General features: G+C 52.0%; 59 protein-coding genes (2 of these 59 cut by a window edge). 20 read left to right on the top strand and 39 right to left on the bottom strand.

All coding sequences use genetic code 11. From position 1 onward, the window contains the following. Together FRIGORI9N_RS01080 and FRIGORI9N_RS01075 are read left to right on the top strand one after the other, a co-directional pair. Positions 1–815 carry the 3' portion of a glycosyltransferase family 2 protein gene (locus FRIGORI9N_RS01080; protein ID WP_236550772.1) on the top strand. 205 nt of this gene lie to the left of the window's left edge, so the window shows 815 of its 1020 coding nt (coding positions 206–1020); its start codon lies off the left edge, out of view; it ends in the stop codon at positions 813–815. Beyond that, positions 812–1924 (top strand): glycosyltransferase, encoded by a 1113-nt coding sequence (locus tag FRIGORI9N_RS01075; protein ID WP_159568068.1) that lies wholly within the window; start codon positions 812–814, stop codon positions 1922–1924. The genes FRIGORI9N_RS01080 and FRIGORI9N_RS01075 overlap by 4 nt, the downstream gene beginning before the upstream one ends. 7 nt (positions 1925–1931) lie before the next feature. Here FRIGORI9N_RS01075 and FRIGORI9N_RS01070 read toward each other — a convergent pair whose 3' ends face one another. The 12 genes from FRIGORI9N_RS01070 to FRIGORI9N_RS01015 all read right to left on the bottom strand — a co-directional run bounded on the left by FRIGORI9N_RS01070 (position 1932) and on the right by FRIGORI9N_RS01015 (position 17352). Then, on the bottom strand, positions 1932–3860 hold the full coding sequence (locus tag FRIGORI9N_RS01070) for a nucleoside-diphosphate sugar epimerase/dehydratase (RefSeq protein ID WP_159568067.1): 1929 nt from the start codon (positions 3858–3860) through the stop codon (positions 1932–1934). 13 nt (positions 3861–3873) lie between these two features. Continuing rightward, positions 3874–4434, bottom strand: coding sequence for a sugar transferase (locus FRIGORI9N_RS01065; RefSeq protein WP_159569535.1), 561 nt, complete (start codon positions 4432–4434; stop codon positions 3874–3876). After that, positions 4434–5396 carry an SDR family oxidoreductase gene (locus tag FRIGORI9N_RS01060; protein ID WP_236550771.1) on the bottom strand — a complete coding sequence of 321 codons (963 nt, stop codon included), beginning with the start codon at positions 5394–5396 and terminating at the stop codon, positions 4434–4436. The genes FRIGORI9N_RS01065 and FRIGORI9N_RS01060 overlap by 1 nt, the downstream gene beginning before the upstream one ends. After that, the gene (wecB, locus tag FRIGORI9N_RS01055) at positions 5384–6508 is read right to left on the bottom strand and encodes a non-hydrolyzing UDP-N-acetylglucosamine 2-epimerase (RefSeq protein ID WP_159568066.1); all 1125 of its coding nucleotides are present in this window, start codon (positions 6506–6508) and stop codon (positions 5384–5386) included. Before wecB ends, FRIGORI9N_RS01060 begins: the two co-directional genes overlap by 13 nt. Then, positions 6501–7511 carry a polysaccharide biosynthesis protein gene (locus FRIGORI9N_RS01050; RefSeq protein ID WP_159568065.1) on the bottom strand — a complete coding sequence of 337 codons (1011 nt, stop codon included), beginning with the start codon at positions 7509–7511 and terminating at the stop codon, positions 6501–6503. The genes wecB and FRIGORI9N_RS01050 overlap by 8 nt, the downstream gene beginning before the upstream one ends. A 16-nt stretch (positions 7512–7527) precedes the next feature. Further along, positions 7528–8391 (bottom strand): SDR family oxidoreductase, encoded by an 864-nt coding sequence (locus FRIGORI9N_RS01045; protein WP_159568064.1) that lies wholly within the window; start codon positions 8389–8391, stop codon positions 7528–7530. Continuing rightward, positions 8388–9632, bottom strand: coding sequence for a glycosyltransferase family 4 protein (locus FRIGORI9N_RS01040; RefSeq protein ID WP_159568063.1), 1245 nt, complete (start codon positions 9630–9632; stop codon positions 8388–8390). The genes FRIGORI9N_RS01045 and FRIGORI9N_RS01040 overlap by 4 nt, the downstream gene beginning before the upstream one ends. Beyond that, a complete protein-coding gene (locus tag FRIGORI9N_RS01035) occupies positions 9629–10657 on the bottom strand; it encodes a glycosyltransferase (RefSeq protein ID WP_159568062.1) in 1029 nt (342 codons plus the stop codon). The genes FRIGORI9N_RS01040 and FRIGORI9N_RS01035 overlap by 4 nt, the downstream gene beginning before the upstream one ends. Beyond that, positions 10654–11733 (bottom strand): O-antigen ligase, encoded by a 1080-nt coding sequence (locus FRIGORI9N_RS01030; protein ID WP_159568061.1) that lies wholly within the window; start codon positions 11731–11733, stop codon positions 10654–10656. Before FRIGORI9N_RS01030 ends, FRIGORI9N_RS01035 begins: the two co-directional genes overlap by 4 nt. 113 nt (positions 11734–11846) lie before the next feature. Further along, positions 11847–12929 (bottom strand): AI-2E family transporter, encoded by a 1083-nt coding sequence (locus FRIGORI9N_RS01025; RefSeq protein WP_159568060.1) that lies wholly within the window; start codon positions 12927–12929, stop codon positions 11847–11849. A 65-nt stretch (positions 12930–12994) separates the two neighbouring features. Further along, positions 12995–14971: a S8 family peptidase gene (locus FRIGORI9N_RS01020; protein WP_159568059.1), complete on the bottom strand. Its 1977-nt coding sequence runs from the start codon at positions 14969–14971 to the stop codon at positions 12995–12997. Between the two features lie 137 nt (positions 14972–15108). Then, on the bottom strand, positions 15109–17352 hold the full coding sequence (locus FRIGORI9N_RS01015; protein WP_159568058.1) for a PhoX family phosphatase: 2244 nt from the start codon (positions 17350–17352) through the stop codon (positions 15109–15111). A gap of 208 nt (positions 17353–17560) precedes the next feature. On the opposite strand from FRIGORI9N_RS01015, the gene FRIGORI9N_RS01010 reads away from it, so the two are divergent. The 4 genes from FRIGORI9N_RS01010 to FRIGORI9N_RS00995 all read left to right on the top strand — a co-directional run bounded on the left by FRIGORI9N_RS01010 (position 17561) and on the right by FRIGORI9N_RS00995 (position 19542). Further along, positions 17561–18061 carry a DUF4864 domain-containing protein gene (locus FRIGORI9N_RS01010; RefSeq protein ID WP_159568057.1) on the top strand — a complete coding sequence of 167 codons (501 nt, stop codon included), beginning with the start codon at positions 17561–17563 and terminating at the stop codon, positions 18059–18061. A 1-nt stretch (position 18062) separates the two neighbouring features. Beyond that, positions 18063–18419: an iron-sulfur cluster assembly accessory protein gene (locus tag FRIGORI9N_RS01005; protein ID WP_159568056.1), complete on the top strand. Its 357-nt coding sequence runs from the start codon at positions 18063–18065 to the stop codon at positions 18417–18419. Positions 18420–18478: 59 nt separating this feature from the next. Continuing rightward, positions 18479–18949, top strand: a complete 471-nt coding sequence (locus FRIGORI9N_RS01000) for a helix-turn-helix domain-containing protein (RefSeq protein WP_236550770.1) — start codon at positions 18479–18481, stop codon at positions 18947–18949. 80 nt (positions 18950–19029) lie between these two features. Further along, positions 19030–19542, top strand: a complete 513-nt coding sequence (locus FRIGORI9N_RS00995) for a nucleotidyl transferase AbiEii/AbiGii toxin family protein (protein WP_159568054.1) — start codon at positions 19030–19032, stop codon at positions 19540–19542. On the opposite strand, the gene FRIGORI9N_RS00990 is transcribed toward FRIGORI9N_RS00995, so the two are convergent. Then, a complete protein-coding gene (locus FRIGORI9N_RS00990) occupies positions 19529–19828 on the bottom strand; it encodes a hypothetical protein (protein ID WP_159568053.1) in 300 nt (99 codons plus the stop codon). The genes FRIGORI9N_RS00995 and FRIGORI9N_RS00990 overlap by 14 nt on opposite strands. 120 nt (positions 19829–19948) lie before the next feature. On the opposite strand from FRIGORI9N_RS00990, the gene vapB reads away from it, so the two are divergent. Together vapB and vapC are read left to right on the top strand one after the other, a co-directional pair. Then, entirely contained in the window at positions 19949–20179 is a 231-nt protein-coding gene (gene vapB, locus FRIGORI9N_RS00985; protein WP_159568052.1) for a type II toxin-antitoxin system VapB family antitoxin, read from the top strand. After that, positions 20179–20595 carry a tRNA(fMet)-specific endonuclease VapC gene (gene vapC, locus FRIGORI9N_RS00980; RefSeq protein ID WP_159568051.1) on the top strand — a complete coding sequence of 139 codons (417 nt, stop codon included), beginning with the start codon at positions 20179–20181 and terminating at the stop codon, positions 20593–20595. The genes vapB and vapC overlap by 1 nt, the downstream gene beginning before the upstream one ends. Before the next feature lie 32 nt (positions 20596–20627). Here the strand turns inward: vapC and FRIGORI9N_RS00975 are convergent, their stop codons facing one another. The 5 genes from FRIGORI9N_RS00975 to FRIGORI9N_RS00955 all read right to left on the bottom strand — a co-directional run bounded on the left by FRIGORI9N_RS00975 (position 20628) and on the right by FRIGORI9N_RS00955 (position 29335). Continuing rightward, positions 20628–21089, bottom strand: a complete 462-nt coding sequence (locus tag FRIGORI9N_RS00975) for a hypothetical protein (RefSeq protein WP_159568050.1) — start codon at positions 21087–21089, stop codon at positions 20628–20630. A 10-nt stretch (positions 21090–21099) separates the two neighbouring features. Continuing rightward, complete coding sequence (locus FRIGORI9N_RS00970) at positions 21100–25854, bottom strand: RHS repeat-associated core domain-containing protein (RefSeq protein ID WP_159568049.1); 4755 nt, start codon at positions 25852–25854, stop codon at positions 21100–21102. A 123-nt stretch (positions 25855–25977) separates the two neighbouring features. Then, positions 25978–26259: a helix-turn-helix domain-containing protein gene (locus tag FRIGORI9N_RS00965; RefSeq protein WP_159568048.1), complete on the bottom strand. Its 282-nt coding sequence runs from the start codon at positions 26257–26259 to the stop codon at positions 25978–25980. Between the two features lie 23 nt (positions 26260–26282). Continuing rightward, a complete protein-coding gene (locus FRIGORI9N_RS00960) occupies positions 26283–27683 on the bottom strand; it encodes an aldehyde dehydrogenase family protein (RefSeq protein ID WP_159568047.1) in 1401 nt (466 codons plus the stop codon). Continuing rightward, a complete protein-coding gene (locus FRIGORI9N_RS00955; RefSeq protein ID WP_159568046.1) occupies positions 27680–29335 on the bottom strand; it encodes an acetolactate synthase large subunit in 1656 nt (551 codons plus the stop codon). The genes FRIGORI9N_RS00960 and FRIGORI9N_RS00955 overlap by 4 nt, the downstream gene beginning before the upstream one ends. A gap of 152 nt (positions 29336–29487) precedes the next feature. Here FRIGORI9N_RS00955 and FRIGORI9N_RS00950 point away from each other — a divergent pair, with 152 nt between their 5' ends. Both FRIGORI9N_RS00950 and FRIGORI9N_RS00945 read left to right on the top strand, forming a co-directional pair. Beyond that, the gene (locus FRIGORI9N_RS00950) at positions 29488–29736 is read left to right on the top strand and encodes an AbrB/MazE/SpoVT family DNA-binding domain-containing protein (protein ID WP_159568045.1); all 249 of its coding nucleotides are present in this window, start codon (positions 29488–29490) and stop codon (positions 29734–29736) included. Then, positions 29733–30080 (top strand): type II toxin-antitoxin system PemK/MazF family toxin, encoded by a 348-nt coding sequence (locus tag FRIGORI9N_RS00945; protein ID WP_159568044.1) that lies wholly within the window; start codon positions 29733–29735, stop codon positions 30078–30080. Before FRIGORI9N_RS00950 ends, FRIGORI9N_RS00945 begins: the two co-directional genes overlap by 4 nt. An 11-nt stretch (positions 30081–30091) precedes the next feature. Here FRIGORI9N_RS00945 and FRIGORI9N_RS00940 read toward each other — a convergent pair whose 3' ends face one another. Then, positions 30092–31645: an NAD(P)/FAD-dependent oxidoreductase gene (locus tag FRIGORI9N_RS00940; RefSeq protein WP_159568043.1), complete on the bottom strand. Its 1554-nt coding sequence runs from the start codon at positions 31643–31645 to the stop codon at positions 30092–30094. Between the two features lie 309 nt (positions 31646–31954). Here FRIGORI9N_RS00940 and FRIGORI9N_RS00935 point away from each other — a divergent pair, with 309 nt between their 5' ends. From FRIGORI9N_RS00935 to FRIGORI9N_RS00925, 3 genes are read left to right on the top strand one after another with little or no spacing between them, the layout of a single operon-like run. Further along, positions 31955–32260 (top strand): addiction module antidote protein, encoded by a 306-nt coding sequence (locus tag FRIGORI9N_RS00935; protein ID WP_159568042.1) that lies wholly within the window; start codon positions 31955–31957, stop codon positions 32258–32260. Between the two features lie 33 nt (positions 32261–32293). Beyond that, positions 32294–32722 (top strand): DUF4149 domain-containing protein, encoded by a 429-nt coding sequence (locus FRIGORI9N_RS00930; protein ID WP_159568041.1) that lies wholly within the window; start codon positions 32294–32296, stop codon positions 32720–32722. Further along, positions 32713–33777: an AraC family transcriptional regulator gene (locus tag FRIGORI9N_RS00925; protein ID WP_159568040.1), complete on the top strand. Its 1065-nt coding sequence runs from the start codon at positions 32713–32715 to the stop codon at positions 33775–33777. Before FRIGORI9N_RS00930 ends, FRIGORI9N_RS00925 begins: the two co-directional genes overlap by 10 nt. On the opposite strand, the gene FRIGORI9N_RS00920 is transcribed toward FRIGORI9N_RS00925, so the two are convergent. Beyond that, complete coding sequence (locus FRIGORI9N_RS00920; RefSeq protein WP_159568039.1) at positions 33759–34613, bottom strand: alpha/beta hydrolase; 855 nt, start codon at positions 34611–34613, stop codon at positions 33759–33761. The genes FRIGORI9N_RS00925 and FRIGORI9N_RS00920 overlap by 19 nt on opposite strands. A 225-nt stretch (positions 34614–34838) precedes the next feature. Between FRIGORI9N_RS00920 and FRIGORI9N_RS00915 the strand changes: the two genes are divergently transcribed. Further along, complete coding sequence (locus FRIGORI9N_RS00915; protein ID WP_159568038.1) at positions 34839–35948, top strand: cytochrome D1 domain-containing protein; 1110 nt, start codon at positions 34839–34841, stop codon at positions 35946–35948. A 110-nt stretch (positions 35949–36058) separates the two neighbouring features. Beyond that, positions 36059–36538: a hypothetical protein gene (locus tag FRIGORI9N_RS00910; protein ID WP_159568037.1), complete on the top strand. Its 480-nt coding sequence runs from the start codon at positions 36059–36061 to the stop codon at positions 36536–36538. A 59-nt stretch (positions 36539–36597) separates the two neighbouring features. Here FRIGORI9N_RS00910 and pqqA read toward each other — a convergent pair whose 3' ends face one another. The 6 genes from pqqA to FRIGORI9N_RS00880 form a co-directional block, all read right to left on the bottom strand. Next, positions 36598–36672, bottom strand: a complete 75-nt coding sequence (gene pqqA / locus FRIGORI9N_RS15530) for a pyrroloquinoline quinone precursor peptide PqqA (RefSeq protein WP_008247588.1) — start codon at positions 36670–36672, stop codon at positions 36598–36600. Between the two features lie 90 nt (positions 36673–36762). Then, positions 36763–37419 carry a response regulator transcription factor gene (locus FRIGORI9N_RS00900; RefSeq protein WP_159568036.1) on the bottom strand — a complete coding sequence of 219 codons (657 nt, stop codon included), beginning with the start codon at positions 37417–37419 and terminating at the stop codon, positions 36763–36765. Then, positions 37416–38762: a sensor histidine kinase gene (locus FRIGORI9N_RS00895; protein ID WP_159568035.1), complete on the bottom strand. Its 1347-nt coding sequence runs from the start codon at positions 38760–38762 to the stop codon at positions 37416–37418. Before FRIGORI9N_RS00895 ends, FRIGORI9N_RS00900 begins: the two co-directional genes overlap by 4 nt. Positions 38763–38771: 9 nt before the next feature. Beyond that, complete coding sequence (locus FRIGORI9N_RS00890) at positions 38772–39446, bottom strand: LuxR C-terminal-related transcriptional regulator (RefSeq protein WP_159568034.1); 675 nt, start codon at positions 39444–39446, stop codon at positions 38772–38774. A 147-nt stretch (positions 39447–39593) separates the two neighbouring features. Then, complete coding sequence (locus tag FRIGORI9N_RS00885) at positions 39594–41711, bottom strand: S8 family serine peptidase (protein ID WP_159568033.1); 2118 nt, start codon at positions 41709–41711, stop codon at positions 39594–39596. Between the two features lie 60 nt (positions 41712–41771). Beyond that, positions 41772–42140, bottom strand: a complete 369-nt coding sequence (locus FRIGORI9N_RS00880; protein WP_201301383.1) for an I78 family peptidase inhibitor — start codon at positions 42138–42140, stop codon at positions 41772–41774. A gap of 208 nt (positions 42141–42348) precedes the next feature. Here FRIGORI9N_RS00880 and rpoH point away from each other — a divergent pair, with 208 nt between their 5' ends. From rpoH to FRIGORI9N_RS00860, 4 genes are all read left to right on the top strand, one after another. Then, complete coding sequence (gene rpoH, locus FRIGORI9N_RS00875) at positions 42349–43275, top strand: RNA polymerase sigma factor RpoH (protein WP_201301382.1); 927 nt, start codon at positions 42349–42351, stop codon at positions 43273–43275. Positions 43276–43348: 73 nt separating this feature from the next. Continuing rightward, complete coding sequence (locus FRIGORI9N_RS00870; RefSeq protein ID WP_159569527.1) at positions 43349–44026, top strand: glutathione S-transferase; 678 nt, start codon at positions 43349–43351, stop codon at positions 44024–44026. A gap of 5 nt (positions 44027–44031) precedes the next feature. Continuing rightward, a complete protein-coding gene (locus tag FRIGORI9N_RS00865) occupies positions 44032–44760 on the top strand; it encodes a hypothetical protein (RefSeq protein ID WP_159568032.1) in 729 nt (242 codons plus the stop codon). A 121-nt stretch (positions 44761–44881) separates the two neighbouring features. Continuing rightward, positions 44882–45517: a hypothetical protein gene (locus FRIGORI9N_RS00860; protein ID WP_159568031.1), complete on the top strand. Its 636-nt coding sequence runs from the start codon at positions 44882–44884 to the stop codon at positions 45515–45517. On the opposite strand, the gene FRIGORI9N_RS00855 is transcribed toward FRIGORI9N_RS00860, so the two are convergent. Genes FRIGORI9N_RS00855 through FRIGORI9N_RS00835 form a run of 5 tightly spaced genes read right to left on the bottom strand, consistent with a single transcriptional unit; the run spans position 45518 to position 49537 of the window. Then, on the bottom strand, positions 45518–46129 hold the full coding sequence (locus tag FRIGORI9N_RS00855) for an SCO family protein (protein WP_159568030.1): 612 nt from the start codon (positions 46127–46129) through the stop codon (positions 45518–45520). Between the two features lie 5 nt (positions 46130–46134). Continuing rightward, complete coding sequence (gene cyoE, locus FRIGORI9N_RS00850) at positions 46135–47049, bottom strand: heme o synthase (protein WP_159568029.1); 915 nt, start codon at positions 47047–47049, stop codon at positions 46135–46137. Positions 47050–47057: 8 nt separating this feature from the next. Next, positions 47058–48065, bottom strand: a complete 1008-nt coding sequence (locus FRIGORI9N_RS00845) for a heme A synthase (protein ID WP_159568028.1) — start codon at positions 48063–48065, stop codon at positions 47058–47060. A 12-nt stretch (positions 48066–48077) separates the two neighbouring features. Continuing rightward, entirely contained in the window at positions 48078–48710 is a 633-nt protein-coding gene (locus FRIGORI9N_RS00840) for a cytochrome C oxidase subunit I (RefSeq protein WP_159568027.1), read from the bottom strand. Further along, on the bottom strand, positions 48707–49537 hold the full coding sequence (locus FRIGORI9N_RS00835; protein ID WP_159568026.1) for an SURF1 family protein: 831 nt from the start codon (positions 49535–49537) through the stop codon (positions 48707–48709). Before FRIGORI9N_RS00835 ends, FRIGORI9N_RS00840 begins: the two co-directional genes overlap by 4 nt. Before the next feature lie 53 nt (positions 49538–49590). Here FRIGORI9N_RS00835 and FRIGORI9N_RS00830 point away from each other — a divergent pair, with 53 nt between their 5' ends. Then, the gene (locus FRIGORI9N_RS00830; RefSeq protein ID WP_159568025.1) at positions 49591–49791 is read left to right on the top strand and encodes a twin transmembrane helix small protein; all 201 of its coding nucleotides are present in this window, start codon (positions 49591–49593) and stop codon (positions 49789–49791) included. An 85-nt stretch (positions 49792–49876) separates the two neighbouring features. On the opposite strand, the gene FRIGORI9N_RS00825 is transcribed toward FRIGORI9N_RS00830, so the two are convergent. The 8 genes from FRIGORI9N_RS00825 to FRIGORI9N_RS00795 form a co-directional block, all read right to left on the bottom strand. Further along, positions 49877–50731 carry a cytochrome c oxidase subunit 3 gene (locus FRIGORI9N_RS00825; protein WP_159568024.1) on the bottom strand — a complete coding sequence of 285 codons (855 nt, stop codon included), beginning with the start codon at positions 50729–50731 and terminating at the stop codon, positions 49877–49879. Between the two features lie 63 nt (positions 50732–50794). Next, positions 50795–51025, bottom strand: coding sequence for a DUF2970 domain-containing protein (locus FRIGORI9N_RS00820; protein ID WP_159568023.1), 231 nt, complete (start codon positions 51023–51025; stop codon positions 50795–50797). Continuing rightward, positions 51025–51591: a cytochrome c oxidase assembly protein gene (locus tag FRIGORI9N_RS00815; protein WP_159568022.1), complete on the bottom strand. Its 567-nt coding sequence runs from the start codon at positions 51589–51591 to the stop codon at positions 51025–51027. The genes FRIGORI9N_RS00820 and FRIGORI9N_RS00815 overlap by 1 nt, the downstream gene beginning before the upstream one ends. A gap of 30 nt (positions 51592–51621) precedes the next feature. Then, positions 51622–51807, bottom strand: a complete 186-nt coding sequence (locus FRIGORI9N_RS15420) for a cytochrome oxidase small assembly protein (RefSeq protein ID WP_371717156.1) — start codon at positions 51805–51807, stop codon at positions 51622–51624. Positions 51808–51872: 65 nt separating this feature from the next. Continuing rightward, a complete protein-coding gene (gene ctaD, locus FRIGORI9N_RS00810; protein WP_159568021.1) occupies positions 51873–53477 on the bottom strand; it encodes a cytochrome c oxidase subunit I in 1605 nt (534 codons plus the stop codon). A gap of 22 nt (positions 53478–53499) precedes the next feature. After that, positions 53500–54618, bottom strand: a complete 1119-nt coding sequence (gene coxB / locus FRIGORI9N_RS00805) for a cytochrome c oxidase subunit II (protein WP_236550832.1) — start codon at positions 54616–54618, stop codon at positions 53500–53502. Positions 54619–54724: 106 nt separating this feature from the next. Further along, a complete protein-coding gene (locus tag FRIGORI9N_RS00800; RefSeq protein WP_159568019.1) occupies positions 54725–55234 on the bottom strand; it encodes a DUF2244 domain-containing protein in 510 nt (169 codons plus the stop codon). 185 nt (positions 55235–55419) lie between these two features. Then, on the bottom strand, positions 55420–56079 hold the 3' portion of the coding sequence (locus tag FRIGORI9N_RS00795) for a methyltransferase domain-containing protein (protein ID WP_159568018.1). It continues 267 nt past the right edge of the window; only the last 660 of its 927 coding nucleotides appear in the window; the start codon falls outside the window, past its right edge — the gene reads right to left on this strand; the stop codon is at positions 55420–55422.

Raw genomic sequence — 56079 nt, 5'->3', positions numbered from 1 at the left:
ATCCACAATGGTCCTCAAAAGTAGACGAAGAACTACGCGCCCTACAATCAAGGAAAGTTCGATTGTTTCGCAACAACGAGAACTTGGGAATGTTTGGCAATTGGAATCGTTGCATTGAACTTTCGCGTGGGAAATGGATTTCAATATTGAATGACGATGATTTGCTCGCCTCAAACTTTCTAAGTACTTCGCTCCGTTTAATTCACCAATATCCTGAAGCGAAATTAATTCAGACGGGATTCGCAAGCTTTTCCCAGGAGTCCGAGAGCGCCTTAAGAAGCCTGAACTCAAGAGAAAAAATTGAACGCGTCAGCCGCTTTAGTTTTGTTCAACTAAGCCTAGGAAACCCACGAGCGGGCTGCCTCGCCACGCTTTATGATCGCGAGGCTGCGATCAAGCTTGGCGGATTTAATCCAGAACACTTTCCCACTGCAGATGTAATATTCAATATGCGATTTCTTTTGGCAAAACACCTTGCCTATGAAACCGACAAACCCTGTGCGCTATACAGAGTTCAGGAGAACGAAAGTCAAAAGCCCCAAGTTCTTGCTGGATTTATAAAAAACGATTTCTTGATGAGACTCGAGGCTGCTGAGTTGTTCAGATTTCCATTCTTTATGAAGATTTACGCGAGAATTATTTTGACGTCACAACTAAATTATTTGGAACACACTTGGCAATCAAGAATTGATCGAGACCTCCTGCCGGCCCAACTTTGGCGCTATATTTCACGATCAAAATCCGCTTGGCTCATTTCCAAGATCTTCACCAAATTGATTTACAAAGTTATCCAAGCTGTCGAAGAAAAACAATGAATCATAAAGTTTTTTATATCTCCACGGGTTTGGACAAGAGCCACTATGGTGGATCGATAGTGGCCAAGGCAAATTTGAACGCGATCCTTTCGAACTCAAAATTGCGAACAACTTATTTTGCTGTTCATAGAAATCCGATGGATGGTGCCATCAAGATACCCACGACAAATAGTCGACTAGGTACTGCATTGGCAAATATTTTATTAATGTGTGCCACCCTGAGTCCCAAAGGTTTTTTGCGTTTATTGCGTTCGATCAAACAAGAACAGCCCGATGTAGTTTGGTTGGACTCGTCTTTGTTCGGTATCTTTATTCCGTTTATCCGATTACTCAGTAAACAAACCAAAATTGTGTGCTTCTTTCACAATATAGAAACCGACCTAGTACGCGTATACGCGAAACAGAATTTTTTGTACTGGATAGCCTACGTTGCGACTCTCTTGAACGAACGCCTCTCTGCCAAATACGCTGATCGCGTAGTTACGATTCAGAAACAAGATGGGGAACAGCTAAAAAGAAAATATTTTCTGAAAAGATATGCCTGCGTTAACGCAACGATCACTGACGTGTTCGCTGACACTGCAAATCAGGTTAGCGAGGCAAGTGATGCTCTTGACGTGCGTTACTTTCTATTTGTTGGATCTGATTTTCCACCGAATATTGAAGCATTAAGATTTCTTAATAATCTGGTCGCCCCTGAACTCAAGAGAAGTAAAATTATTGCCGTCGGAAACGGGTTAGACAAATATCGCAGTGAATTCACTAATATTGATATAAAGGGTCGAGTAGAAAAAATAGCCCCGTACTATCACAATGCTATTGCTGCTCTTGCACCTTTGTTCACAGGGGGGGGGATGAAAGTGAAAGTTGCGGAAGCCCTGATGTTCAATCGTGGTGTTATTGCCTCAACATTTGGTTCAATTGGCTATGAAAATGTGGAACATCCTGTAATTCAAATTATCGACAATCCAACCGAGTTCGCACATTGCATCGAAAATTATGACTTTGACCTGGGTGAGAAGCCACGAGAGTACTACTTGAAATATTTTTCTCCACAATCTACTGATGTTTCCGTGAAGAAAATTATTGAAGAGCTATTGAACCAATAAGTTGTAATTATTGTTTCTCTGAAATCCAATCAACGATATCAGCTGCTTGATAACCATCCACCATCTTTTTTAGTGATTGCTGCGCATCTTGAAACTTGTGTTGCTCTATAGACGAAGTCAGTGTGTTCAGAAGTACGAGCAACTCACGAAGCTGCAGAAAATCTTCAGAGCCTCGTAAAATTCGTGCATGCGCCGTAGGTTGAGGATTATTCCCAATCAACAATTCCTCATACAACTTTTCACCGGGCCTTAACCCCGTGATTTGAATTTCGATGTCACCGTCTGGGTTCAAATCATCCCGAACCACCAATCCTGACAACTCAATCATTCGCACCGCCAGGTCGTAAATTTTAATTGGCTCACCCATATCGAGCAAAAATACATCGCCCCCTTTGGCCAATGCGCTTGCCTGAATTACCAGTTGTGCCGCTTCGGGTATGGTCATGAAATAGCGGGTAATGTCGCGGTGCGTCAAAGTAATGGGCCCACCGTCGCGAATTTGCTGGCGAAACAAGGGCACCACTGAACCCGATGATCCAAGTACATTCCCGAAACGAACCATGGAAAATACGGTACTAGTAGACTCTTCTGCAAGGGCTTGCAACGACATTTCTGCCAAGCGTTTGGTGGCCCCCATTACGTTGGTTGGCCGTACTGCTTTGTCGGTACTGATCAATACAAAGTTTTCTGCGTTGTGTTTCAACGCCAACTTGGCGGTTGTGAATGTGCCGAACACGTTGTTGTATATGCCCTCGCTCAAATTGTGTTCAACAAGTGGCACGTGCTTGTATGCTGCCGCATGAAAAATTGTATGCGGCTTGAATTTACCCAGAATGCTGTCCATGCGGGCTTCGTCCCGAACAGAAGCCAGAAAAGGAATCAAAGTAACTTGCGCATTGTCACTTGCCGATATTTTCTGCTCTAACTCCTGATGAATTTGATACAACGCAAATTCACTTTGTTCAACCAGCAATAACTGTATTGGGCCGACACTCAGAATTTGACGACACAGCTCGCTACCAATTGAGCCGCCAGCGCCTGTTACAAGCACCACCTTGCCCTGAATATTCTTCGACAACAATTCGGGGCTGGGGCTTACCGGGTCGCGCCCCAACAAGTCATCAATATCAAGTTCTCGAAGGTCGGAAACACTGACTTTGCCGGTTGCAATTTCGGTGACTCGGGGCAAAGTACGAACTGCAACTTTGCTTTTTGAAATACTGTCGAGAATTTCGTTTCTGCGTTTTCGGTTTGCGGCATTAAAGGCCAGCAGCACTGTGTTGACACCCAGAGTTTCCACCAGGCCAGGTAAATCGCCAGGGTTGAAAATTTTCAGGTTGTTGATGGTTTGCTTGTGCAGGGCCTTGTTGTCGTCGATAAAGCCAACCACGCGCATTTCGTGGCTATTGGCCAAGGCGCCAGCCAATTGGCGGCCAGTGGCGCCTGCGCCGTAAATCAACACCTTCGGCAAATTGGCCAGTTGTAATTCGTTGCGATACAGCCCCCCCAACCAGAACCGTGCAAACAAGCGCGTTAAACCCACAAACACCATGAGCAAAATAGGCTGAAGGATACCGACCGTACGCGGCACACCTGACACACCCATGGCTGTGAAAATTGCAGCATAAACTACACCGTACACAGCGATCACCTTGGTTACTGTGAACATGGCCGACAAACCTGAGTACCGGAATATTGCCCGATAGAAGCCGTTGACAACAAACAGGGGAATAGCGATCAACAAGCTCATGCCCACAGCCGCCAGGGGATTCCAGCCGAAATCGGGATTGGTCAAGGAAATCCAGTAATCAAGACGCAGATAATAGGCTAGCCACACTGCGAGTACACAGAGGCTTGCATCCACCGACAATACGATTAGCCGCTTGGCTACGCGGGGTAAATTCAAAACCGGACTGGCGAATCTTGAAAAAAACATAGTGACTGATGCCTTAGTGTGAAACGCCGTCGCGTTTGACGACCTTTAGAAAGGTGAGCCAAAGAATTCGAATGTCCAATAGCACGCTTCGCCTTTGAAGGTATTCCACATCAAACTGCACCTTCTTTGATAGGGGTATGTCGTCGCGCCCATTCACCTGCGCCCAGCCGGTTAATCCTGGAAGAATTTGGTGTACACCCTGTTGTGTTCGCATTTCAATCAAATCGTGCTGGTTGAATAATGCAGGTCGTGGACCAACAAAACTCATGTCACCTTTGAGAATGCTCCACAGTTGCGGCAATTCATCAAGACTTGTTTTACGTATGAAAGAACCAATCGGAGTTAAGTGGGAAGATGGATCGCTAAGCAGGTGTGTGGCCACGGCGGGGGTACCCACACGCATACTGCGAAACTTGGGCATTTTGAATAGGGTGTTGTTGATTCCAACCCGGTCGCTCCAATACAGGGCTGGGCCCTTTGAAGTCAAGCGCACGGCAAGTGCAACAGCAATGATTGGCAAAGCCAGAATAGCCAAAGCCACAATACCCAGCATTAAATCAAATAGACGTTTTATCATCGCAGTTGCAATTGCCCTTGCTGCATGTACCAATCGGCAGTTTCTTTCATACCAGCCTGCACAGTGAAGGCGGGCTTCCAATTCAACTCTTCACGCAAGGCCTGCGGGCTGGCTGTTAAATTACCCAGCAGTCGTTGAGCCGCAGCCCGCTTGCCAAGCATTGCTGCAAGCGACTCGATCAGACGTGGGGATATATTAATCAAGTTGGCTTTTCGGCCCAAGGCATGTGACATTTCACGAACCAGCTGCGAGGTGGAAATATCCGAATCGTCGGACACCAGATAAACTTTCCCGGCCGCATTGGCGTGTTCTATGCAGGTGGCTATCGCGCTTGCCAAATTACCCACAAACACCAGGCTGCGTTGATTGTTTACCGCGCCAAAAGGCAAAGGTATTCCACGCGCGACCACGCTGAGCAACTTCAAAAAATTGGCGCGCACGCCCGGCCCGTACACCAAAGGTGGCCGAAGAATTGAAACTTCCAACCCGCTTTGCTGGCTGAATTCGAGCAGTTGTTGTTCTGCTTCAAATTTTGAAATTCCGTAGGGATCAATGGGATTGGGTATTGAGCTTTCATTGAAGTCGCCTGCCTCGCCGTTCACCTTGATTGAGCTAACAAACACGATACGCTTTGCGCCACATTGCGCAGCTTGCCGTGCCAGTTGCAAAGTGCCGGCGGTATTGGCTCGACGAAACTCCATTAAGGGGTCAGCGGATTTGTCATCCATTACATGTACGCGGGCGGCAAGATGCACAACGGCAGTGCAACCTTGAAGTGCTGCCGACCAGTCGGTGGTTGGGCCCAATGGTGCCACCTGAAAGGTATTGGGTTCAGTAGGCGCTGCCCGACTGGTTTTTACCACCACGGCACCAAGACTTTCCAGCAACTGGCACACCCGCTTGCCTACAAAGCCGGTAGCCCCGGTTACCAGAATACGCTGACCATTCACTTGGACCACACAGTGCGATTGATATAATCGGTGTAGCTGAGCACCACCCGCAGCACCTGACGGGCCACATGGGGGTTTTCATAGTCTTTAACCACAGGCGCTGCGTTCGGGTTTTCTGTTTTTTGGTCAATGACAACGCGCACGGCATCCAGCACACGCGCTTTCTTCAAGCCCGACATGATGAGAATGCCTTCGTCCATTCCCTCGGGGCGTTCGTGTGCGTTTCGAATTGTGATGGATTTCAAACCAAGCAATGAGGTTTCTTCAGTGATGGTGCCACTGTCGGAAATTACACATGCTGCGCCCATTTGCAAACGAATATAGTCGGTAAAACCGAATGGTTTCAGGAACTGGATGAGTGGATTCATTGTACTGAGATCAAGCGCTGCCAAGCGCTTTTGAGTTCGTGGATGCGTGGACACAATGACTGGGTAGTTGTACCGCTCAGCCAAAGCATTCAATGTTTCCAGCAGGTCCGCTACGTTCTCTGGGCTATCGACGTTTTCCTCGCGATGCGCGCTCACGATAAAAAACTTTCCCTCTTCCAGCTTCATGGTTTCAAGCACTTTGCTTTGCTGAATTTTGGGCATGTAATGATCAAGTACCTCTCGCATGTGCGAACCAGTCTTGATGATGGTTTCAGGGCGAATGCCCTCTGCGATCAAATAGCGCCGGGCATGCTCGGTTAACACCATGTTGATGTCGCTAAGGTGATCCAGCACCTTGCGGTTCAATTCCTCGGGTACACGTTGATCGAAACAACGATTACCCGCTTCCATATGAAATACGGGCACTTTGCGGCGCTTGGCTGAAATAACCGCCAAACAGGAATTGGTATCGCCATACAACATCAATGCATCGGGCTGGACCTGTTCCAGTACGGCATCTGCTTTCTCGATCACGCGTGCGATGGTTTGCGCTGCGTTTTCGCCAACCGCTTCGAGAAAGAAGTCGGGTTTGCGAATACCCAGGTCGTCAAAAAAAACCTGGTTCAGTTCGTAATCATAATTTTGACCAGTGTGAACCAAGGTGTGCTCGGTGTGTTTGTCGAGCTCGGCAATCACGCGGCTCATTTTGATAAGCTCGGGCCGGGTACCCACCAGAGTCATGACCTTAAGCATTCAAAAACTCCTGCACATAATCGAGCTTGGTGAGCACGTCTTTCACGCCCGGTACATCAAGACGATGTGTGTTGTGCGACGTGTAGTCATCAAATTCGGAAATGCGTTGTTCGCCTTCAACAAAGTATTTTTTGTAGTTCAAGTCGCGATTGTCTGCCGGAATACGGAAGTAGCGGCCCATGTCTTCGGCTTTGGCCATTTCTTCACGCGACACCAGTGATTCGTACAACTTCTCGCCGTGGCGGGTACCAATAATTTTCACTGGATTCGATTTGTTCAGCAGTTCTTTCAAAGCCTGAGCCAGATCAGCCACAGTGGATGCGGGGGCTTTTTGAATGAATATATCGCCTTGCTGGCCGTGCTCAAATGCATGCAATACCAGGTCGACCGACTCTTCAAGCGACATGAGGAAGCGAGTCATGCTGGGGTCAGTTATCGTGATTTCCTGATCATCGAGCAACTGCTGAATAAACAGGGGAATAACCGAACCACGGCTTGCCATGACGTTGCCGTAACGCGTGGCACACACTACCGTGCCGCCATCGGGAATGGTGCGGGATTTGGCAACCATCAATTTTTCAGCCATGGCTTTGGAAATACCCATGGCATTGATGGGATAAACGGCTTTGTCTGTACTAAGCACCACCACCCGGCTAACGCCTTTGGCTATGGCTGCATTGAGCATGTTTTCTGTACCCAACACATTGGTGCGCACAGCCTCCATGGGATAGAACTCGCAGGAAGGAACCTGCTTTAGTGCTGCCGCATGAAACACGTAGTCAACGCCGGTCATGGCCTGAGAAAGGCTGTCGTAATCACGCACATCGCCGATGTAAAACTTGACCTTGTCGCAGCCCAAGGCAATGCGCATGTCTTCCTGTTTTTTTTCATCGCGACTGAAAATGCGAATTTCTTTGACTTCGGTTTCAATGAACCGCTTGAGCACTGTGTGGCCAAACGATCCGGTTCCGCCGGTGATCATGAGTACTTTTCCGTCGAACATGTGAAATAGTCCGTGTTTATTGAATTCGGGATTGGCGCATTTTCTGAATCAAATCAGGCCATTCAGGGGCAGTATACCCGCTTGCCTGCTGGAAGCGGTTTGCGCACAGTGAACGGTCGATGACCAGGCTGCTGTCGGGGTTGATCTGGGTGCGTAAGCCATACGCTTGAGCAACCAACTGAAGCAGATCGAGTTTGGCGATGGGTTTGGCAGCAACATGATACAAGCCATGAAGTTCAGGCTTGGGTATTACATGGTCAAGGATGATCTCAGCCAGTTCGCAGGTTGGTACGCCTGAAAATATGGCTTTCGAGAACCCTTTCACACTGCCTTGCTGAGCCAAAAACCATTCGAGCAGGGCAAAACTGGTGCCGAGTTCATGACCAATAATTGAAGTCCGCAAGGTAATTGCATATGGGCTGTTGTGCAGCTCGCCGATGTATTTGGACTTGCCGTACAGGTCTTCCGCATCGGAAACATCGGTTTCAAGATAGTTTCCTTTTCTGCCACTGAATACGCAATCGGTGCTGATGTGCACCAATCGGGCACCAGCCACTTCGCACAGCTGAAGCAAACGATGCGGCAGCAAAGAGTTGATTGGCAGGGCGACCAAGGGGTCGTTGGCCTGATCCAGCTGTTTGATTAGACCCACGCAGTTAATAACCACATCGGGCTTAACCTTCGCAAAGGTTTGCGCAAGAGAATCTTGATCGAGTACATCAAGCCCGGTGAGAATTCCAGCTGAAGGAAATTCGGCCAGCTTCGGATGGGGGCTGCGGCCACGCTGGCTGCCCCATACTTGGTGGCGCTTGCTTTCACACAAAGCTTTGAATACAGCGCTGCCCAACATACCCGTAATACCCAGCACCAGAATTTTCAAGATATGGCTCCCAGTGAGTTGCCTGCGCCCATGGCGCTGAGTGTTTCTGCCAGATGAGTCGCCTGGCTATCGGTTTCAAAATGTTCCAGAAAATAGGCCCTTGCGTGTTGGCCCATTGCTTCGCGTTGTTTCGCAGACATTGCTTGTACTTTTAAAATATTGGCGGAAAGCCCTGCACTGTCACCAGCTGAGCTCGCCAAACCTGCGCCAGCCTCCAGAACAACTCGAGCACCTTCGCCATTCAAACTGGCCAGTACCGGTTTGCCAGCTGCCAAATAAGCCTGAATTTTACTTGGAATGGTGAGGGCGAAAATAGGGTCGTCCTCTAAAGAAACCAGTAAGGCCCCTGCCCTGCCAAATATTGACGCCATTGTTTGCATGGGAAACCGGCCTGGCAGTTCCAAATTGTGAAGGCCCCGCGAGCGCTTTTGCTCGGCAAGCCATTCGCTACGGCTGCCACTGCCCACCAATACGATCGATATATCGTTGTGATCTTTCAGTAGTTGTGCAGCGTCCACCACACAATCCAGTGCTTGAGCCTGCCCTAAGTTACCTGCAAAAACCACACAGAATTTCTTGTCGAGCAAGTCAAGCAAATCAGCTGGCGCATCAATCGGTTCGTCAGTGCTTTGTTCGGGAAAGGAGTTGGGTTGGTAGCGAATTTTGCTACGATTTGCATACTCGTTGAGTGGTGGAATAAATGCCTTGGATTGAGCAAGCAGCAGATCACAGCCTTTGTAGATCCAGTAAACCAGATAGCCAACAGCGGCCAGGGCTTTCTTGTTGCGCACAAAACCAGTGGCCTGAAGGCTTTCAGGCCATAAATCCTGAACCCACAATGCCAACGGGGCCCGTTTAATCCACTTCAATAAAATAGCTGGAATGGTTTGTGTGATGGGCGATGGTGCATAAACCAAAATTGCATCGAACTTCAACCCACGTAAAGCCCAAGGCAGGCAGAACATGCCCGCAAGAACAAAAACCAGATAGTTCAGAATGAGGTTTTTTGCACCGCCATGCTTACGTGGCCAGGTTGGGATACGCACTACCAGTGTTTGTTCATCAAAAAGTTCTCTTTGAACTCCACCGGCCTGATAACCCGGAAAAATATTGCCCTCGGGATAATTGGGCTTGCCTGTAGCAACCACCACTTGATGCCCCTGCTTTACGAGGGCCTTGACCACATCGTTGATCATGAAGCTTTCAGGCCAGAAGTACTGGGTGACAATCAGTATCCTCATGCCTTTCCCCGTTCTTGAATTCGAGCGAGAAACTCACTCGCGTCAATCAGATCCGTTTTTGGAGCTGAAATATTTAGATGTCTTAAAACCGCTCGGGCGATTGAAGTGGGAGAGTTCGGGTCGAAAGTTTGATTCGGGTCAATAACATCACGAACATAGTCAAGTTCAGGCGCAAGAATTGGCAAACCAAGCTGGTTAGCCTCTAGTAGCGGCAGGCCGAAAGACTCCAGTTTTGACGGGAAAATTAAAGCTTTTGATTTGTTGTATAGCGCTTGTACTTCTCCGTGTTTCAAAACGCCAAAGTTAGTGATCTTCAAGTCGTGAGTGCCAGTTTTCTTGTCAATTAACTGGGCCACATGCGCAGCGCTATCCTTGCTGACGGTTAGGGCAAGACTGGGTCGAACTCCCTGTTCAGCCAAAATGACCCACGCATCTAAAAGGGTTGCATGGTTTTTGTGTGGTTCAGCGGAAGACACATACACAAAATCAAATCCAGAGGCTTTGGTATCGCTATCGCTGACAAGCGTGGCCTTATTTTTGGTGGCTATAAAAGGCACGACGATGGAATCAAATCCCAAACTGTTCTTTAATTCTTTCTGCATGGTTGGCGACTGCACAATGATTTGGTAGCCCGACTGCATACGGCTGCGGAACCACCAACGCTCCAGCATCAAACGTACCCTTGCACCTAAGGAAAATCGAGAGAAGTCGTGCCTGCCAAACATATACCGGTTTTGAAGAAAAACCATGACGCTTGCTTTCGATTTAAATAAAGGCGGCAAGTTGCCGAAACACAAAACTGTGTCCCCAGCCTTTGCATTTCCAGACAACAAAACTTCGGCCCCAAATCGACTGGCCAGGGTGGGCTTGATCGAATGCACTGTGGGACCGGAGTCGGCATTATTTGTGGGCATTCGTTCATCAAGCACACAAAAAGCTGTTTTATCCACGTGACTTAAAAGAGCACTTAATAATGTTCGACCACCACCTTGGTGCACATTGGGAGCATGGACAAAAAGGGTCATTTTGTACTACCCAAAAATGCCGAATATACGAGTACGAATCCAACACTCTCGGCGAAGTCAAAGTGAAACGAGTTCAGCAAATTGCCCACAAAATAAATCAGCAGCACAGGCAGAATATAGTGACTAGTCCAGGTAACCTGGCTGCTTCGATAAACAGCCAAACCAAAGAACCAGGCATACAGAATCAATGCCAGCAAACCACCTTGCAACATCAGCATTAAAAACTGGTTGTGCGGGTTGTAAAAGGTCGGCCATCCCGCTGCCGATGTAAATGGCTGCACTGCGCCTTGTACACCACCCAAACCGTATCCGATCAATGGCGCTTCAAGGAAAGCAGACCAACTGGCAGTTAAGTACATGACACGTTCGCCAATGCTGGTTCCCTGTTGGGGCTTATCTTGAAGTACTTGCTGAATTTCTAGCCACGTGGTCGAAAATCGATCGTGAACATTGTCAATCAGAAAATAGGCAGCAACTAACAAAACGACAAACGCCAACCCGGCAATTACGCAGCCTTTGAAACCTAATTTTTGGTAACCCAAATACAGCGGAATTACCATGAATACCAACCAACCTGTTCGGCCGTCGATCATGCCAAAAAGGTTGCCCAATGCAACGAGTGTTAGCCCCGCATACAGTAACTTTGATGACTGGTTGGTTGATTCTTTAAAGGCCACAATCCAAAGATAGATTGCAACAACCAAAAAAAAGTTGTGCGTGATGTGCGACTTGAATACTGTCGGATTACTTGGGATGGCGTACATGTCAGTGGCTTTTGCACCGAAATATGAAGGATCTACACCAAGCCAAATTGCATAGGACAAAACAAGTACAACGGCCATGCCGCCTAAGAAGCCTTTTCCGACAAGGCTTCTGTTTTCAGGCACCACCAAAATACCAGCTAAAACCGGAACTAATAACAATCGACCATATTTGCTAATGAATTCCAAATAACTCGACTCATTGTTACTTGGATAAACGAAGGTGATCGCCAAAAAACCGAGAAGTAACCACAAGGGAATTAATTCTTTTCGAGAAAAAAAGCGACCGATAGAGCGCCTGATTTCTGGGTTCAACAATGCAAACAAGCAAGCCAACGCCAGGAATAAATTAACCGGCGCAGGTTTAATCGGCAAAAAAAACGCTGCCCCCGCTAAAAACCAGGCCGGGTTGACACGTTGAACAAAACTCAAACCCACCCCCACCGCTGCCAGTGCATTTTCAAAAATGCATAAGTAACTGGCGCTGTAATTAGCCCGGGCAAACCAAAGGCAACCTCGCCGAGAATGATGGCGATGAGCATTTCGGGCACGCTGGCGCGCACGTTGCGGCCAATAATGTAGCCATTCACGAAGTATTCAAGCTTGTGAATGATGAACAGATAAAGCACCGACCCCATGGCCACAAAAACACCGTAGCGAATGGTCAGCACCAGAATAAGGGTGTTGGCCATGATATTGCCGGCTGCGGGAATAAGACTGGCCACGGCGGTGAACATCAAGAGCAGTTCGCGGAAAGGTAGCACCACCTCGAATGCGGGCAAGATGCCGTAGATGAACACGGCGGTGCAGAAGGTATTCCAGATGCTGACATACACCTGCGCGCCCATGAGCAAGGTGAAGCAGCGCACATAACGTTCGAGTGTTTCTAGCCAAGCCTGTGCCAGGGGTTTGTAGGGGCCACTGTGGCCAGGCGAAGCGGGCGCCATTAAAGCGGCAGACACACCCAAAATAAGCGCGAATACAAACTGCAGGAATATGAAAAAGCTGGCGCCACCAAAGCTGCGAATGTAGCCCACGAAATCGCTGTCGTCTTTGCTGATCATGCGGAACAATTCGCTGGGCTTACCGGGAATGTGTTCGCGAATGGCGTCTGGCAGGCTGGCTGTGACCGAGTTCAGGTTGCGCAGCGCTTCTTCTATCAATTGCGGACCTTGCTGCGCCATGGTGGCCAGCACAAAACGCACGCCGCTATTAACCCCGATACCCAGCAACACCACCGCTGCTGCCACCACCGCAGTGGTTAAAAATGTGGGCAGCCAGCCAAACAGCCCACGCATAAAGGGGCCGTTGAATTTATTGATGTGGGGCTGCAGCAGGTACACAAAGCCCCGGCGGGTAAAACGGGTAAGCGCAAAAATGGCCAGGCCAGCAATAAGGCCCACGCCAATTTTCAGGCTCAACATGCTGATCCAAATGGCCAGTATGCCGACTACGGCGGCGTACTCCCACCGAATGGCGTGATTGTTTTGATGCTGTGCGGGGTTGGACATGGAATCTCTTGGCTGCTTGTTGGGTTAGGTATGACCAAGGTTTTCCCGATTCTATCCCAACTTGATCAGTTCACCCCAAGGATACGGCGCCAAACCGCCAGTAAGATGCCCAGCCCCAACAGACCTGCAAGGCCCATGGCACCCCCACCCCCGCCGCCACCGCCCTGCGTGGCAGAAACCGGACTTGTGCTTGTGGAGGTATCACCACCAGAAGAATCGACGCTGGGGGTAAATGTACGTTCGTTGGCACTGACATTGGCCAGGCGAACCACGCTGGTGTTGCTGCGGTTGGTCGCCGTGTCGGTTACCGTGAGTGCAAATTCGGCAATATTGCCCGCCATGCCCGATTGCACCTGCAGGCTGCTGTTTGTGGTGCCAGCCAGCGCCACTGGGTTGCCAAACACCTGTTGCCAACTGTAGCTTAAGTTGGCGCTACTCCCGGCGCTGTTGGTCGACAAGTCACCATTCAGCGTGAACGGCCCGTTGCTGGCCACCACTGCAGATTGCTGCACATTGGCCACGGGCAACGCATTGCTTGATTCACGCGTGGCTTGCAAGGCACCCACCACATTCAACAAACCTGCGCCACAGGCTGTGCTGGTGCAGTTGCGGCGTGCAAAACCAAATAGGCCTTGTGTGAAATCTGCATTGGCTGGATAAGGCAAGGCGCTGTTGCGCAAAATGGTCTCGATTTCGCTGGGCGTAAGGCTGGGCCGTGCGGCCCTGAGCAAAGAAATGGCGCCCGCAACCATGGGTGCCGAGAAACTGGTGCCCGCGAACAAAAATGCGGTGCTGCCGTTTGGGTTGGGCGTGGATTCACCAGTGTTGCTGGCCCCCACGTACAGCCCGTTGCTGTTGCCTGGTGCATGCAAGGTTAAAAAACTGCTGCTGCCACCCTTGGCGGTGTAAGTGGCCAGTTGGCCATCTTGCTCGGCCGCGCCTGCAGCAATGGTGCCTGCGCAATTGGCTGGGTACTGCACCGCGCCACCGGAATTATTGCCTGCAGAAATGACAACCGACACATTGCGGGCCCGTGCGTCGGCAATGGCCAAAGCCACCATGTCAGCGGCGGCGCAACTGTCGCCAAACAAGGGGGTGTCGGTGGCAAAACTTAAATTGATCACATTGGCGGGGTTGGGGTTCACGCCAATGGTGGGGTCGACCCGGCCAGAACCTGTGGCCCAGTAAAAGGCATCAACAATGTCGGAACTGGTGGCAATGCCACACCGGCCAGAGACCCTCACGGGAAGCACCTTGGCATTCCAGTCCATGCCCGCCAAAAACTGGCCGTTGTTGGATTGGGCTGCAGCCACCGACGCCACGGTGGTGCCATGCCATGAGCTGGTGGTTGAACCATCGGGGCAGGTAAAGCCGGGGGGCGGTGCATCGCCAGGGTCGGAGGGATCGGGGTCGCGACCATCGCCATCGTTGGAACCCGAATTGATGACGGTTCCCAATTCGCGTTCACCCGTGGGCGGGGTGGCGCGGGTGACAAAGTCGTAGCCCGGCAACAGGCGGCCTTTCAGTTCCGGGTTCTCGAACAACACACCTGAATCGAGCACTGCGATTACCACGTTGCTGCTTCCGCGTGTTTGTTCCCACACGTCTTGCATGCGCAGCGAAGCATAGGCGCCCGTGTTCATGTAACTGGCCTGGTTGGCTGCGTAGCTGCCGTCGTTGGGCGCAGGCACTGCGGTGCGCTGCAATTGAATATCGGGGCTTGCAAAACGCACGCCGGGCAAGGCCTGAAGCGCAGTACGAATGGCTTGCGGCGTTTGCAGGCTGCCCAGCACAGGCAGGCTTTGCATTTCAACCAGGTAACTGTTGGGCTGAAGCAAAGGGCGCACCATTTTTACAGGCACGCCAAGTGTGGCTTGAAGCTGCTGCATCATGCCGCTGGGCATGGCATTGGGCGTTGCGCCAGCTGCGTTGATAACCCAGCGCGTGGGCGTTGGCGTGGCTGTTTGAGCAAAAGCTGTTGTGGTACACACGGCACCTGCCAACAAGGCGACTATGGAATATTTGACAACACACTGCTTCAAGTTTGTCCCCTGCTTTTGTAAGCCGAACCGGCCACTACTTCTTACCGCGAAAGACTTAGAACGGATTCACCCCACAGCGCGTGCACACTGCGGGGTGAATGGGGTACTGCATCAACTTACATGAACTGCTGACTGGTTTATTGACCGATCACACCGCCATCGGTACGTGTCAGCACAATGGTGGCTGAACGTGGACGACTCCCGGCGTTGGGCATTTCGCCTGCTGCCGGGTTACCAAACCCACCGCCAGCCAATGCATAAGGCCATGAGCTGGTCGGTGCTGCGTTGGAACCGTCTTCACCGGGGTGCTGAATGTTGATGAACAATGCCTTGCCATCCGGGCTTTCTGTCAAACCAGTGATTTCGCACTCAATTGGACCGACCACCAAGCGGCGCAGGGTACCCACTGCACCCACGCGAGTGGACACAGTGCCACCGCCGGCTGCTGTGTTGTCGACAGTCACGGTTTGACCATCGCCCACTTCGCCGGGAACCGCAGCCACCAACATGCAGTTGGTGGTGTCGGTAAAGGCGCCGTCGTCGGTTTGAATGTAGAGCACACCGGTTTTTTCAGAGAACCACAAACCGTCTGGGCTGGACAGCACGTTTTCTTCAGTCAAACCAGACAGGTTGACGTTCGGATTGTTGATGTCGTCGTCTTCCGCACCAAACAGGTAAATATCCCAAGAGAAGCCCAATGCTGCGGGCTCGCTGTTGTCTTCGCGCCAGCGGATTACATGACCATTCACGTTGCCTTGTGAGCCTGCGTCGCCTACACCGTCGTTGTCGGTGTCGTTGTCGAAGTAGACCCGTGGGTTGGCAGGGTCGGCCACGCGGCGGCTGGTGTTGTTGGTCAAGGTCATGTAAACCTCGCCATTGCGTGGATTGACACCACCCCACTCTGGACGATCCATGGGTGTACCGCCAGCAATGTCTGCCAACAAGCGTGTGTTCAGGAATTGTTCATTGGCATCGGTCACAGTGTAGTTAATGGCAGCTGTGCTCAACGAGCCAGAACCACGCACTGAAGTGATCATGGTGCCGTTGGCCACTGTGGCCAGGTCGAGCCAGTCGCCAGTGAAATCAGCATCGAATTTGGCGACGTACAGCTTGCCGAAGTCGAGGTACTTGTCACCAGACTGCAGGCCACCCATGATATCGGCCGGGTCCCAGTTGGCTGTGGATACAAACTTGTAGATGTATTCGTAGCGGGAATCGCAACCCATGTAGAACACCACGGGCTTGCCCGCTTCAACTGGGCCTACCCATGCGCCTTCGTGAGCAAAACGGCCCATGGCGGTTCGCTTTTTCGGTGTGCTGGTTGGGCGGAATGGGTCAATTTCTACGTTCCAGCCGTAGGTGAATGCTGCGTTGCGATAGTCGTCGGCTGCTGTCGCGCCCACAATACCAACATTCCAGCGGCTAAACGGTTCACCAACCTGACCCACTTCGCTGGCTGTGTTCCAACCTTCGCGGCCGTTACCGGATGTGCGAACGCCGTAACGACGCATGGACGCTTGATCGTTGTCGCTACGACCTGCATTGTTGCTGTTGCCGAAGTAGCCAGCCCAGTTTTCTTCACAGGCCAAATAAGTGCCCCAAGGCGTGTAGCCTGAAGCACAGTTGTTAATGGTGCCGCGAGTACGAGTGCCGTTGGTGGAGTACTTGGTGACCATGGCTGCTACGCCGCGCAAGGGGCCACTGATCTCAATGTCGGTCAATGTGTGAATACGGCGGTTAAATACGCTGTTTTGCACCACGCTGTACTGGCCATCGCTGCCGCGAGTAACTTCAACCACAGACACACCGTGAATGTGCATTTCCTTCAGCGCTTCGTTTGAATCGCGCACACCAGCCACGCTGGTAGGGCCATCAACGTGCAGGTACTCGGGGGTAATCGCTTCGTGGTTGATCACGAGCAAACCGCGCGTGCTTTCTTCCGGGTCCCAGGCGTTGTTTGCACCCAAACCAAAGAAGTACATGCCGTCGTGGTGATCGCCAGAACGGAACTGGAATTCAGATGGGTTGTTGGCTGCGTCGGAGCCGTCGTTCATGTACTCGGAAACGCCCGAAGCAATGGGGTCGCCCAGTTTGTACAGCACCTGGAACTGATAGCCTTCAGCCACTTGCACTGAATCGGCCAGGCTAAGTGGAGTGGAACTGAAACCCACTGCGTTCAATTGTGTTGCGCCGGGTGTGCTGGCCACCGCACTGTCACCACCGCCACCGCAACCGGACAAACCCAGAAAACCCAATGCGGCTACGCCCACGGAACCTTTCAAAATGCTCCGGCGTGAGGGGTTTTCCAAGTGATGATTAATGATTTGCTGGAATGTTGGACTGGAAAGCACTTCCAGCTCTTTTTTAGTGATTGATGACATCTCGACCTCCATGTAAGACTCGAGGATTGTCTGGTCGCTGTATTACAAGGTTGTGTGAGTTTTTTTAAAGAAATATGTCATCCTGAACAAGTGTTCAACAAAGCTGGATGCGGGTTTCAGCCAGGTTCGATATTTTGACTTGTTTGGCCGGAATGTTCGTGGCAAACTTGAACGCCAAGCGATTGATTCCATTGGAGGTAGTTAGTAAATGTCGAATCAAACCAAAGAAGTTCCCAGGCGTAAGTACAGACTAGACAAAGAAAACAGCTTTCGACAACGAATATGGAAACTCTGGCTGCTTATTTTTGCAGCAGGCCTTGTAGCAGCATTTACAGCCAGCTTGACCCATGCGGACGAAACCGGTGACAGGCGAGAAACCCGTGCAGTAATCGAAGCCCAGCTCGAAGCCTTCAGGCAAGACGATGGCCCCAAGGCTTTTTCCTACGCAACTCCCAATGTACAAACCATGTTTGGCGATGCCGAAACTTTCATGCAAATGGTGCGTGAGGGCTACGACGTGGTCGTGAAACCGGTGACCGTGCGTTTTGTGAAATTCGAGACCGATGGAAGCAACGCTCTACACGCTGTGCAAATGATCGACCGCCAAAAAACCCTGTGGAACGTATACTACGTATTGCAGAAGCGCCCGGACGGCAGTTGGAGAATTTCCAGTTGTGAGACCGAGAAAGCGGAAACCGACCTGATTTGACATGAGCACCGAAGCCGCAACCCCCACTTGTAACATTGCCCTGACCGACGCAGCCCAGGAACGAATTCTTGACCTGCGCGACAACATGCACAAACCGGCGATGATTCGCCTGTATGTGCAGGGGGGCGGCTGTTCGGGCTTTGAATACAAAATTGACCTGGCCCGCGAAACCGACGAGGACGACATTCTGCTGCAAATCAACCCCTTCATTCACATTTATGTAGACCCGGTGAGCGCCCCGTACCTGGAGGGCACCACGATCGACTACGAAGCCCACACCCTGGCTTCACGCTTTGTATTCAACAACCCGCAAGCGAAAAGCACCTGTGGGTGTGGATCAAGCTTTTCAGTGGAATAAACCACAATTTGTTTCTGGTTCTATACAAAATTTGATTTTTGTATAGAATGGGAAACACGATGCCAGCCAAATTTGATCTAAAAACCTCAGCGCCCCGCGAGCAATTGCTTGCCTTGGGGCAACAATTGAAGCAACACCGCAAGGCCAACAAGCTAAGTGCCGATGCGGTGGCCACTGCTGCCGGCCTTTCCCGCACGACCCTGCACCGAATTGAACTGGGCGAAGCCTCTGTGGCTGCCGGGGCCTATTGGGCCGTGGTTGCTGCATTGGGCTTGACGTGCGGAATTGTTGCAAAGGGCACCACTGCGGCCGATGCGGTTTCCGGCAACATCGATTTAAAAAAATATCCACAACTGAAACTGCTGGCCTGGCATGTGCAGGGCACGGATTGGCTTACACCGCAACAGGCTTGGGACATTTATGTACGCAACTGGCGGCATATTGATGAAGCCGCAGTTTCTGCGAAAGAAAGAAAGTTGATTGATCAACTGCGTGCGACGTTTGAACCTGGCTCAAAGGACAAAATTTGAATGTTTAAACGCACACACCACCAAGCCATTGAGCAAGTGCTTCGCTTGATGAATGCAGAGTTATTGAAAGCCCACTGAATGTGTTGGTACTCTTTAAAGACAACACCACCCTGGTGTCCCAGTTGCGTGAAGTGCGTGCAGATCAATACGGTATTCGAACTGCCATTGGCTTGGGGCAGCACATGATTAAATTTGAAATTGTGCTGGAAGGTCGAATTGAGTTTGATACGCCAAGCGACGATGACACGGTGTGTGGCGTTACAGCCTTAAGCAGTGTTGACTTGGTCGCAAGCAAATTGCTGGCGAACTCAGACCGTTGGGCAGATGAAGGCGTATTCAATCGTGATCTGATTGACTTGGCCATGATGAAGCCAGCGCACGACGCATTTGCAAAAGCATGCACCAAGGCTGAAACTGCCTACGGCGCGAGCATTCGACAAGACCTTGAAAAGGCAATTGGTAAACTACTGGACAAGCCAGACTGGCTGGAAAAGTGCATGCGCGCCATGAACATGAATGACACCGCACCCGCAGTTGTAGTGACCGCTGTGCTGTCACTTCGCAATATATTGAAAAAAATCAACGGCACTTGATTTCTTCTTTGAACTCGTCGTACTTCGCCTCGCGTTTAACCCTGCATTCACCGTCTTGATATTCCTCTTTCCAGGGCGCATCGGCCACGGGTGAAAAACCATCTTCGCACTTCACTTCTTTCTTGTACTCGTAAGGTTTTGACTCAATTTTGACGCGGCAAGGGCCATCCCAATATTCTTGTTTGCTGCGCTCCCAATAGCCGTAATCACCACCACCCCAGGCGAATGCGGCGCTGGTGAATGCGAATGTGCTTAGTGCTGCGCTTAGGATTTTAAAGAACTTCATGGGTACTACCTCGGAAGGTTTGCGATTGAGGTAATAACGGGTGGGTGAATGGGGGAGTTGACGATGGGATTAGCAAGCAATAAAATGGGATATTCACTTTGCATATCCCATGAGGGTATTATGGAAAAATCAACCGTATTCATGAGCAGTCGCACTCAAGCAGTGCGCTTACCCAAAGCCGTGGCTTTGCCAGCAGATGTGAAAGTTGTCGACGTAATTGCAGTAGGCAGAACCCGCATTATTTCACCAGCGGGCGAGTCTTGGGACAGTTGGTTCAACGGTCTGGGGGTGACCAATGACTTCATGTCGGATCGAGATCAGCCTGAACCACAAGAAAGAGAATCATTTTGATGTTGAAGTACATGCTCGACACCGACATCTGTATTTACGCAATAAAAAACCAACCTGCTGAAGTTAAACGCGCATTCGAGCATCATTACGGCCAGTTCTGCATTAGTGCTGTTACTGCGATGGAACTGGTCTTCGGCGCAGAAAAGTCGAGTAACGTGGAACGAAACCTGAACGTTATCGAAGGTTTCATGGCGCGCCTTGATGTGCTGGAATATGACAAGGCGGCTGCTATACAAACCGCGCAAATAAAAGCCGAACTCGCGAGATGTGGAACCCCTATAGGCTCGTACGATGTGATGCTTGCGGGGCACGCACGCAGCCAGGGACTGATCATGGTCACAAACAATTTGCGTGAGTTTTCCAGGGTGTCGGGATTGCGATCTGAAAGCTGGGTTGCGAGACCTACAAGTGTCTAGTTAACTCGGGGCGTTTCACTTAAATAAAGACACTACTCCCCCACAAATCGAAGCCCAATTTCACGTAATTTTTTGTTAGCGAGCGTGTCATAGATTGAATCGATTTTTCTTTGATTTTTTTTGATTAACGTAAATTTCTCTACTAAGAACTTAATTAGGTCTATTAACGTTGCTTCGACACCCTCCAAGTTGTCGTCTCGGATTTCAGCAAACATTGGGTAATCTGTGCTTTGCTCTCTGAGAATAGCGACCGAATCGGATTCAAACTCTTTGACTGCTTCTTTCAAAATAGATAACGAGTATTCTTTCGCACCAACATCAATAAGGTTTATGACCAAACCATCAGAGTAGTATCGATCCGTCATAAAGACCAAGACCCAACCCCCTCCCTCGAACTTGATCTCACCACTCAAACTTACTGGAATTCTTTTTAATCCAAGCGAAATTATCGAATCGTCATACGAATCAATCAAAGCAATCAGTGATTTTTTCATGCGAGCTCCGTTAATTTTTTGTCATATACCCAGTTCTTGGGTCAACCTCATAACCCGCCTCAGAAAGATGCTTTATCTCACGACCATACCCAGTCAATGAGTTATCCGCTTTGAATAAAACATCTGCAGTGGGTCTAGTTGCCAAAGCAATATCGTCACCCCTACTAATCGCCTCATCCAAGAATGGTCGATTCACTTCATTCCAAAACTGTTCCGGATTTTTATACATATCGTCAGGAACATTTAATACGTTAAAAGCACCTTTTTTCTCGGCAAAGTCTGTAGTTTTCGGGTATTCCAACTGGTTGTTAATTATGTCGTTCATATCTTTTTGGTAGCTACCCAAAATCGTAGTAGTTCGATTCGGATTCGGATAAAAAATCACACCGCTACTGGTCGTAACCTGATTTGGAACACGTCCGAGTTTCGCATCTTTACAACGCAACCCCCACGGATCCACCCATGTCATTGGGTTCGGCGCGTACTGGTAGGCGTTCATCCCACCCAGCAAACCAATCGGGTCTTGCGTGGTGAACTGTCCGCACTCGGGGTCGTAGTACCTGTACCTGTTGTAGTGTAGCCCTGTTTCTTCGTCGCAATACTGCCCCTGAAACCGCAAGGGGTTGTCTACTTCGGTCACGGCTGCAAGGGCCAGTGCGCCGTAAGTTTTAAACCGGGCAGACCACACCAGCTCCGCCTTGCTGTTTGTGATTTCTCGCGGGGTGCCAATGTGGTCGGTGTGGTAGTGAAACACGTCACCGTTTTGAACCAGTGCAAGCGGTTTGAAGCTGAACGGTTCAAACAAATAAGTGCGGGAACCGTTGCTGCCCACCTCACCCAACAGCACATCGCCGTTCCAGAAAAAGGTGGTACTGCTACCCTCGCTGGTTTTTGAAATACGCCTGCCCAGTGCGTCGTAGGCATAGCGGGTTACAGCACCCGCCACATTCACTTCAACAAGCTGGTTTTGGGCGTTGTAGGTGTAGCGTGTTACCTGCCCCTGGCGTGCGCCACGCTCAATAATTTCTTCAATGCGGTTGCCACGTGCATCGTAACTAAACAGCCTGTTGCCTTGGCGCTTTAAGCGATTGCCCGGTGTTTGTTGTGACCTGCGGGCGTTGGGGCTTGTGGGTTCAGGCAAAGCCTTGTTGGCCTGCGCATCGATGGCTTCTTGCCCGTCGAGTGCTTCCAGCAGGTTGCTGGCGGGGTCGAACAAAAACGCTTCGGGGTTGGGGCCTTCCACCACGCGCAAGCGATCCAGCAAGTCGTAGTGGTACAGGTTGGTGCCGTGGCCTTGGTCGTCAATGCGCACCAGTTGGTTGCGCTGGTTGTAGCAGTAGCGCCTGCGGGAAACGGTGGGTGAAAGGTCGCCCGCTTTTTCACGCCGGTTAACCTGCCCCACCAACCTGCCCTGTGGGTCGTACAGGCTTTGGGTGTGCACCTGATTGCTTCGCTTGCGCACCACTTCGCGACCCAGGGTGTCGCGCTCAAACTGCGCCAACAATTCGCCATTGAAATTGATTTCGCCAAGCAGGCCGAGCGCATTGTATTGGTAGGCCAAATTGCCCGCGGCAATTGCGCCGCCTGCCATGGCACTCCAACTGCTTTGCTTTAACCAGCCAGCCGGGTTGTATTGGTGTTCAATGCGATGTTGGTCTTGCAGCTCGGCCAGCACGCGGCCTTCGGCATCGACTTCCCATTGAAGATTGCGCTGTGCGTTGTTGGCCTGTATCAGCTGGCCCTGAAGGTTGTAGGCAAAGGAAGCTTCTTCGCCATCGCTGTGTGCTGCCTTGGTTAAACGCCCCAATGCATCGCGCGTGTAACGCGTACAGGCCAGCGGTTGATTGCTCGATACGCCCCATTCCTGCCTTTCGAGCAGATAACCCACTGCGTTGTACTGGTAGGTTTGTACGCGGCCGTCGAAGCCGCTTTCTTTCACAAGGCGCTCGGCCAGGTCGTATTCAAAATGGCAGCTTTGTCCATTTTCATTTTGAAGTTCGACCAAATTGCGTTCGCTGTCGTAGCGGTAACGCAAGGTAAAACCTTGTGCATCAGTGCGTGCGGTGGGTTGGCTTAAGCGGTCTGCGTATTCATACACCGTGCTTCGGCCTGTGGGGTCGGTGATGCATTGCAGTTGCCCCAGTGGGGTGTAGCTGTACTGCGTGGTCAACCCTTCATGGTTGCTGGCCCGGGTGCAGCGGCCCGTTAAATCGTAGGCGTAATCGGCTGTGCGCCCCAGGGGGTTGCAAACGCTGGCCAACCTGCCCCATGCATCGAACTGGTAAGTGGTGCTGCTGCCCAAGGCATCGGTTTGCGCCTGCAACTGCCCTTGGGCGTTGTACAACAGCCGGGTGCTGTGGCCCAAGGGGTTGATCACTTCGCACAGCAAGCCCAGGGCGTTGTACCGGTAACGGGTGGTGGCACCGGTTGCGTTGGTGTGGCTGCTTGGCAAACCCTCGGGGGTGTAGGTGTTCAAGCGCACATGGTCTGCGGCATCGGTGTGTTTTAGCACCTGCCCTTGCGGGTTGAGCTCAAACCGGTGCACCAGCCCCAGCTTGTTGGTGTAAGCCACCAAGTAACCCTGGCTGTTGTACTGAAACTGCTCCCGGTGACCTAGTGCATCTACGCGTTCCAACACTTGCCCGTTGTTGTTGTAGCGTGTGCGGGTAATTGCGCCTTCAGGGTTCTTCTCGAACACCGGCAAACCCTGTGCATTGAACTGATAGGCGGTGCGCCCACCGCGGCTGTCGATGGCTGTGTTGTAAGTACCCCATTCAAACTGGTAGCGGTAAGTGGGCTGACCTAGAACAGGGTCGCCCCACTGGCGCACGCAGCGGGAAATTGACTCTGTTTTTTCCCATTCAAAATAAATGTTGTAGCCACTTTTCAAGGTGCGCTGCGTGAGCACATTGCCGCTGTTGTAGGTGTAGCGTTCCTCAAAACCAGCGGCATCCAACGCACCCACCAGTTGGCCTTGCAGGTTGTAACGGTATTGCACCAGCGTTAGCTGGTTGTTACCGCCTTGCGCCAGTTGCGCAATGTGCTCAATTAAACCTTGGGTGTTGTAGCCCAGCACCCAGGTGCTTTGGCTGCTTTGAATTCGTGTGGCTTTTCCATCGGTGTAGTCGATGTGCAGGAAATTGCCAAAGGCATCGGCGACACTTACCAATGCGCCGTGTTCAAAATACCTTCGCAGGCCCAAACTGTTGCTGGCTTGCAGCTGGAATGAATGTTCGCCCGTGCGCACCAGCGTTAAAAATTCACTGGTGTTGGTGCAGCGCTGGCCTACCTTTAAGGGTTTGAAGTAAACCGTGCGGCCTTCGTCGTCGATGTAGTTCAGGCCAGCCGGTTCGGTTTCAATGCGTTGCGCAAGCGGGTGCGCCCAACCCGCGCCCAACCCTGCATTAAAGCCCTGTTCAGCCATGCTGCTGCGGTAAGTACGTTGCCAGTTCAAACCCACCAACCCTGGTAGCGAACAATCCTGCAGCTGCAACAACTCCTCGCCGTTGATCATGCTGATGGGTTCGCCCGCTGTTGTGGTGTCGGCTACTTTGGGTGTGCTTGCCCCTTGCGAAGTTTGGGTGGGTGTTTTGTTGGTGTCAGTATTTTTTTCACCTGCGGGTGCGGCACCCCGTTTGGCGGGCGCGGGTGCAGAAGGCGAGCCCGCAGTGGCGCGCAACTTGTGGGCCTTTGCTTTTTCTACCGCCTTGGCGTAATTGGCCAAATGCCGAATTGCCGCCATGGTGAAGGGGCCAACGTGGCTTGCTGCGCGGGTAACATTGGCACCGGCCCGCGCAACCCCCACAGCAATGCTTCCACCCAATGTGGCCAAGGCCAGCAACACTTCAATGCCAATGACCACCACCACGGTGGCCGCATTGCTCAAGCGCCGAAGGTGGGGCACGCTTTCGGAATAGCCATCGAGAAATTCGAACAAACCCGCACGCAGCAGGTGGTCTGAGCCGATCAGGTTGAACAGCCGCATGCCCTCTTTCAAGGTGGCGATCATTTCTTGTGCTGTGCCGTAAGCGGCCATGCCAGCGCCAATCAACATTTGCTGAATTTGCGCAAAGTTGGAATTGATCAGCGTCTCGAACCCCGCGCAGGTGGCTTTTACTGCATTGGCCGTGAACTCAATACTTATTTTGACCAAGTCCCAAAGGCCTTGAATAAACCCCATGGCTGCCGCGCCTGCGCCTTGGCCAAGCGCTTTGCCTTCATTCCACAATTCGGCAATTCTGCTCTTGACCTTGAATTCAAGGTTTTGTGAATCGTGTTCGCGCCAGCGGGCCAGCAAAATACTGGCCATTTCAACCAGCGCTTTGCCGCGCTCGTGCTCGGCACTACCCACAGGGTGGGCTTGCAATTTGGCTTCGTTGGCCCAGTAAATGCTGTTGGAGTTAAGCAGGTCTTTTTGCGGATCTGCTGAAAGTGGAAATTTGACCACCAGCAAATCGCCAGTGAATGCGGCGGTGCGTTGCCTTTCGCTGCGGCCAACGAAAAAGCCGTCTGCATACAAATCGCCCTGCACCAATCCGAAATGACTGAGCACTTTGCAATCCACGGTGTCGCCAGTGCGCGTGCGCGGAAAGCCGTGCAGCATGAGCTCATCGAGTTCGGTGTCGTTAATGGACTCGCGGTGCAAGGCCAACCAAGGCGACAACTCGGTGCGTTTGTCAAAAAAAGCCCAATAGTTGCCGCGAAACCGCAGCCCCAAACCAGGCTTGACCGATTGACCAAAAACGGGAATTTGAACGAAATTCATGAAAGCAGCGCGGGCGAATAACCGTGCGAAGTTACTTGCCTGCCTGGATTTCAGCGAATTGAATCAGTTTGGGTGATGGTAGCCGGGTGATGGGGTGAGCACCCGGCTTTCAGAATATGCGGTTCAGACGATTTTTGCGTTTCTAAACAACTGGTCGACGGTAAGCCGGGCCAGGCTGCTTTCATCGCGGGGATCGGTGGAGGAATACATGCTGACCTGCAAGGCATCGAGCACGGCGAACAGGCGGTTCACGCTGATCGACCCCGGATTTTTTTCCAGAGACGACACCGTGCGCTGATCAATGCCAAGCCTTTCACCCAGCTGCTTCTGGGTCAGCCCCAGTTCACGCCTGCGCGTGCGGATCAGCACGGTGACGTCACTCAGATTTATTTTTTTCAGTGCCATAGTGTTTTGAATTTACTTTGTAATTACAACTTGATGACCGCCATTTTTTCTTGCGTCATGTCGTGCATGGTGGGGCCAATTCCGCCAACCCCGTAACCCGACTGCCGCCGCCCAGCAAAAGGCATCCAATCAACGCGAAACGCCGTGTGATCGTTGACCATGACTGCGGTGGCATCAACTTCACGCACGCAGCGCATGGCCACTTTTAACTTCTGGGTAAACACCGCCGCCTGAAACGCAACTGGCAAGCTGTTGGCTTGTTCAATTGCATCGGCCAGCGATTCGGTGCCGTAAACACACACCACGGGGCCAAACACTTCTTGGGTACTGACTTTGGCATCGCGGGGCGGGTTTAAAAGCACGGTGGGTGCATAAGTTGTGTCACCCAGCCTTTGGCCACCACACAACACCTGTGCACCACCTGTTACAGCTTCATTTACCCAGTGCTCAACGCGCTTGACTTCATTCGGGTTGACCAAGGGGCCGCATTCGGTGTCGGCCAAAATTGCATTGCCTACTTTTAGCCGGGAAGCCTTGTCAGCAATGGCTTGCGCCAAGGCTGTGGCCATGTCTTCTGGCGCATAAACGCGCTGCACACTGACGCACACCTGCCCCGAATGATAAAAGCCGCCCTTGACCAGCGCGGGGATCATGGCGTCGAGATCGGCGCAATCATCAACAATGACTGGAGCAACACCGCCGTGCTCAAGCGCACAGCGCGTGCCAGGGGCCAATTTGCTTTTTAGCCGCCACCCCACAGCACCAGAACCGATGAAACTGAAAAACGCCACGCGGTGATCGGTCACCATTTGTTCAGCAACATCGCTTTTGCAGGGCGCAAAGCGGCACCATTCCTCGGGCAGGCCCGCTTCATACAGCATGCTCACAAAGGCCTGGCAACTTAAGGGGGTGGCACTGGCTGGCTTCACCAGCACAGGGCAGCCTGTGGCAATTGCGGGGCCTACTTGGTGAACAATCAAATTCAGGGGGTGGTTAAATGCCGATACCGCCACCACAGGGCCAATGGGTTCACGGGTGGTGAAGGCCATGCGGCCAGAACCAGCGGCGGTCAGGTCCATGGGAATTTCACTGCCCGTGAGGTGGCCCAGCTCTTTGATGCACAGTTCGACACCATCAATGGCGCGGGTTACTTCCACCTTGGCGTCCATCAGGGGCTTGCCGCCCTCGTTGGCGATTTGAAAAGCCAGTTCATCGAACCGGCCTTGCATAAGCTGCGCTGTTTTTTTCAGAATGGCGATGCGCTTGTGGGCGGGCAACCAGCCCGAGCGGGTTTTGTGCAGCTGGTGGGCGGTGTTTAACCAACCATCAATGGTTTGCCAATCGACCAGTTTCACTTCGCCAATCGGCTTCAAATCAAAGGGATTGACCACTTCCAAAGTGGCGTTGTTCACTGAGTTGCTCATATCAAACACACCTTTGCGGCCAATTCATCGATCAGCACGCGTTTGTTTTCAGAGTAGTCCACGGGAACGTCCACAATGTGCACACCGCCCGCCTGAAATGCCCGATCAAAGGTGGGCACCAGGTCGGCTGCGCTGCCCACACGGTGGCCTGTTGCGCCATAGGCCTCGGCATACTTCACAAAGTCGGGATTGCCGAATTCAAGCCCCCAATCGGCAAAGCCAGCGTGCTCTTGCTTCCAGCGGATCATGCCGTAAGAACTGTCGTTCAAAATGGTAACGACCAGATTCATCTTCAGGCGTACGGCAGTTTCAATTTCTTGAGAATTCATCATGAACCCGCCGTCGCCACAAATGGCCATCACCCGCCTGTCGGGATACAGTATGGCTGCCATCATGGCAGACGGCAGGCCTGCACCCATGGTGGCCAGCGCGTTGTCCAGCAGCACGGTGTTGGGCTCGTAAGCTTTGTAATTTCGGGCGTACCACAGTTTGTAAATGCCGTTGTCCAGCGCAATGATGTCTTTGGCGCCCATGGCACGGCGGGTTTCAGCCACCAGCCTTTGGGGAATAACCGGAAAGCGGTCGTCGTCGGCGCCTTCTTTGATGTGCAGTTCAACTTCTTCGCGAATGCGGTTGAAGTAAGCCAAATCGCACACCACTTTGCCGCCAATTTTCTGGGTCAGTTTTTGCACCGAGCGGGCCACATCGCCCACCACTTCGCACTGCGGAAAATACACCTGATCGACTTTGGCTGAACGGTAATTCACATGGATTACTTTTTTTCCGCCAACGGCCATGAAGAACGGTGGCTTCTCGACGACATCGTGGCCCACATTGATGATGAGGTCGGCCCGCTCAATGGCGCAATGCAAATAATCACCATCAGAAAGTGCAGCAGTGCCCAAGAAATGGGGTGAGCCTTCGTCGACTACGCCCTTGCCCATTTGCGTGCTGAAAAAAGGAATTCCCGTGGTTTCAATAAATTCCTGCAAGGCCAGGCGTGCCTGCTTGCGGTTTGCACCCGCGCCCAGCAACACCAAGGGCATGCGGGCGGAACGGATCATGGACACCGCTTCGTTGAGCACCACGTCGTCGGCCACGGCATAGTGCCTTTCGCTGCGGGGAATAATCGGTGCGCTGGTGGGCTCAGCGGCAATGTCTTCAGGCAATTCAAGCAATACAGCACCGGGGCGTTCTTCTTCGGCAATGCGGAATGCCTCGCGAACCAAAGCGGGAATGGTGTTGCCATGAACTATCTGCTTGCTCATTTTGCAGATCGGATCGAACAGATTGACCACATCAATGATTTGAAACTGGCCCTGCTTGGACTTTTTGATGGGCTTTTGCCCGGTGATCATGATGAGCGGAAACGCACCCAAGTGTGCATACGCTGCCGGGGTGGTGAAGTTGGTGGCGCCCGGCCCCAGTGTGGCCATGCACACACCGGCACGGCCAGTTAACCGGCCATAAGTGGCGGCCATAAAACCTGCACCCTGCTCATGGCGGGTTAGCACCAGCTTGATGCTGCTGTTTCGCAGGCTTTCAACCATGTCGAGATTTTCTTCGCCGGGTACTGCGAAAATGTGCTTGACACCTTCGGCCTCCAGGGCCCGAACGAATAAGTCAGATGCTTTGGTGCCTTGGGTCGACATGGGCGTTCTCCTTCTTTGGGGGAACGACCAGTGTCTGCCTGTTACATTTCAATTTCAATACCTTTATCCATTCTGCATAGATTTTCAAGATGTTTTACTAAAGTAGGACTTTATGTTCTACTTTTATATAACTTTCATGAGCAGGAACTTCCATGCGACAAACTTTACGTAAAGCAGGCGGATCGCTGGTGATGACGATTCCCAAAACCTTTATTGAACAGAACAAACTCTCGGAAGGGTCTCAAGTGGAATTGGTGCTTAGTGGGAAAAAACTGGTTATTGAAGCGACTCAAAAACCCAAATACCGGCTGGCTGACTTGCTGGCTGAAATGCCAGCGGAACTTCCACAAGCTGAAGGCTGGGATACCTTGCCCGATGTGGGCGAGGAACAAAACAAATGACCTACACCCCGAACCGCGGTGACATTGTTCACCTGCAATTCGACCCGGCCAGCGGGCATGAAATGAAAGGTCCACATTTTGGCTTGGTAATCAGCAGCAAAACGTTCAATCAACTTGGCTTGGCCATGATCTGCCCGATTTCGCAGGGGCAAGCCGCTGCGGCCAGGTCTTACGGCACAGTGGTCACTTTGATGGGTTGCGGAACGGATACCCAAGGTGCGGTGTATTGCCATCAATTGAAGTCACTTGACTGGCGCACACGCAAGGCGTCCAAAAAAGAAAGCGTGCCGCAGTACATCATCGACGATGTACTGGCACGCCTTGAGGCCATTCTGTTCGAATAGTCCTGTTTACATCAGGCCACTTTAAGCGCCATCAAACCCGTGCTCAGGTGGTCGGTCACCTTCGGCTTCACGGTTTTGCCATTGCTGCCTGTGAGCACATATTCAGCCGGGTTAAAGCGTGCAACGCGCATGCGGTACTCGGCATTCAAGCCGGGGTACAGCGTGTTGTTGCGACCATTGGGGCTTAGGTACCAACTGGCGCAACCACTTTTCCACACAGTGTGGTCGCTGCGGAAGTCCATGGTGTTCACAAACTTCTTTTCAACCTCGGGCTTCACGACAATTGCTTTCAACTTGCGTTTTTGACGCAGTTTAATCGCTTGAATGACATAGCCGATTTGTGCCTCTGCGTAAGCGATTACCGAGGTGTGACCGGGGCCGGTGAAGGGGCCAACCAGGAAATACAGGTTTGGAAAACCAGCAGTTGAAATGCCTTGGTAGGCTTCTGAGCCGTCTTTCCACTTCTCGTGCAGGCTTGCACCGCCAATGCCTTTGGTATCGATGGGCGAACCAGTGTGGCGTACTTCGTAGCCTGTGGCATAAATAATCACGTCGAGCTCATGCTCCACACCATCGGCTGTGCGAATGCCTTTCTCAGTGATGCAATCAATGGCGTTGGTTTCCAGATGCACATGCTCTTTTTGCATGGTGGGGTACCAATCGGAACTCACCAATACACGCTTGCAACCGAACTTGAAAGTGGGGGTCAGCTTCTTGCGCAACTCGGGGTCTTTCACCTTGCGAGCCAAATAGCTGCTGGACATTTTTTCAGGCTGGGCCTTGAACATGTCGTACTTCAAAATCAAAAACGGCGCAGTCAGTTCATTGAACCAGTAAACACCCAAGCGATTCATTTTCATGTTCAGCGGGGTTTTGCGGTTCAGTGCTTTTTCCGCTTCTTCAATGTTGCGGTCGGGGCGCGGCATAATCCAGTTGGCAGTGCGCTGAAACACCACCAGGTTTTTCACCTTGTCTGCAATGGCTGGGCCAACCTGCACGGCTGTGGCGCCAGTACCAATCAGGCCAACACGTTTGCCTTCCAGTTCAACAGAATGGTCCCATGCAGCGGTGTGCACGGTTTTACCTTTGAACTTTTCAGCGCCTTTGAATTCCGCAACCTTGGGTGCACTGAACGGGCCAACCGCGGTGACTACATTGCGAGCCTGAATGGTTTTGCCGTCGGCTGTGGTGATATTCCAAAGTCCAGCCTCTTCATCAAACACAGAACCGCTGATGCTGGTGTTGAATTGAATGTGAGGGTACACGCCGTACTTGGTGGCGCAGTGGCGCAGGTATTTGTAAATTTCGCCTTGTTTGGCGTAGCTGTTGCTCCACTCGGCCCAGGGCTCGAAGGAATAGCTGTAAAGGCTGCTTTTTACGTCGCAACCGCAACCGGGATACGTGTTGTCGCGCCAGGTGCCGCCCACATCGTGGCCTTTGTCGAAAATCTTGAAATTGGTTTCACCTGCTTTCAGCAGTTGAATACCCATGCCCAAGCCTGAAACGCCTGCGCCGACGATTGCAACTTCAAGAATATTTTGTACTTCTTTTTTTGAGCTGGCCATGTGTGCTGTCTCGTGTTGTAGTGGTTTTCGATGAGTTGCAGTGTAGGGGCTTGGGTGCAACAGGCGTGAGTGTGAAAAGTGACGACTTTGGAGTCAATTTGGGCCAAGCTCATGAACTGTTTGCTTTTTAAAGTTACAAAAATGGTCTTTTTGACTCTTCCATGCATGTAATCGATCGATTACAATAACTCAACTGATGTTTAAACTAAAAAGTCTTCCCACGTTCACAGACTGGCTAGAATCACTCGAAGACAAAATTGTGAAAGGCGCGATTCTTGGGCGACTTCGATTGAATAAGGAGTTTCTCAAATGACAAAAATCAAACTGACACTCGATGAGCTTGACGACTTCTCAATCGCTGAGCACCTAGATAGCCCAGAGACCATCGCCGCGTACTTGACGGATATTCTTGAGAGCAATGACCCCGCCCTTTTAGCCGCTGCCTTGGGCGATATCGCTCGTGCAAAAGGTATGAGTGATGTTGCAAAGTGCACGGGAATTACTCGCGAAGCGCTTTACAAAGCGCTTCGAAAAAATGCCTCACCGCGATTTGAGACCGTGAGCAAAGTATGCTCTGCATTTGGAGTCAAACTCGTGGCGCAGGCCATGCACTGACCACTAATTGAATTAGCAGCAGAGGAGTACAACATGGAATGGTTTCAAGCGCTCACAACCCTGGCCTTGGGTGGTTTGTTCGGCGGTATTTTGGCGTTCTCGGCCTTGTTTGCCCCGTTGGTATTCACAAAGCTGCCCATGGAACAAGCTGGGCCATTCATTCGAGCCGTGTTCCCGTGGTACTACCTGTACGTGATCGTGTTTGGCTTTCTCAGTGCAATTTTTGCAGGGCTTTCGGGTGGCGGCTTTTGGGTGTTGTTCCCCTCGGCTTTGGTGGGTTTGGCCAGTGTGTACACCCGGCAAGTGTTGATGCTGCAAATTAATGAGTTGCGCGACCGCGAACTGGCTGGCGACAAAGCCGCTGGTGCTGAATTCAACAGCAAGCACCGGCTTAGCGTGATCATTAACAGCGTACAACTGCTGGTGGCAGCGGCCACCCTGGTTTACTGGGCATGGAACTGAAAGACCTTCCGCAGCTTAGGCTGCTGGAACAAACCACGGTGGCGCAAGCCTATCCGCTGTTTTTCGTGAACTATGCGGTGCAGCGTGGTTTCGCGGCTGAACAAATTCTGGAACACAGCGGGCTGACCCTTGCCCAGTTACAGGTGCCCAACAGCCGCATTGCCGCGGCACAGCACGGCATTATTGTGATGAATTTGCTGGCGCTGTTTCAAAGCGAACACATTGCCATCGAGATGGGTTTGCAAAGCAGCCTGACCAAAGCCGGCATGATCGGCTTTGGTTTGATGAGTTGCGCCACCCTGCGTGAAGCGATCGAGTTGGGCATTCGGTTTTTACCCACCAAAGTGCCCTTCTACACCATTGACACCAGCGAAGACGAACGCACTTTGGTGTGCCATGTTCGCGAGGCCATGCCGCTTGAGCCCGTGCGCAAATTCGCCATCGAAAACTTTGTAATTGAAGTGTGGCGCCTGTTCGAAAGCCTGTTCAACCCCATGGGCAGCAAAAGCGAGGCAAGTGGTATCGAGCTGTGGTTTGACTGGCCTGAACCGCCCTATTACGCGAGTTACGCCAGCAGCCTGCCCAAGTGCCGTTTCAATGCGGCAGGCAATCAAATTCGAATTCCCGCCAAATGGCTTGATCTGCCTTTGCCCACCGCCAATGCCACCACCGCGCAAATGGTGATTCAACAATGCGAGCAGGAATTGATTGCCCTGGGCCTGGGCGACAATTTAAGCGGGCGCGTGAAAAACCTGTTGATGTGCCGCGATGGCCGCTACCCGCAACTTGAAGACATGGCCGAGACCCTGCACATGTCGGTACGCACCTTGAAGCGTAAATTACAAAACGAAGGGCGAAACTTCAGCGATTTACTGGGCGAGGTCATTCAACGTGATGCCTGCCTGTTGCTTGAAACCACGAAGCTGAACGTGGATGAAATAGCCCAGCGTGTGGGTTACCAAGACCGCGCCAACTTCACGCGTGCATTTAAAAAACTGACCGGCAAAACGCCGAGCGAATACCGGGAGTGGGTGAATTACGTCGTCAAAAAATGACTGACCAAACCTTGCGCATCGGTGTCGTGCGGCAGGCTGACATGGTCAGTTCCTTTCACTGTAGCCACCAAGGGTTTCACTGCAAAGTGCTGCATTAACCGCAACGAAGAATCGTGCGGCACCACTTGATCATTTTCAGCCAGCAACACAAAGGTCGGATTGCGCACATTCACAGCGCATTCATGCGATTTGAACTTGCTGCGCAACAACAGCGAGACAGGTGCCAGGGGTACTCTCTTTTTGGCAATGCTGATCAAACTGTCGTAAGGCGTAAACAACACCAGTTTGTGCACGGGTGTGCTGGCTGCCAACTGCATGGCCACGCCTGTACCCAGGCTACGCCCAATGACCGAAATTTGATTGCGGTCGCACCAAGGTTGTTCAGCCACCCATTTGTAAATGGCGCGTGCATCGGCCACCAAATGCTTTTCCATGGGCTTGCCCTTGGAGTTGCCGTAGCCCCGGTAATTGAAGAACACCAAGGGCAGGTTTTTAAAACCTTGTGCTTCGTTCAGCAACCAGCGCACGTCTTCGCTGCGGCCACCAAAATAAATGGCACAGGGTGCTTTGCTGCCTGCGCCGCCCATGCCCGTAGGCATGCGAACCCAACCTTCCAGTTCAATGCCCGGTGCCACCTGCAAACGCAATTCGGTGAATTCGTGCGCATGGTGGGTCAGTACTTCGTGGTGCTTCAAAGCGGGGCTGAATATGTGCCTGGTCTGGCTGAAGTACAGGTAGGTCCAATAGGCCGCAAAACCCATGGAGGCGGACAACGCCACGCGTGGCATCAACCGTGACTCCAAAACCGGGTTTTGTTTTTCTTGAACATACTTCATGGCTGCACTTCTTTACAAAAGGGTTACGGGTCACACTACACAGTGTATTGAAACCAAATTGTCACAAAGGTTCAAAATGCTTGCAGAAACGGCGTTAAATCAACGTTTGGAAGGAATTGCCCACATGACCTGTCACAATGACAATTCATATTTCAGGAAATATTCCCGAGACAAAACAGGGAAACTTCCGTAGCGTCGAAGCATTCAGCAGGGAGAAAACAAGACATGAAATTCAAAGTAAGTGTGGTTGCATTGGGCATGACAGTGGCCATGGCGGCCTGTTCTAAAAAAGAAGAAACTGTGCCCCCTGAAGCTGCAGTTCCGGTCGAGCAGGTCGCGCCGCAGGCAGTGGCTTACATTACACACCAAGATGGTCCGGTGACCATTTACTCGTTGGCCGACTATTCCAAGATTGGCGAAATTAACGTGGGCGAAGGTGGTCGCGGTGTGGGTTTAACCGACGATGGCAAACTGCTGGTGGTGGCCGTGAAAGAAACCAAAGACCTGGCCATCATTGACACCGCCACCAATCAGGTGGTGCGCCGCGTGCCCGTGGGCATTAACCCCGAATTTGTACGCGTACTTGGCAACCTGGCCTTTGTGGCTTATGAACCGGCATCGAAAGGTGGCCCCCCACCCAAGCCAGGCTCTGCTGAAGCCAAGGCCATTGAGAAAGAACGCGAGGAAGGGGATGAACTACCCGCACAGGTGGCAATTATCGACTTGGTCAAAGGCGAGAAAATCAAGGAAATTACAGCCGGGTTTGAAACCGAGGGCATCGAGTTTTCTGCCGACGGCAAACACATTATTGTGACCAATGAAGCCGATGAAAATGTGTCGGTTCACGACATTGAAACCGGTGAGAAAATCAAACAGATCGACACGGAAAGCTACGGCATTCGGCCCCGTGGCGTGAAGCGCTCACCCGATGGCGAACAGTTTGTGGTGACCCTGGAATACGGCAACAAAATGCTGATTCTGGACAAAAACTACAATGTGATTAACGAGGCCGCCACCGGCGAAGTTCCCTACGGTGTTACCTACACCCGCGACGGTTCTGAAATTGTAGTGGCGCTGGCGCGTGGCAAAGCGATTCAGGTATTTGATGCCAAAACGCTGGAACTCAAACGCGAAATGCCAGTGGGCGAACGCTGCTGGCATTTCAGCTTCACACCCGATGACAAACAATTGATAGTGGCCTGCGGTCGCAGCAACAATATTTTGGTGCTGGACTACGCCACAGGCAATATGATCAAGGACATTCCGGAGGGCAACATGCCTTGGGGTGTCATGGTGTCGCCAAAGTCAGTTGGGTCGTTGGACATACCCGGCTAAGCAAGTTTTTTTGATCGTTTGTACTCCTAAACGAATTTTCCGCGTTAATCAACGAAACGGTTGCCATCATGCAACATATCACCAGGATTAACGTCGTTTAGGAGTCACCTATGAGACGCGTATTTAACGTAATTGACGCCAGTGCGGCATCCCGCACAGCGCGTACAAAAACCGCAACGAATCAATGTATTGAAACCATTCAATCCAGTTGGGCCCAAGCACTTCGATGTGACTTTGGCCGCACTCGCGACGCCATGTTGTGTCACCTGGCTGAAACCACACAGGAATTGGCGCATCAATACCCAAATGATGCAAAGGTTCTGCTTTGGAACGGTATTGTACTGACGGGATATGCAAAATCGTTGGGTGGGCTTTGCGCGCTGCAATTTCAGGCCCATGCAAAAGCGTCATTTGAACGTGCCATTTCACTGGCACCAAACGACGGTGCAGCCTACCTTTACCTGGGTTTGCTGTATGACCATGCACCGGCCGCACCCTACGGCTTTGGCGACGAAAGCATTGCAAAGTCCTTGTTGGAGCAAGGCCTTAAACTCACCATGAATTCGACCGAGCAACTGCGTCGCGCATAAAAAAAAGGAAGGTCAACTCTGCTTGACCTTCCTTTTCCTTGAAGCAACAACCGAAAAAATTAACGGTTGGCAATGTACATGGTGATTTCAAAACCAAAACGCATGTCTACAAATTGTGGGGTGGTCCAGCTCATGTCTACTTCTCCAATGTTGTTGTTTGGGCAGGCAGGTGTTTTTGCCATGTCATTAGATTACTAAACCCTGCTCAGGAATTTTGCCCGAGCTTATTGCGTAATTGAAGGGCTGGTTAATCCCCACCCAATCGCCAGCTTGGTCAGTTCAATGTCATTACTGACCTGCAATTTCTTTTTGATTTGGTAATGAATGTTGTGAATGGTTTTTGCGCTGAGAAAAAGCAGCTCACCAATTTGCTCGGCCGATTGCCCCGCAACCAGCAAACACAACACCTCGAACTCCCGGCTGCTGAGTTCACCCAGCCCGCCCCGGTTGTCACGCAAGCGTGACAGCGCCATTAAACGCGACAAGTCGGCACTGATGAAGGTGCGCCCAGCCAACACCTCACCGATCGCCCTTAACAGCACCTCGGGGCGGCTGCTTTTGGTCACATAACCTTTTGCACCAGCGTCCATGCACGCGCGGGCCAATTCGATCGAATTGTGCATGGTAAACATGAGAAACTTTACGTCAGGCCAACGCCCCAACACCCGCTGAATCAAACTCAAGCCCACCGGTTCGGGCATGCTGATGTCACAAATGATCAAGACCGGCAATTCCTTCTGGCAGGCGGCAAAAGCTTCTTGAGCGTTTTCCGCTTCGCGAACCTGACTAAAACCGCCTTGCGTTTCCAGCAAGTGCCGGTAACCTGCGCGCACCACGGCGTGGTCGTCTACCAGCAAAACATTGCAGTCGGTGTTATTCATGCGGCACCTTGTTGCTGAAATTGGGCCGAGACCACAAACTGCCCTTCTTCAATTTGGGCGTTGAACACACCGCCATGTACCCGCACCCGTTCAGCCAGCAAATTCAGACCCATGCCGCCCGAGGGCGCGGGTGTGTTCGAATGTGGATGCATGGTGTTCTCAACGCGAAGTTCCAACACCTTTTTATGCAAGATTAAACTTACTTTCACGGCAGAGCCGCCAGGCGCTGAATGTCGCCGGGCGTTGGCCAGGCACTCCTCGACCGTGCGGTAAACACAAAGCGCGCGGTCTTTGTCCAACTTGCCCAGTGCAACAGGGTCAAGATTCAGGTTCACAGTCCAACCGCTACCGGCATTAATCTCCCAGCGGGTACACAGGTCTTGAATGGCCATGCCCAGGTCGGCACCCTCCAACACGGGCGGGCACTTGTTCACCAATACTGCGCGCATGCGCTCGAAAGCACCTTCAATTTGTAGATCAATTTCTTCCAGCTTTTCCTGCACCCCGGTATCGCCACCCTTTAACTGCGCACGCAGTTGTGCGCAATTGACGGCGATCAGGCTTAATGACTGGCCCAAATCTGCATGCACCCAATGCGCCAATTCCCGCCGTTCTTCTTCCTGTACGTTCAGCAATTTCATCATCAGGCTGCGGCGGGTTTGGGTCAGGCGCCATAGGCGATCATTCAGGCGATTCACCCCTTGTGCAATGCGGCCAAACTCGCGAGGCTGTACATCGGGCAATTGCTCGGGGGGCGGGCTGTCCTCGGAAATGGCAATGGAGTCAATTTTCTCCACCAAGGTGGCTGCTGGCTGCAAGGCGCGCCCGATCACCACATAGGAAAGGGCTGCAAGACTGGCTACAATCAGGCCGCTGAGCAAGAGCAAGTCGCGCAGTGTGTGCCAAAACTTTGCCAGCACCAATTGCGGATCAGCAGTAATGGTCAACTCGCCAAACGGCTGCCCCCACAACCCCACCGCCTGGGGTGCGGATTCAATTTGCACACCCAATAGCTGCATTAACTTTGCTTCAACAGGGTGGCGAACCAGGTTGTCACAGCCCTCTTGCCGCACCTGCCCGTTCCAGCCCTCATAGCGAATGCAGTACGGTGCCAGCAACAAGCCATACTGGCTGCCCACCAACACCGGCGACCCTTCAATTTCCGGGTTGATTTGCCGCTTGTACATGGAGTATTCCACCATCTCGTGCAGGCGGGCAGCGTCGCTGGCCAAGGCCTGGTCTACCTCATTGGCCGTGCGCAACACCACATAGGCGGAAATCAACACCCAGCACAACAGGCCCAGGGTGATCATTCGCACCAGCAAATAGCGTTTCAGGTTCATGCAAACAGTTTAATCGGCGTTGGGCTGCAAGTGCGCCAGTGCGACCTCCCCGTGCAGGCGGGCCGCCAGCTTTCTTGCAACCGAATAATTGCTCACTGCCTCGCCACGGTTTTGAACACCCAGCCGCCCGAAGGCCTCCTTGATGTGTGCGTTTACCGTGTCGGGACTCATACCCAATATCTTTGCAATTTCCTTGCCTGTTCTACCCAGGGACACCTGTTCCATGACCTGCGCCTGCTTGATGGTCAAGGGCTTGGGGCTACCGGGCATTTGAATCAGGCTTTGAAACTCGTTGCGTTGAGAAAATGACTTCAGGTTTACGGACTCACACTTCAGAAAAGACTGAACCTGAACCATGAGCTCTTTGTAGTGATGACTTTTTGAGAGCAACAATGCGCCTGAGTCGACGATCTGTCGTTCAATTTTTGCATCACTCAACGCTGTAAAAAATATACGAAATGAACTCGGAAAACGCTGTGAGACCAAGTCAATTACCTCGGCAGGCTTGCTGTTGGGCAACACCAGGTCGGACACCACCACATCAAAATCGGCAGACTCGATGTGGTGCAATTGATCCACCGACTCGACAATACGGGTCGTTAGCCCGGGAACAACTGCACCAATAATTTCTTCAACGACCATGGCCGAAGTCGGATGGTCCTCCAGTATCAATAAATTCTTCAAACCCTTATCCCTAAAAGTACGGCTATCAACGTGGCGATATTTATAATTTTTATGTGAATTATTCGTGCGATTATTAAATGAAATGTTTAGTTATGTAAAGAATTCAAAATGCACGAAAATCAAATCACCACATTGCGGTACAGGAGTTCAAAGTTGAAATTTCTGGGGCCCGCTAAATTTCGCGATGCCCAGCAGCAGTAACATGCCCAGCAAGCCCATTAGGTTAATTGCGCCACCGCCGCCCCCACCGCCTGATGATGCGGTGGTTCCAGAGGAAGGCGAACCATCCGCAGTTTCCTGAGCCATCGGGTCGGTTGCGGTAATTTGGCGAGAGTCCGAGTCCAGAGTCACGTCGCTCACAAAAAGTGTTTGACCCGCAGAGGCCGCTTGAACTTCCGAGCTTTCGCTCACCCGATCCGCCTCGAAGCTCAAACGATACACACCCGGAATTGAGAGGTTGATCACAAAACTACTGCTATCCCGTGCAAACGACACAGAGTAGCTTGAGGGATCCACAGCGGGATCATTGGCCACCAGACCAATTGAAGACGCATCGACGTTATTGACTGTGCCAGAGAACTGAAAACTGGCTGTTTCTGTTGGGTTCGATTCCTCTGGTTCACTGGGCAGTTCACCACCATCGCTAATGGGCTGGTTGCTTGAGGTGTCCTCGTCAGGCGCAGGCTCAACAACTTCGTCGGACGCTGGTGGTGAGGTTGTTGTGCCACTAATGTCAACACCAGTCACCGCCAACAGAAATGCTGATGTATTCAGAATGGTGCCGCAGGGTCGCGGATTACTCACGGGATCGCTAATTTGAACGCAGTAGGATTCAGGATCCTGAAACTCATGGCCGGTGTCCTTCAGCGCTTGAATGAGGCTGGCGGAGGTGACCCCTTCACTGAGACCCAGTCGAAGCGCGGTAGCCAGAACACCACTGACCAACGGGGTTGAAAAGCTGGTTCCTGAAGCGAAACTGACGCCATTCATGGACCTTAGAATGCTGGGCTCGGTCACAGGCAGGTTGTCTCCCACACTGGGTTCGCCACCCAATGTAGACGTAATCAACGCGGGGCTTACATTGCCGTATGACGCATCGCCAAAACGTGTGGTTGATGCGCCCACCGAAATGACACCGTTGCAATTGGCTGGCGCGAAAGGCACTTGTTCACCGTACAGCGCGCTGTTGCCAGCGGCAGCTACGATCAAGGTACTGCTGTTGTTCAATACAAAATCAATGGCAGCCTGCTCAAAAGAGGAACAGCTTGAATTACCCCCCAATGACAGGTTAACCACATTGGCCGGATTGTTGTTGGGGGGCAAACGCGCAAAAAACTCGAAGTTTGGATCTTCGCCCGACTCAACCACAAACCTGTCGTACAGGCCAACTGACCACAGCACGCCGAACATGACGCTGACGGAGTCCCCACCGCTGTCACTCAACACACGAATTTGACTGACCCTAAGCGCACGGTCCATTCCAACGATTCCGCTGCTGTTGTCAGCCGCTGCATTAATCAGCGATTGAACTTTACTGCCGTGATAAAAAGGTTCACCACCATTTGCGCCAGATGTGGCGGGTTCGGTTGCATCGGCAAATAGTGCACTGTTGCTGACAAAGCGCTCATTGTTGAAATCGTAATCAACACCTTCAACAAAATTCGCTTCGACATCAAACTGATTATTTAAATCTGGGGCTGGTGCAATACCCGTGTCGAGAACGGCAACCCGAACCATCGACTCTGCGCTAGATGGCGTGCGCTCCAGCAGCTTTACAAATTCAGAGTCGTACACAGGGCTCGATGTCTGATTCGCGCCGGTGTATAGATTTTTTTGATTGGGATACCCCGGGTCATTGAAAATAAAAGGCTTGTAAATTCGGTTCTCGGACACCGAACGCACCGAAGAGTTTGCGCGAAGCAGCTTGAGCACTTGAGCCCGGTCTGCCGTAGTACGCATGTCCTTTGCATTAACCACCCAGAATCTTTTGAGTAGTCGCCCGCCCACTGCCGCATTGATTTTTGTATCGGCCAATACCTTTTTAACCAAAGGTTGACTTGCCTCATTGGGAAGAACCCGCAAGCTCTCGTCTGCCAGCTCGAGAAAAAGAATCTTTTCTTCGGGCACAAGTGGCCTTGCGGCGTCTACGCTTTCAGTTGCTATCGTTTTGGATTTCGTCTTGACTGTTTGCGCCAACACATCAACAGAAAGTGCGTAGGCGCTGAATGTCACCATTGCAACACCGAGAATTGCCGAGTACTTCATTACAACCCCTGCTTCAACTATTACTTCAAATTAATGCCCCAGGTGCGCAGTGATTTTTTGTCATCCACGTGTCACACTTTTTGGCATGCCCTGCTCATCGAACTGAAAGTTAATGCGATCCTCCAGGTACTCCATGGTGACCATGGTCCCCGGCATCAAGATCCGGATCGTTTTAAATTCGACATACTTCTTTGCCAGCTCGGTAAGCTTCATACGAGCCCCATCGGGATCGACCAGTTCGATTTTCTTGATTTGATGCACCTCGCCGAGAATCTTGAACTCCTTGATCTCGGTTTTCACTTCAAACACCATCGTCTTGAATTCACATTCCAGCTGGCCCATTGCACCGGCCTCCGTGCTTGCGCAGATTTGCTCCGCTGTGCGTGGCGTACTCGCAGCACAGGCAGATACGCAGACTAGCAATAACATCAGTCCAAAAGATTGCACAGCTGTACCACCCAAAAATAGTTGCATTGCCCAAGGCTCGCACCGGTCACCGACGCCATTCCAATGTGCTTTAAAGTTTCTGTCAGGTCAAGCCAGCTGTTCGTGAACTTTCCGGGCGATTAGCACTCTGTAGCAAGGAGTGCTAAAATTAACTGGAAATTGGTTCATTAATTCGGAGAAAACCGCAATCATGACCACTGCGTTAACTCTTGCTAACACCCGCGCCATGGGCAACAGCCTTGCTGTGCGCGACCCATGGGCGTTGGTCGCCCGTGGCCCGCTTGGCAACCTGGATGCTTACATTTCCGCCACCCACCAAATTCCCATGCTGACGCAAGAGGAAGAAGTGGAGTTGGGCGAACGCCTGCAGCGCGACAACGACCTGGAAGCTGCCCGCCGCCTGGTGCTTAGCCACCTGCGCCTGGTGGTTGCCGTAGCACGCCAGTACCTGGGCTATGGTTTACCCCATGCTGACCTGATTCAGGAAGGCAATATCGGTTTGATGAAGGCTGTAAAGCGATTCGACTCGTCGCGTGGTGTGCGCCTGGTCAGCTTTGCCCTGCATTGGATCAAGGCCGAAATTCACGAATACATTATCCGCAACTGGCGCATGGTGAAAATGATCACCACCAAAGCGCACCGCAAGCTGTTTTTCAACCTGAACAGCTTCAAGAAGTACGGCCAAACCCTGTCACCCGACCAAATCAACGAGGTGGCCAGTGAGCTGAATGTACGCCCTGAAGACGTGTACGACATGGAACGCCGCATGGCGGGCCATGAATTCAGCCTGGACCCTGTTGTAGACGCAGACAGCGAGGAAAACAGCTACAACCCTGTGCGTTATTTGGCCGCCGAGGGTGCCGAACCCACCGAAGTGCTGGAAGGCGCCAACATGGAACGCCTGCACAGTGAAGGGCTGGACCTGGCACTGGCCAGCCTGGACGAACGCAGCCAACGCATTATTTCCAGCCGCTGGTTGGCTGGCAACAACGCCAAAACCCTGCATGACCTGGCCGCCGAGCTGGGCGTATCGGCTGAACGGGTGCGCCAAATTGAAACCCAGGCCATGAAAAAAATGAAAACTGCCTTGTTGAAGTACGAACACGGTGAGGTTTAAAACAAAGCGGTAATCATTTCGGGTGAAAACTAACCTACACTAAGGGCTTGGCAACAAGCCCTTTTTTATGACCATGATCGAAGTACACCACCTGGAACACTCACGCTCGCAACGAATTATCTGGTTGCTTGAAGAACTTGGCCTGCCTTACAAGGTAACGCGCTATGCGCGTGATGCAAAAACCTACCTGGCCCCGCCTGAACTGCTGAAGATTCACCCCTTGGGGAAATCGCCCGTGATTACCGATGGCGACATTACCGTGGCAGAAAGCGGTGCCATTGTGGAGTACCTGATCGACAAGGCAGGCGGCAAATTGCGCCCCGCAGCTGGCACACAGGCACACCGCGATTACACCTACTGGATGCACTTTGCAGAGGGCACAGCCATGCCACCGCTGGTCATGACGCTGGTGTTCAACAAAATTGAAAACGCGCCGGTACCCGCATTGCTCAAGCCGATCGTGCTGCCAATTGCGCGCGGCATTTCCAAGCAGGTTAAAAGCAATTTCATCAACCCCAATCTTGAAAAGCAGTTCGCCTACATTGAAAGCGTGTTGACCAAGAATGAGTGGTTTTGCGGCAGCGAGATGACGGGTGCTGACTTCATGATGAGTTTTCCGCTTGAAGCTGCAATGAGCCGGGCGGACAGCATTAAAAGCATGCCCAAAATTGCGGCCTACGTGAAACGCATTCATGCCATGCCCAGTTTTGGAAAAGCCCTTGAAGTGGGTGGCCCCTACAATTACGCTTAGTACTCATGAACGCAGCAACCACGTCCATTGAACAACAGGCAAAAATTACCGAGGTCAACGGCAATGTGCAGTTGGTTCGGGATGGTTTTTTCCTGCCCGCGCAACCCGGCATGATGTTATTGCCGGGCGACCGCGTGGTCAGCGACCCTGCCAGCAAAGCAATTATTCAATTCACTGGTGTAAAAGACGCATTGGTGATTGAAAATGGCGCGGCCGCGACATTCAATCTTGAAGTGGTTGCACTGGACCAGGTACCGCAGTGGATTGCCACCGACCTGTACGGCCAAGGCGTGTATTTTGAAAGCCAGCCGCCCGAAAGTGCCGCAAGCACCACCGACACGCCCGACCTGTTCGGCCTGTTTGACACAAGTGCCGAAGGCGGTGACTCCACCGGCTACCCCGTGCTGGAAAGCCTTGTATTTTTAGGTGCCACTGCCGCCATATACAGCGACAACGAAGACAACAACACGAGTACCACTGACACCACCAGCAGCGCCGAATCGGGCAACAACAACGACCCAGGCAATGGTGCCAGCAACCCACCGCCCAACACAAACCCGGAGCCTGAACCCGAGCCTGAGCCCGAGCCAGAAGCCGGCCCACTCGACGCAGTATTGAGCCCCGTGACTGACGCCTTGGATGGCCTGCTTTCCACCTTGGGCGCCCCTTCCCCTTTGGGCAGTCTGCCTGCACCTTTGCAAGCCAGCAACACCCCCAACCTGCCCACCGAGTAAGTTCGAGCCTCTGTTCTGCACAACGGAATAAGCTTTGTGCATAGAACTATGCGCGGCATGAATCCGTACATTCCCTGAATAAGATGTGGGTTGAGTCAAGCAGCAAAGGACATGTGTTTTTATGAACGGCAACACGCGCTTCGAGATTGATTTTTCTGAAGCCAAACCCATTGTCGGTACAAAGGCCCCACGCGAACTCCAGGCACAAGCCAAGTTTGAGCTAAGCCCGTTTTATGAATTTTCGGCACCGGAAGGCATTGAGCGCGCAAGCGGGCCTTGCGCGATAGGCATGGTACTTCACCACCATCAAATTGGCTGGAATCACATACCCAAAGACCGGCACGGCCACCCCCAAAACGACCCATATATTCTCGAAATAATGCGGTGGGCAGCATGCCCCGACCTACTCAGCGGCACCATGGGCACTTCACCAGCCCAACTGCTTAAAGCACTGCGCAAGGCAGAGTTGAATGCCAACTGGTATGCGGGCAACACCGCGCAAACCACACTTGAATTGATTCAGAACGAGTTATTCGAAGGCAGACCCGTCATTGCCTTGCTCAACAACGCGACAGAAGATGAACCACTTTTGCTGGAATGGGAAGTGATCTTCAGTGTTGATGAAGACACCGTGATGTCGAAACAGGCTGGCGCGCAGCCACAAAACAAGCGGCGCACAATTGCCCAATTTGAGAAAGAACTCACACTGAAGCTGACGCAACTAAGCTGCAGTGTAATTACCGCACGAAAGGATTAGTTACTTGCCGTCGAGAATTTGCTCAACGTCGCTGACCACAGGCGCGGAGTCGGCATTGTGACGAACCAGCAAACGGGCACGGCCTTGCTGGTCAAACACATAACTGGCCGAGGTGTGGTCCATCAGGTAATTGTCTGGCGTACTGCCTTCCACTTTTCCAGCGAACACACGCAGGCCAGCCAGCAAAGGCTTTAATTCTTCAGATGACTCGGCGGTCAGCGCATCGAACGAAGGATCAAACTGGGGCACATATTTTTTCAACAGTTCGGGTGTATCGCGCTCGGGATCAACAGACACAAACAACACCTGCAAGTTGTCTCCCTTTTCGCCCAGTTTGGCCTTCACCTCGCTCCATTGCTGCATGGTAATGGGGCACACATCGGGACAATGGGTGTAGCCGAAAAACATGGCCACCACTTTGCCCTTGTAACTTTCCATGGTGCGTTCAGTGCCCGATAGGTCTTTCAGCTTGAAGTTGGCCACCAGGGATGAACCCGTGATGTCGGTATTCGTGAAAGTGGCGGGGCCCGTATTGCAGGCGGCCAGTAGCGCCACTGCGCCAAAAGCCAACGCCTTGCTTACCTGCTGAAACTGCTTGAATACACTGCGCATACTGCTTACACCGTTACATAGTGATCGACCAACAAGGCCGCGAACAAAAACGCCAGATAGGCGATGGAATACGTAAATGCCTTTTTGGCCAAGGCATCGCTGTAGTTTTTCCAGATCTTGTAGCCATACCCAATGAAAATTGCATTCAGCACGACCGCGCTGATCAGGTATATCAGGCCGCTCATTTTCATGGCAAAGGGAATCAACGTGGTGGCTGCCAGCATGATGGTGTACAAAAACACATGGAACTGTGTGAATGCAGCGCCATGGGTTACCGGCAACATGGGCAGGCCCGCGCGCGCGTATTCTTGCGTGCGGTACAGGGCCAGCGCCCAGAAGTGTGGTGGGGTCCACACAAAAATAATCAGGAATAAAACCAGTGCCTCGGCAGACACACTGTTGGTAACCGCGGCCCAACCCAACACCGGCGGCATGGCACCCGATGCGCCACCGATCACGATATTTTGGGGGGTATTGGGTTTCAGCAACAGGGTATAAATGATTGCGTAACCCACGAAGGTGGCCAAGGTAAGCCACATGGTGAGCGGGTTCACGAACACATACAAAATCCACACACCCACGCCGCCGACCATGCTGGAGAAGACCAGCGTTTGGACAGAATTCAGTTCACCCCGTGGCAAAGGGCGGGCACGCGTGCGCGCCATTTTGGCATCAATTTGCTGCTCGACCAGGCAATTGAACGCAGCCGCAGCACCCGCCACCAGCCAAATACCCAAGGTGCCTGCAATAAGTACCTGGACATTGGGCAAACTGGGGGTTGCCAAAAACATGCCAATTACCGCACAGAACACGATCAAGGCCACCACGCGTGGCTTGGTCAATGTCCAGTACTGTTTGGCCACGTGAGCAAAACTGCTCACGGTTTTGGCTTTGTCTGCTTTGGGTGGAGCTGATGGCATGTTGGGCCTTATGAAATTCGATGGCGATTGCCCGCAACCCGATAGTTTACCAAGATCAGGGTGACCAGCAACAGCGCGGCGCCCCCATTGTGCGCCACGGCCAACCACAAAGGCAATTGAAACACCACGTTACCAATACCCATGGCAATTTGCAAAGTCAGCACCGCCGCCACTTTAATGGCCAAAGGCTTGGTACCCGGGTTGCGCCACAGGGCAAACGCGAGAACACCCAAAATACCGGTAACCACCACGGCTCCAATGCGGTGAATGAAGTGAATCGCAGTGAGCGAGGCCACATTCAGAATTTCACCGTTGGGCGTTTCACCCAAGTGCCGAATAATGTGAAATGCGTCTTTGAATTCCATGTGCGGCCACATGCTGCCCTGGCAGGTTGGGAAATCAGTGCACACCACCGCAGCATAGTTGGTGCTAACCCAGCCACCGAGAATAATTTGAGCGATCACTGCCACCAAACCCACTCGCGCCAGAATTCGCAAACCGCCCCCATCACGGGGGGGTGCCAGGCTGCGTGCAGGGCTGGTTTGACGCAACCACAACCAGGTCAGCATGCCAAGAATGGTCATGCCGCCAATAAGGTGCCCGGTCACAATGGCGGGCTTGAGCAACATGGTGACTGTCCAGGCGCCAAAAGCACCTTGCAGACACACTGCAAAAAACAGCCATGTGGCGAGGGCCGGCGACTGCCTGAGCTCCGCCTTTTTTTTCCAGGCCATGGCCATAATGCCGATAATCAGAAAACCGAGAAAGGTGGCCACATACCGATGCGCCATTTCTTTCCAGGCCTTGGGCATGGAAACCGGGCCATGCGTTCCACCCTGAACTTCAACGGCCTGCGCAATTTCCTCGGCGGCATGTGTCGGCGTGAGCTTGCCGTAGCAGCCCGGCCAGTCTGGGCAACCCAAACCCGCATCCGTTAAGCGCACAAACGCGCCCAACATGATCAAAAGGAATGTAAGTACTGTGGTGAATGCGACCAAACGCTTGTAACTGCTCATGCTGCTCTCGTTTTATCCGATGTTTGAAGCCCACAACAGGCGGCTGATGTCTTTGCGAAACTTGTCGAATTGCAGGGTGTTGTTGGGTGGGAAACGCATCATTACATGGCCCAATGGATCGGCCACAAACACGTGATCGCGCACGGTACCAATGTCAGCGCTGCCTTTGTTGCCCACAATGCCCTGCTCCAGTGGCAACCAGCTTTTAAGTTGATCTTCGCTGGCACGTACAAAATGCACATCCGGGAACTGGCGCAAGAGCAGGGTTTCAAGCGGGCCATTGTCGGTTACAAAAACAACTCGCTCGATCCGACCTTGCTCCTTGCCTTTGGATGCACGGGCCTGGCGCTGGAAGTACATGGTGTTCTGGCACACTTCATCGCAATCGCTGTTGATGACCTGAATCAGCACCCATTTGTCGGCCACCTGCTTCATGCTGAAATCATCGCCATTGATGTTTTTGAATACATCAGTGGACACGTTCACCTGCGGATCAAGAATGGTGCCGTAATTGTTGGTGCCATCTGGCTTGTTGAAAAAGTACAAATAGAAAGCCGCCACAATGGGCAAGGCGCATGTCAGGAATACCAACAAAATGGTGATCCGGCTTTTGTTCAGCTTCGCGGGTGCGCTGGCTGCGTTCATTTTTTATTTTCCTTGTAAAACTCGCGTCGAAAAAACTCTCGGTAGACAAAAAACAGAGTCAGCAACACCAACACCGCCGACATGGTAAACCATTGAAATGCGTAACCCTTGTGCTTGGCCACCTGTTCTTGCAGCGGTACTGCCAGGTGATAAAAGCCACCCACCATGCTGGCTAGCTGTTGCTGGCCTGCTGTTTGCGCGACCGGCTGCTGAGTTACCACAAAGTTGCTCACCGGCTCGCCGGTCAGCTTTTCAAATTCGCTCACACTAAAATTCGACCACACATCAAAACCATTGCTTTGAGCCATGACGATGCTTTCAGCTTCGCCCAAAGCCATGCCACGCAATTCAGCAGACTGGGCAAAGCGCGGCAAAATGGTGCCTTGCAAATCAAACAGTTCACCGGCCATTGGGGCATTGGTGGGCATATCGGGTGCCAACCGGGGCTCTGCGGGGTTGCGCAACAACAAACCACGATCCACCGGTATCAGAAAACTGGCGCCATCTGGCCTGAAACCTTGCACCACCTGCACCGCTGGTCGACCATTTACCTGACGATTGTCTATATATATCAGGGCTTTGGCCTCGAACCTACCCTTCAAATCGATTTTTCGGTAGGACAAATTGTCCAAGTCCAACTGGCCACTGGCCGGAGACACAGGCTCGGCGGCCAGCGCACGGGCCTGCGCATCAAACAGGGTTTGTTTTTCCTGGGCGCGCCCGGTTTGCCACTGCCCCAAACTGAAGGTCAGCCACACCAAGCCAAACCCGATCAACAGGGTGAAGATCAGCTTGACTTTGCCGGGTGTTTTCACTGCATTAACCATGACATACTTCCACTTGTGTGCTGTACACGGTTAGTTTTAAAAAGGTGTTCACCATGAAGTTGATCATTGGCCTGGCGTTCCTGGGCATTCTGGCAAGCTTGGGTTCAGCTTTCTTCTTTCTCATGAAAGACAAAAGCAAATCCAGCCGTACTGTAAACGCGTTAACCATGCGCATCGGCTTGTCCATTGCGCTGTTTCTTCTGATTCTGCTTGCCTGGTACATGGGCTGGATAGAGTCAACAGGCATTCGATAAGTTCAAAATCCAAAAAAAAGCCACCGGAGTTTTCCAGTGGCTTTTCTATTTGTAGTTTTTACAGCCTGGTGGGAATGAACCCTGCTTACAGCCAGTAAACCACCACGTACAAGCCCAACCACACCACGTCCACGAAGTGCCAGTACCAGGCAGCCGCTTCGAATGCGAAGTGACTGTCGGGGGTAAAGTGGCCCTTGATGCAACGAATCATGATGAAGAACAACATGATTGCGCCGATGGTGACGTGGAAACCGTGGAAGCCGGTCAGCAAAAAGAACGTTGAACCAAAAATACCAGAGGTCAGTTTGAGGTTCAGGTCGCGGTACGCGTGAATGTATTCATAGGCCTGAAAGCCCATGAAGATTGCGCCCAACAATACGGTCAGCGCCAAGCCCCAAATCAACTGAGAACGCTTGTTGGCGATCAAGGCATGGTGAGCCCAAGTCAGGGTCAAGCCTGAGGTCAGCAGCAATGCGGTGTTGATGGTTGGAATTGGCCAAGGGCCCATGGTTTGGAATGCATCCACAGTACCGGCGGGGCCTGTATTGGGCCAATTGGCAGTGAAGTCAGGCCACAAGAACGCCTTGTTGTCGATGTCGCCAAGCCAGGGCAATGCGATTTGACGGGCATAAAACAATGCGCCGAAAAACGCTGCGAAGAACATGACTTCAGAGAAAATGAACCAGCCCATGGACCAGCGAAATGATACATCGACCCGATCGCTGTACTGGCCGCTTTGAGATTCGCCAACCACGTGCTTGAACCAGCCGGTCAACACATAAATCAGGATACCCATGCTGAGTGCAAACAGGTAAGGACCTGATGCCGCGCCGTTTACCCACTGGGACATGCCCAGTACAAAAAAGAACATGGCCACTGCGCCAAGCACAGGCCAATGGGACAAGCCGGGCACAAAGTAATATGGTGCATTCGCACGCATGGTGGTTTCTCCTATTTCTTTAATTTAGATGCTTCAATACTGCAACAGCGGGTTCCGTACGGCTCAAGCGGAACTCACCACAAAATTCACCAACACCAGCAACCCGATCACAAACCCTGCGGCTGCCAGCAGACCCACGATGATCACGTGGACCGGATTTAACTTTTGCATGTCTTCAGAGTGACTTTTACCCTTGCGAACACCAAAAAACGACCACAGCACAGCCGACAAGGTTTGCAGAAAAGTGGCTTTGCTCGCTTTACGCGATGCGGCCTCTTTGATGTCTTCCGACATTATTCTGCAGCCATGGCTGTCGCGCCGGCCACTTCAAAAAATGTATAACTCAGCGTGATGGTGTGTACATCTTGTGGCAACTCGGGGTTGATCACAAACACCACCGGAAATTCCTTGGTTTCACCCGACTTGAACGGCTGCTGCTTGAAGCAGAAACATTCCAGTTTGGTGAAATGCGCAGCTGCCTTGCTGGGCAAATAACTGGGTATCGCTTGACCCGCCGTATCGTTGGGCAGGTTGTTGTGAACCACGTAATTCATCGTCACCAACTCGCCGGGGTGGACCATCATTCGATTGGTCTCGGGCTTGAACTGAAACTTGCCCCGCTCATTGGCATCAAAAATCACTTCGATGCTTCGGCTTGTGTCCACCTGGGTGTTCTTGGCGATCTCGGCTGCATTTTTAGTTTGCGGCGTGAGCACGTTGATCCCGGTGATCTCGCATATGGCCTTGTAAATTGGCACCAGTGCGTAACCGAAGGCAAACATGGCCACCACAATCACCAGCAGACGCATCAGCATTTGCTTGTGCAAACCACCTGTTCTCTGGTTATTTCCTTGTGCCATGCTGCTTCACCTCTACTGCTAATCAAACAATCAATTCATCAAATTCAGAATGCTCGGCTCCATCACTTTGCGGATCAGGATACCGATAAAAAAAACAGCCGCCACCGAGAGCAAAATTAAACCGGTACGCCTGTTTTGCCTGGATTTCTTTTTCTCTTCAGGTGTCACGCTTACTTCCTTACTGAACCAATTCGTTGTGTGAAAAAGCCTCTGCATGGAAGCCTTTTTACACAACGGAGGGTTGGACTGAGCCAAACCCCCATTGTGAACCCCGCGGTGAATTACTTCACTGTGGGTGGAACTTCAAAAGTGTGGAACGGTGCTGGTGATGGAACTGTCCACTCCAGACCTTCTGCACCTTCCCATGGGCTTGCAGGAGCCTGTTCACCCTGCTGGAACAACCATGCCCGCAACACACACCACAGGAAGATCAACTGTGACAAACCGAACCAGAACGCACCAATGGTGGCAAGGGCGTGGAAGTCAGTGAACTGTGTGGCGTAGTCGGCGTAGCGACGTGGCATACCGGCCAATCCCAAGAAGTGCATGGGGAAGAAGGTCACGTTGAAACTGATCAGCGATGACCAGAAATGCAACTTGCCCAGCTTCTCGCTGTACATGCGGCCAGACCACTTGGGCAGCCAGTAGTACGTACCTGCAAACAAGGCAAACAGTGAACCCGCTACCAACACATAGTGGAAGTGAGCCACCACGTAGTAGGTGTCTTGCAGCTGAATATCAACCGGTGCAATGGCAAGAATAAGACCGGTAAAGCCACCCATGGTGAACACGAAAATAAAACCGACGGCAAACAGCATGGGGGTTTCGAATGTCATCGAACCTTTCCACATGGTGGCCAGCCAGTTAAATACTTTCACGCCGGTGGGCACCGCGATCAGCATGGTGGCATACATGAAGAACAACTGGCCGGTTACGGGCATGCCGGTTGTGAACATGTGGTGAGCCCACACAATGAACGACAAAATCGCGATCGACGATGTGGCGTAAACCATGGAGCTGTAACCAAACAGCGTTTTGCGGGCGAAGGTGGGCACGATGTGACTGATGATGCCGAACGCGGGCAAGATCATGATGTACACCTCGGGGTGACCGAAGAACCAGAAAATGTGCTGGTACATGACGGGGTCGCCGCCGCCGGCTGCGTTGAAGAATGACGTGCCGAAATGGCGATCAGTCAACACCATGGTGATGGCACCGGCCAACACGGGCATTACAGCAATCAGCAGGTAAGCAGTGATCAGCCAGGTCCAGGCAAACATCGGCATCTTCATCAGGGTCATGCCAGGAGCGCGCATGTTCAGGATGGTGGTGATGATGTTGATTGAGCCCATGATCGACGAGGCACCCAGAATGTGCATCGCGAAAATGGCGGCGTCCATGCCGGGGCCCATTTGCACGGACAAAGGTGCATACAGGGTCCAACCAGCAGCGGTTGCGCCACCCGGCATAAAGAATGAAGCGGTCAAAATGATCGCAGCAGGCACCATCAGCCAGAAGCTGAAGTTGTTCATTCGGGCAAACGCCATATCTGAACAGCCGATTTGCAATGGGATCATCCAGTTGGCAAAACCTACAAACGCAGGCATTACCGCACCAAACACCATGATCAAACCGTGCATGGTGGTGAGCTGGTTAAAGAACTCGGGTTGAACCAGTTGCAGGCCAGGTGCAAACAATTCAGCACGCAACATCAGGGCCAACACGCCGCCTTCCAGCAACATGATGAATGAGAAAATCAGGTACATGGTACCGATGTCTTTGTGGTTGGTTGCGTACAACCAACGGCGCCAACCATGCGGGTGGTCGTGCGCGTGGTCATGGTCGTGACCATGTCCGTGGGTTAAATCTGCCGCGGTAGTGCTCATGTAATAAATCTCCTAAGCAATATTAACGTGCAGCCGTAACAGCACTTGGCTGAACAACCGGGTCGGTACCTGTGCCTGCATTGGCCCAAGCGTTTCGTGTGTAAGTAATCACGGAGGCAATTTCAACATCGCTCAACTGCTTCCATGCAGGCATGCCTGCACCCTTGCCGTTCAGCAAAATCGCAATTTGATCCGCCTGCGGGCCTTTCACTGAAGGCGCACCGACTAGCGCAGGGAATGCACCGGGGATGCCCTCACCGGAAGCCTGGTGACAGGCTGCACAGTTGGCGTTGTAAACCTGCTCGCCACGGGCAACCATGTCTTCCTTGGTCCATTCCTTGGTTGGATCGTCCTGCTTGGCTTTCATTTCTTCCAGCTTGGCTTGAACCCACTTGGAGTAGTTTTCTTCGGACACGACTTCAACCACGATGGGCATGTAAGCGTGGTCTTTGCCACACAACTCAGCACACTGACCGCGGTAAATGCCTTCTTTCTCGGCCTTGAACCAGGTGTCGCGCACGAAACCGGGAATCGCGTCTTGCTTCACGCCAAAAGCGGGAATCATCCAGGCGTGAATCACGTCGTTTGCAGTCGTAACCACGCGAACTTTCTTGTTCACGGGCACTACAACATGGTTGTCTACTTCCATCAGGTAGTTTTCACCGCGGGCCACAGCCTGACCTTGATGGTCTTCAATTTGATCGCGCGGAGTCGACAGGGTGGCCAGGAAAGAAATGCCTTCGCCTTCACCGGCCAGGTATTCGTAGCCCCACTTCCACTGGTAACCAGTGGCCTTGATGGTGAGATCGGCATTCGATGTGTCTTTCATGGCAACCACGGTTTTGGTTGCGGGCAATGCCATACCGATCACGATCAGGAACGGCACAATGGTCCACGCAATTTCAACTTTTACACTTTCGTGGAAAGAAGCTGACTTTGCGCCTTTTGATTTGCGGTGCGCATAGATTGAGTAAAACATCACGCCGAACACGGCAACGAAAATAACCAGACAGATCACCAACATCAACGTGTGCAAATCATAGATTTGACGCGCGATTTCGGTAACCGGTTCAACGAGGTTGTATTGCAGGGGTTGCCCAGAAACATTCTCGGCAAACGCAGCACCTCCGAAGGATGTCATCGCAATTGCGGCAGCGGTTGCCACTGCTTTGCGAATACCCAAGGACGACTTCAACATGGCGATCCTCAATCTCAAAAAAAATATCAAACTGGTGGAAGCCGCATGCCTATATTGCACATGCTGCCCTGGCCAACGCTGCCTTTAATTCACGGTGCAGCGCTGACTTGTCTTTCTCGGCAATAAATTTGCCTATTTTTACTTGTTGGCCCCTGTGACTAAATAACAGCGGCGCTTTGTATTTTCCGTTGTAGCTTAATTTGGCCCATTGGGGTGACCATTCAAGCTGGGTCAGCTTGGTGCCATCGACCATCACCAGCGTTAGCTGATTAGGCTGAAGTTCGATCATTTCGTAATCGGCAGCATGCCTCGCGTAGATTACAAATGCCGTTCCCACCAACAACAACTCAAGCCCGGCAAACGGCAACACTATCCAGAAACCTGCCAGCAAAAAACCCGTGGCAATCACCAGGGTGATTACACACAAACTTAAATACCACTGCAAAAGCTGTTTGGGACTGAGCGAACAATTGCGCCTGAATATCCACTTACTACTTTGCGACGCTACCTGTGGCGCGCCGTGTGGTGCATTAGCTGAGCTTGAAATTTCTGGAATCATGCCCATTTACCTCTTAGAGAGCAGTCATTCAGACCCAACGCACCCCCAAAAGAGTGCATTAAAACCTTCGAATTATAGGCCCAAGGCTCCAAAGCAAGCAATAAGACAGGTGCAATCCACGCCTGATTTCCCCGAAATAAGTTGAAAACAATGCGCTACATTTGAAAATGTTGCGCAGCAGCACGTTAATTCGATCCTTTGCGCCCTTTAATGTCCGATATTTTCACGGTTGCAACATCGGTTTTGGGTTTTCTTTTAACCTTCCAGGCGTGCCCATAAATCAATTCGAGGGTAAGCGGAATACGCCCGGTTTCGGGGTTTCGCAGTTGCTCCAACCCCTGCAGGGCTTTTTCCAGCTGGCGCGGAGTTCGCAAACCTTTTTGACGCGGCTCCAGGTGATTGCCTGAAAGTGCGCGCCAATCATCGAGTAGTTTTGCGGGCGAGCTGTAAGTCAGCGTCAATTTTTCCATTTCCATCACCGGGTCGGAAAAGCCTTGCTTGCTCATCAGGTCGCCAAGGTCGTGCATGTCGGCAAAATCAGGCAGAGATTCGCCCAACACTTGCGCAACAGCCTGCAATTCACGCCCTGTATCCGGTCCAAAACAGCTGAAAAACACGCCACCCTCTGGTTTCAATACCCGCAACCACTCGGACAGACATTGCCCGGGATCGCCTGCGGCATGCAACCACAAGGGCGACCAAACCATGGCCTGGCTTTCGTTTGGCAAGGGCAACGGGCTGTTAATGGACAACGGTATTGCTGCAGACGGCTTGGGTGCAGCCCTGCCAGGCCACAATTTGGCCAAAAAAGATGCTGCGGCCTGCTCGACTTGCGCCACAGGCAA

It is taken from the genome of Limnobacter sp. 130 (assembly GCF_902506325.1).
In the GTDB taxonomy this organism is placed as follows: Bacteria; Pseudomonadota; Gammaproteobacteria; order Burkholderiales; family Burkholderiaceae_B; genus Limnobacter.
This window is presented reverse-complemented; position numbering and strand designations above follow the sequence as displayed.

What these genes read in the sequence shown, in the direction of transcription:
- FRIGORI9N_RS00835 (WP_159568026.1), bottom strand. Translation starts at nt 49,537, where the DNA reads ATGGTTAATGCAGTGAAAACACCCGGCAAAGTCAAGCTGATCTTCACC.
- FRIGORI9N_RS00860 (WP_159568031.1), top strand. Translation starts at nt 44,882, where the DNA reads ATGAACGGCAACACGCGCTTCGAGATTGATTTTTCTGAAGCCAAACCC.
- coxB (WP_236550832.1), bottom strand. Translation starts at nt 54,618, where the DNA reads ATGACATCCTTCGGAGGTGCTGCGTTTGCCGAGAATGTTTCTGGGCAA.
- vapB (WP_159568052.1), top strand. Translation starts at nt 19,949, where the DNA reads ATGGAAAAATCAACCGTATTCATGAGCAGTCGCACTCAAGCAGTGCGC.
- FRIGORI9N_RS00885 (WP_159568033.1), bottom strand. Translation starts at nt 41,711, where the DNA reads ATGAAGTACTCGGCAATTCTCGGTGTTGCAATGGTGACATTCAGCGCC.
- FRIGORI9N_RS01015 (WP_159568058.1), bottom strand. Translation starts at nt 17,352, where the DNA reads ATGTCATCAATCACTAAAAAAGAGCTGGAAGTGCTTTCCAGTCCAACA.
- FRIGORI9N_RS00815 (WP_159568022.1), bottom strand. Translation starts at nt 51,591, where the DNA reads ATGGCACAAGGAAATAACCAGAGAACAGGTGGTTTGCACAAGCAAATG.
- FRIGORI9N_RS00895 (WP_159568035.1), bottom strand. Translation starts at nt 38,762, where the DNA reads ATGAACCTGAAACGCTATTTGCTGGTGCGAATGATCACCCTGGGCCTG.
- FRIGORI9N_RS00820 (WP_159568023.1), bottom strand. Translation starts at nt 51,025, where the DNA reads ATGTCGGAAGACATCAAAGAGGCCGCATCGCGTAAAGCGAGCAAAGCC.
- FRIGORI9N_RS00925 (WP_159568040.1), top strand. Translation starts at nt 32,713, where the DNA reads ATGGAACTGAAAGACCTTCCGCAGCTTAGGCTGCTGGAACAAACCACG.
- FRIGORI9N_RS00870 (WP_159569527.1), top strand. Translation starts at nt 43,349, where the DNA reads ATGATCGAAGTACACCACCTGGAACACTCACGCTCGCAACGAATTATC.
- FRIGORI9N_RS00975 (WP_159568050.1), bottom strand. Translation starts at nt 21,089, where the DNA reads ATGAAAAAATCACTGATTGCTTTGATTGATTCGTATGACGATTCGATA.
- FRIGORI9N_RS01075 (WP_159568068.1), top strand. Translation starts at nt 812, where the DNA reads ATGAATCATAAAGTTTTTTATATCTCCACGGGTTTGGACAAGAGCCAC.
- FRIGORI9N_RS00945 (WP_159568044.1), top strand. Translation starts at nt 29,733, where the DNA reads ATGACCTACACCCCGAACCGCGGTGACATTGTTCACCTGCAATTCGAC.
- FRIGORI9N_RS01050 (WP_159568065.1), bottom strand. Translation starts at nt 7,511, where the DNA reads ATGTTCGACGGAAAAGTACTCATGATCACCGGCGGAACCGGATCGTTT.
- FRIGORI9N_RS00950 (WP_159568045.1), top strand. Translation starts at nt 29,488, where the DNA reads ATGCGACAAACTTTACGTAAAGCAGGCGGATCGCTGGTGATGACGATT.
- FRIGORI9N_RS01000 (WP_236550770.1), top strand. Translation starts at nt 18,479, where the DNA reads ATGCCAGCCAAATTTGATCTAAAAACCTCAGCGCCCCGCGAGCAATTG.
- rpoH (WP_201301382.1), top strand. Translation starts at nt 42,349, where the DNA reads ATGACCACTGCGTTAACTCTTGCTAACACCCGCGCCATGGGCAACAGC.
- FRIGORI9N_RS00965 (WP_159568048.1), bottom strand. Translation starts at nt 26,259, where the DNA reads ATGGCACTGAAAAAAATAAATCTGAGTGACGTCACCGTGCTGATCCGC.
- vapC (WP_159568051.1), top strand. Translation starts at nt 20,179, where the DNA reads ATGTTGAAGTACATGCTCGACACCGACATCTGTATTTACGCAATAAAA.
- FRIGORI9N_RS00970 (WP_159568049.1), bottom strand. Translation starts at nt 25,854, where the DNA reads ATGAATTTCGTTCAAATTCCCGTTTTTGGTCAATCGGTCAAGCCTGGT.
- FRIGORI9N_RS00990 (WP_159568053.1), bottom strand. Translation starts at nt 19,828, where the DNA reads ATGAAGTTCTTTAAAATCCTAAGCGCAGCACTAAGCACATTCGCATTC.
- FRIGORI9N_RS00855 (WP_159568030.1), bottom strand. Translation starts at nt 46,129, where the DNA reads ATGCGCAGTGTATTCAAGCAGTTTCAGCAGGTAAGCAAGGCGTTGGCT.
- FRIGORI9N_RS01070 (WP_159568067.1), bottom strand. Translation starts at nt 3,860, where the DNA reads ATGTTTTTTTCAAGATTCGCCAGTCCGGTTTTGAATTTACCCCGCGTA.
- FRIGORI9N_RS00935 (WP_159568042.1), top strand. Translation starts at nt 31,955, where the DNA reads ATGACAAAAATCAAACTGACACTCGATGAGCTTGACGACTTCTCAATC.
- FRIGORI9N_RS01035 (WP_159568062.1), bottom strand. Translation starts at nt 10,657, where the DNA reads ATGACCCTTTTTGTCCATGCTCCCAATGTGCACCAAGGTGGTGGTCGA.
- FRIGORI9N_RS00825 (WP_159568024.1), bottom strand. Translation starts at nt 50,731, where the DNA reads ATGCGTGCGAATGCACCATATTACTTTGTGCCCGGCTTGTCCCATTGG.
- ctaD (WP_159568021.1), bottom strand. Translation starts at nt 53,477, where the DNA reads ATGAGCACTACCGCGGCAGATTTAACCCACGGACATGGTCACGACCAT.
- FRIGORI9N_RS00840 (WP_159568027.1), bottom strand. Translation starts at nt 48,710, where the DNA reads ATGAACGCAGCCAGCGCACCCGCGAAGCTGAACAAAAGCCGGATCACC.
- FRIGORI9N_RS00880 (WP_201301383.1), bottom strand. Translation starts at nt 42,140, where the DNA reads ATGTTATTGCTAGTCTGCGTATCTGCCTGTGCTGCGAGTACGCCACGC.
- wecB (WP_159568066.1), bottom strand. Translation starts at nt 6,508, where the DNA reads ATGCTTAAGGTCATGACTCTGGTGGGTACCCGGCCCGAGCTTATCAAA.
- FRIGORI9N_RS00910 (WP_159568037.1), top strand. Translation starts at nt 36,059, where the DNA reads ATGAGACGCGTATTTAACGTAATTGACGCCAGTGCGGCATCCCGCACA.
- FRIGORI9N_RS01005 (WP_159568056.1), top strand. Translation starts at nt 18,063, where the DNA reads ATGAGCACCGAAGCCGCAACCCCCACTTGTAACATTGCCCTGACCGAC.
- FRIGORI9N_RS00915 (WP_159568038.1), top strand. Translation starts at nt 34,839, where the DNA reads ATGAAATTCAAAGTAAGTGTGGTTGCATTGGGCATGACAGTGGCCATG.
- FRIGORI9N_RS15420 (WP_371717156.1), bottom strand. Translation starts at nt 51,807, where the DNA reads ATGCAGAGGCTTTTTCACACAACGAATTGGTTCAGTAAGGAAGTAAGC.
- FRIGORI9N_RS00800 (WP_159568019.1), bottom strand. Translation starts at nt 55,234, where the DNA reads ATGATTCCAGAAATTTCAAGCTCAGCTAATGCACCACACGGCGCGCCA.
- FRIGORI9N_RS00930 (WP_159568041.1), top strand. Translation starts at nt 32,294, where the DNA reads ATGGAATGGTTTCAAGCGCTCACAACCCTGGCCTTGGGTGGTTTGTTC.
- cyoE (WP_159568029.1), bottom strand. Translation starts at nt 47,049, where the DNA reads ATGCCATCAGCTCCACCCAAAGCAGACAAAGCCAAAACCGTGAGCAGT.
- FRIGORI9N_RS00955 (WP_159568046.1), bottom strand. Translation starts at nt 29,335, where the DNA reads ATGTCGACCCAAGGCACCAAAGCATCTGACTTATTCGTTCGGGCCCTG.
- FRIGORI9N_RS00865 (WP_159568032.1), top strand. Translation starts at nt 44,032, where the DNA reads ATGAACGCAGCAACCACGTCCATTGAACAACAGGCAAAAATTACCGAG.
- FRIGORI9N_RS00845 (WP_159568028.1), bottom strand. Translation starts at nt 48,065, where the DNA reads ATGAGCAGTTACAAGCGTTTGGTCGCATTCACCACAGTACTTACATTC.
- FRIGORI9N_RS00920 (WP_159568039.1), bottom strand. Translation starts at nt 34,613, where the DNA reads ATGAAGTATGTTCAAGAAAAACAAAACCCGGTTTTGGAGTCACGGTTG.
- FRIGORI9N_RS00900 (WP_159568036.1), bottom strand. Translation starts at nt 37,419, where the DNA reads ATGAATAACACCGACTGCAATGTTTTGCTGGTAGACGACCACGCCGTG.
- FRIGORI9N_RS00960 (WP_159568047.1), bottom strand. Translation starts at nt 27,683, where the DNA reads ATGAGCAACTCAGTGAACAACGCCACTTTGGAAGTGGTCAATCCCTTT.
- FRIGORI9N_RS01040 (WP_159568063.1), bottom strand. Translation starts at nt 9,632, where the DNA reads ATGAGGATACTGATTGTCACCCAGTACTTCTGGCCTGAAAGCTTCATG.
- FRIGORI9N_RS00830 (WP_159568025.1), top strand. Translation starts at nt 49,591, where the DNA reads ATGAAGTTGATCATTGGCCTGGCGTTCCTGGGCATTCTGGCAAGCTTG.
- FRIGORI9N_RS01025 (WP_159568060.1), bottom strand. Translation starts at nt 12,929, where the DNA reads ATGTCCAACCCCGCACAGCATCAAAACAATCACGCCATTCGGTGGGAG.
- FRIGORI9N_RS00940 (WP_159568043.1), bottom strand. Translation starts at nt 31,645, where the DNA reads ATGGCCAGCTCAAAAAAAGAAGTACAAAATATTCTTGAAGTTGCAATC.
- FRIGORI9N_RS01010 (WP_159568057.1), top strand. Translation starts at nt 17,561, where the DNA reads ATGTCGAATCAAACCAAAGAAGTTCCCAGGCGTAAGTACAGACTAGAC.